This is a genomic window from Vibrio zhanjiangensis (assembly GCF_030161235.1).
Classification (GTDB): Bacteria; Pseudomonadota; Gammaproteobacteria; order Enterobacterales; family Vibrionaceae; genus Vibrio; species Vibrio zhanjiangensis.
In genome coordinates this window covers 1-57,671 of the sequence record NZ_BSPW01000018.1, presented here as the reverse complement: position 1 = coordinate 57,671, position 57,671 = coordinate 1, and the positions used below count along the sequence as shown (strand labels likewise).

The following is a 57,671-nucleotide window of genomic DNA, read 5'->3' as shown; positions in this document are numbered from 1 at the left end:
CAAACTGCTTCGCGCTTCATCGATTCGCTCAACCCAGTCAGAGTTCAGAACGACGTAGGTCACCAGTTGGCTTTCACCACTGCCACTGCCTTGGCGAACCACGCTCACCACTTGATTGACGCTCTCATGGCTTTGCGCCGCCGCATCAACGGCGCCCAGCTCTACCCTAAACCCGCGCAGCTTAACTTGATGGTCGGTCCGGCCTAAATATTCCAGCTCACCCTCTGCCAGCCTGCGCACTCGATCACCCGTTTTGTACATCCTCTCACCAAATACAAAGGGATTAGCCACAAACGCCGCATCGGTTAAATCATCACGATGCAAATAGCCTCGCGCTAACCCTTCACCCGCGATATACAGCTCTCCCGCGACACCGGTTGGCACCAGCTGATGCTGCTCATTGAGCACATACAACTGAGTATTGCCAATCGGGTGACCCAAGGTGATGGCCGACGCTTTCTCAATCCGTTTTACCGATGACCAAACGGTGGTTTCGGTTGGACCATAGACATTCCAAAGCTCAATGGCATCATGAGAGAGTAATGATGATTTCAAACTCTCTGGCATGGCTTCCCCACCGCATATGGCGCGAAGAGGCTGAGCGGGTTGCCAGTTGTCATTAACCAACATCTGCCATGTCGAAGGCGTCGCCTGCATCACACTCACTTGTTGCTCGCTCAGCAAACCCGCTAGTTGAGCAGGATTTAACGCCACCTCACTCGATGCCACCACCACATGTCCGCCCATAACCAAGGGCAAATACAGCTCTAACACATGGATATCAAACGACATCGAGGTCACCGCGAGTAACGTATCTTCTGCCCTCAAACCGGGCTTTTTCGCCATCGACCACAAGAAATTCACCACTGATTGATGCTCAACCGCAATGCCTTTAGGCTCACCAGTAGAGCCTGAAGTGTAAATAACATACGCCAAGGCACTATAGGTCGAATCGCCACGAACCATCGGCTCGCTTTCTACGTTTGCCCACTGGTGATGATCCACCACCAATACCGCCTCCGTATAGGACGTCATCACTTGCTCAGAGTCCTTATCACACAGGACCAAACTCGGTTGACTGTGCGACAGCATGCCTTGTATCCGCTCTTTTGGGTAATTCGGGTCGAGAGGTACATACGCCCCGCCCGATTTCAATACCGCAAGCAAAGACACCAGCATCGACATCGAGCGATGAAGGTGAACGCCCACCAAATCATCTCTGCCAATACCCCGAGATTGAAGCTCATGCGCTAACGCATTGGCTCGTTTATCCAACTCTCGATAGCTTAAGGTTTCTCCATCAAAGGTGGCCGCAGGCGCATCGGGTGTCAGTAAAGCTTGGGCTTCAAATAAGTCTGCAACTGACTTCTCCCTTGGATAGTCTTGCTTGGTTTGGTTGTGCACATAAAGCTCTGTCTCACGCGTCTTTGAATCAACCAAGGGTACTGAGAACGCGCAGCGCTCAGGGTTTTCAGTCATGGCTTCAAGCAAGAGCGTAAAGCTGTTTGCCAAGTTCTCAATGCTGGCACGGTGGAAGAGATCTGTGCTGTATTCCCAGTGACAATTTAAGCCTCCATCTTCATTGACGAGCACATTCAAACTGATGTCAAACTTCGCCGTACGGCTGGCCGTTTTATTTTCCGTGAGTGTCAATCCACCAAATGCCTCACCCGAACTGAGCCCCTGAGTATCAACATTGAGTAATATCTGGAATAAAGGATGGTGCCCCATATCTCGACTTGGGTTAAGCAAATCAACTATTTGCTCAAATGGTAATGATTGATGTTCATATGCCGCGAGAGCCGTTTCTCTTGAACGCTCAATGACTTCACTAAAGCTCGGATCACCAGACAAATCAGTACGTATGACTAAGCTGTTAACAAACAAGCCAACCACATTTTGTAGCTCAAGTCGTTCACGGTTCGCCACTGGCGTACCGATTATTATATCTGTTTCACCACTATAGCGGCTTAACAATAAGCTGAGTGCGGCTTGCACTCCCATAAAGATACTGGCACCGCTATTTTGACATAGTTGCTTAAACTGACGACTCACCTCAAGAGATAACTCGTGGCTGTATAGATCGCCTTGATAACTCTGCTCAATCGGTCTCTTTCTATCAAGAGGTAATGAATGAACGTCAGGCAAATCTTGCAGTTGGGTGTGCCAATAGCGGGTTTGTCTTTCCAACTCTTCACCCTGCAACTGACTGTGTTGCCAAACGGTATAGTCGACATATTGTATCGTAAGCGGTACGAGCTGCGGTGACTCATTGCGAGATAAAGCATCATAAATTGTAGTAAGTTCTCGCATGAGAAGTTCTGAAGACCAACCATCTGAGGCAATATGATGTTGGGTTATCATTAGCCTCCAGCCATCCTCAGATAGTTTCACTAATTGTCCACGCAGCATAAGATCATTTTCCAGATCAAATACTCGTTCAGACTCCGCATTCACCATGATTTCTAGATTAGCTTTCTGCTCAGTTGCAGACTGTATTGATAAGTCTGTTATAGGCAGAATGAAGTCTATCGGTAACGGTAAAATATGTTGGTAAAGCTGCTCATCATAGCTGCGAACACAGGTGCGAAGTGCTTCATGACGTTCAATTAGGATCTGGAATGACTGCCGCATGAGGTCAGGCTCAACCAAGCCCTCCAATGTATATACGCCCGCCATATTATAGGCATGTCCACTTTCTAGCTGCTGCATAAACCACATACGTTTTTGCGCAAATGAGAGCGGAATAACTTGATCTCGGTCGACTTGGCGAATCGAGCTCTTGTCAGTGAAAGACACAGATTCAATCACAGTGGCCATCTCTGCAAGTGTTGGCGCAAGAAAAACCTGTTTTACTGTCAATTCACGGCTAAATTGTGCGCTGATTTTTGCAATCAAACGTACCGCGAGAAGTGAATGCCCGCCAAGGCTGAAAAAGTTTGCCTCAACACTAATGGGTGATGAAATACCCAAGACATTTTGCCAGATTTGTACCAATTGCGTTTCTACTGATGATCTTGGCGCTATATACTCGGCTTGGGTTGTATAGCTCGGTTCTGGTAATGCCTTGCGGTCTAATTTACCGTTCGCATTGACTGGCATCGCTTCTAAAACTGACCAGGCACTTGGAATCATAAAGCCCGGTAACGTAAGCTGCAGAGCATGCTTTAATTCATCCACCAACGATGACTCATCGTCAGTATAAGCCACAAGATAAGCCACCAGCTGTTTATCGCCGTGAGTATCTTCCCTTACGATAACGGCCGCATCTGCAACTCTATTATCTCCACGCAACGCGGTTTCAATCTCCCCTAACTCAATCCTGAAACCACGCAGCTTGACTTGGGTATCAAATCGACCAAAGAACTCCAATTCTCCATTTGCAAGCCAACGAACTTTGTCCCCAGTACGATAAACACGCGCATCTTCTTTTTTGCTAAAGGGATCGGATATGAATTTTTCTGCCGTCAGTTCTTCACGATTCAAGTACCCACGCGCCACCGTCATACCACCAATCAATAGCTCGCCGGGAACCCCTTCGGGGACAAGTTGCATCTGCTCGTCGACGACATACACATCTGTGTCCATGATGGCAAAACCAATCGGTACGCTGGTACTAATATCTTCATCGCCTAACCAATGTAGGGTCGAAGAGATCGTAGTTTCTGTAGGGCCATAGTTGTTGATCAACTGACAAACTTGTTGTGCCGGACCTGTTTGCCACGCTCTGGCAAAGTCTGCATTAAGAACATCCCCACTCACAACCAATCTCGAGAGCGATGTTTGGGTCCAGAAAACCTCATCTTCTAATACAGGTTCAAGAAGCGCTTTAGCATATAGCGGAGGAAACTCAGTAATCGTGATGGGATTGTCTTTCAACCAATCGACAAACTCTGCGGATGTCCACAGCGTTTCTGGACGTATATAAAGAGTTGCACCGGTAACCAATGCTTCAAAAACCTGCTCAACAGACGCATCAAAGCCGATATTAGAAAACTGTAGGATATGATCTTGATCGGTAATTCCATATTCAAGGCAGATGCTCTTTATGTGGCTGCTGAGTGCTTGATGCTCAATCATCACACCTTTCGGCTTGCCTGTTGAACCTGATGTGTAAATCACATAAGCGAGGTGTGACGGCGTCACCTTAATTTCATGCTTCGGTAGATTTTGTTCGCTGTATGCCGATAACATACCTTGAACTTCTTGCGTATCTAGCAGCATGATGGGCACTGCTGAGCCAACCAATTTACCTTTGTGCTCAGTTTCACTGATCACAAGCTTACATTGACTGTCTTCCATCATGTAGCTGAGGCGATCAACGGGATAACTCACATCCAAAGGCACATACGCCCCGCCAGCTTTGTGAATGGCAAGGATAGTAATGATCATCTCAGCCGAACGAGACAAACACATACCAACCAATACATCAGGTCCAATCCCCTGCTTCACAAGATAATGTGCAAGCTGGTTAGCTCGTCTATTCATCTCCGCATAAGTGATAGATTGTCCACTAAATACCAAGGCTGAAGATTGAGGTGACAGTGCGACCTGACGCTCAATTTCTTGAAACAAACACTGGGTGATTGGCCAAGTTTTCTTTGCTTTGCCTTTTTCGAGCAGCCGTTGATGTTCAACTGGACTAACAAGAGACAGTTTTTCCAGCTCTTGATTTGGCTTGCAGATGATATCCCCGACCAGTTGAATGAAGTTTTCCGATAATCTCTCGATCGTTTCTGGTTCAAATAAATCGGTACTGTATTCCCAGCCCAGATCAATTTGGGCGCAACCCTTGGCATCATTACTTTCCACAACGTTTAGGGTAAGATCGAATTTCGATGTTGTCGTTTCTGCTTCTAGAGGTACAACCGCAAATCCACCCAGACGTTTCGCCTCCGCTTCCATCGTATCGACCACCAACATGATTTGGAACAATGGATGGTGGCTAAGGTCACGATTAGGCTGCAGCGCTTCGACTAATCGCTCGAATGGTAATTGCTGATGAGAGAGCGTATCAAATGTATTATCGCGACAGTTAGATAACAATGTGCTAAATGTCTGCTTGGGATCAATTTCTGTTCTCAACACTAGAGTGTTAACAAAGAAACCGATCAAAGATTCCACTTCTTTCTGGCCCCTGTTTGCGACTGGCGTACCGAGAATAATATCTGTCTCACCACCGTAGCGATTTAAAAGTAAGCTGAACGCGGCTTGCATACCCATAAACAAACTACTTTCTTGCTTGTTAAGATAGGTTTGTAAAGCAGCAGTAAGGTGGCTTGGCAATGTCTGTTGATAAAACGCTCCCCGATATGACTGAGTGTTCGGCCGAGGCTTATCAAGAGGCATACCGTGAACGTCCGGAATCCCTTCTAAACGTTGTTTCCAGTATGATAATTCATTATCTAACTGCTGACCTTGCAAGAAGTTAAGCTGCCATAATGCATAATCTGCATACTGAATTGGCAAAGCTTCAAGTTTTTCTTGGCTTTCGCCAATGTGACTGCGGTATAAGACATCCAGATCTCGTAATAGAATATCCAGTGAGACTCCGTCACCAGCAATATGATGCAAGGTAACGAGCAATACCGAACGAGTCAGCTGCTTGTGAGTCGTGAGCTTCAGCAGTCTGGCTCGTATCATCAAATCTCGGCTTAAATCAAACGGCGTTGTTGCTTCTTCTCTCCTAATAACACCCAATTCAAGTTCTTGATCTGCAATACTAAGATGCGAAAGATCCACTGAACTAAAAGGGACCACTAATAGCCCATGCGAAATACGCTGCTCAACCTCTCCTTGAAGATTGACAATACAAGTACGTAAGCTTTCATGACGAGCAACCAAATCATTAAACGCAGCTTGCAAAGCTTGAGAATCTAACTCCCCGTCTAACTCAAATGCCATCGGCATATTGTAGGTATCTTTTCGCTCTTCAAGTTGTTCTAGGAACCACAATCGTTGCTGAGAGTATGAAAGAGGGATACGCTCTGGTCGCTCCAAAGGCTTGATGCAACCATTCGCATCACCCTTTTCACTTGAATCAATCAAGTTTGCCAATTGGCACAGAACTGGGTGAGTAAAGATGCTACGAACGCTTAACGATACGTTAAAGTCTGCACGGATTTCCGCAAGCAGTTTGATCGCCAATAATGAGTGGCCTCCCGAAGTAAAGAAGTTTGCGTTCTGCCCAACCTGATGCTCACTATGAAGAACCTTTTGCCATACACCAGCAAGCTTTTTCTCAGTCGCTGTTTCTGGCGCTACATAGTCTCGTTCTATAACCATCTGAGGCTCAGGTAGAGCCTTACGATCAACCTTTCCATTCGGAGTCAGTGGCATCACATCCAGCATCATCCAAGCTGCTGGCAACATATGCTCGGGTAAATGACTTGAAACCCTCTGCTTAATATCAGCAACAACGGCATCAGAGTCTTTACCTTGGTTAGCAATAATAAGGTAAGCGGCTAGGAATTTGTCACCTAACCTATTCTCCTTGGCAACCACGACACATTGTTCAACCTCAGGTTGTTGCCCAATGGCAGTCTCAATCTCGCCAAGCTCAATTCTAAATCCACGTATCTTCACCTGATGGTCAATACGGCCAAGGTATTCTATGTCACCTTCTGGCAGCCAACGAGCAAGATCACCCGTACGATAAAGACGTGCATCATTATCAGATTCAGCATGAGGGTTAGCGATAAAACGCTCTTGGGTAAGGTCATCACGATTGTAGTATCCGCGCGCGACACCAACGCCCGCAATAAATAGCTCTCCAACAACACCGACTGGAACAGGGTTTAGCTGTTGGTCCAAGATATGGAGCTTAATATTGTCTATCGGCTTACCGATAGGCACTGAACGTCCATTAAAATCAGGTAAGCAGCGCCAAACACTAACATCAATTGCAGCCTCTGTTGGACCATATAAATTCTCAAGCTGAGCATGATGATTGGCCAAGAATCGATTTTGCACATCCACCGATAAAGCCTCACCACTACACACGACCAGACGCAGGCTTGGAGTCTGATTGGCGTAGCGACCATCGGCAATAAAGCTGGCAAGCATAGGAGGAACAAAGTGCATGACACTAATTTGCTCCTTGTCGATTATCTCAAGTAGATAGTCTACATCTTTGTGCCCTTCTGGACGCGCCATAACCACAGTCGCCCCAGTTGTCAGCGTCCAGTAGTACTCCCATACAGAGACATCAAAGCCAAACGGCGTTTTCTGTAAAACCTTGTCGTTTGATGTCAATTGATAAGTCTTCTGCATCCAGTTGAGGCGGTTCACCAAGCCAGAATGTTGATTCATCACACCCTTGGGTTTGCCTGTCGAACCTGATGTATAAATCACATAAACTAGGTTATTGGGTGATAGCTCCTCTATTTGGGGGTTTGCTTCCCAGTGGGAGTTCTGAGTCAACTCATCCCATAGAGCGGCATCATCCGCGACAATGAATCTATCAGCTTCAAGCTCTAATGAGTGTTGAAGTGAGTGCGATATAATCAGCACACTGGCTTGACTGTTTTCGAGCATGTAATTCAATCGCTCGACAGGATAGCTTGGATCTAAAGGAACATACGCACCTCCAGCCTTGCTTACCGCAAGAATAGCAATGACCATCTCAAGTGAACGATTCAAACAAATGCCGACCAAGTTTTCAGGCCCTACACCAAGGTCCATAAGGTAGTGTGCAAGTAAATTAGCACGCAGGTTAAGCTGCTTATAGGTTAGCGACTCATCTTCAAAAACCAACGCAACCTGATCGGGCGTCTTTACGACTTGCTGTTCAAATAACTGATGAATACATTCCTGCTTAGGATATTCACACTCGGTTTTATTCCACTGTGTCATCAGATCTAGGGCTGGTTGATCCACCAACGACAGTCCAAATACACTGGTATCTGGAGAGAGCAAGATGCTATCGATTAACAGTTCAAATTGCTTGCCCATCCGCTCGATGGTCTCACGCTTAAACAAATCGGTATTGTATTCCCAAGCCAGTTCCAATGCGTCCCCGCTTTCATTAACTACCAGCATAAGGTCAAATTGTGAGTGGCTTTCGACGAGTGGCAATGTCTCAGACTCTACTCCCGACAGCTCAAGCTTGGTTTGCTCGGTATTGACCGACAACATGACTTGGAACAAAGGGTGATAGCTTAAATCTCGTTGTGGCTGCAGTGCCTCGACTACCTGCTCAAACGGAGCTTCTTGGTTTGCGTATGCCTGAACATTGGTGGTTTTGCTTCGCTCAAGCAACTCGACAAAGCTTGGGTTATCATCAAGATCAAGTCTTAGCACTAGGGTATTGACCAAGAAACCTATCATAGATTCTAGGCCCGCTTGATTCCTATTGGCGACAGGTGTGCCGATAAGGATATCAGTCTCATTACTATAACGCGACAGTAAAACAGCAAATGCGCTGTGAAGGCCCATAAATAAGGTGGTATCGTTATCTCGACATAGCTTGATAAAAGCATTGCTCCGACTCTCGTCAAGATGAGTAGAGTGCCACTGCCCCTGATACTTCTGCTCAGCAGGACGAGCATAGTCAAGAGGCAAATTGTGCACGGCTGGCGCGCCGGACAAGTGTTCTTTCCAATAACTTACTTGCTTGTTAAAAGAACGGATGACCTCTGGTTGATGTTGCCAGTTGGCATAATCAAGGTACTGAATGTCCAAATCTTCGTGGTCTTGCTTTTTCCCCTGCAAAGCATCCTCATAAAACGCTTTTAGCTCGTTAAACAGAATCCCCAATGACCAACCGTCTGATGCGATATGATGCATGGTAAGCAGCAAGATGTGTTCGTCTTGTGCGGTTTTGATTAAACCAGTGCGCAGCATTAAATCTGACGATAGGTTAAATGGTTTAACCGCTTCCTCACCTTGCAGACGACTTACTTCTATCAATTGTTCTTCACCATCTAACTGGGACACATCAAACACGGGCATAACCCAGCTTTCTGGTACAGGGCGTAGCCTAGTTTCCGGTGAGTCTGACCGATTGATAAAGCACGTTCTCAAACTCTGGTGCCTAGAAATCACATCAATAAACGCCGAATATAACGAGTCAACACGAAGCTTGCCCTTTAACTTAATCGCCATCGGCATATTGTAATGACTGCTGCCTTGTTCCATTTGGTCAATAAACCACAGCCTTTGCTGGGCAAAAGATAGTTTGGGCTGATTAGAATCATGGTTATGAGTGATAGCAGGAAGCCCTGCTAGATTTGTCCCAATCATCGCCTGAAGAGCCTCGGCTTGATTGGTGAGGATTGAATTATCGAACACTAAAGTGATATTAACATCGGTAGCATAAGTTTGGTTTATCTTGGCTACCAATTGCATCGCCAGCAAAGAGTGCCCGCCTGAAGCAAAGAAGCTGGCATAACGATTACTGATCTCATGGCCTAGAACCTCACTCCAAAGTTTAGCGAGCTGCACTTCAGCATTATTGCTCAGTGGTTCAAAACGCTCATCATCTAAGTATGCTTGAGGCTCAGGAAGAGATTTAGTATCAAGCTTACCATTGGCGTTTAATGGCAAGCTATCCATAACAACGATCGCTGAAGGGAGCATGTACTGGGCAAGCTGATGTTTAAGCTGAGATTGAATATCAGCAAGGCTTTGTTCAGTGTTTTGTCGTGATTTATCATCCAGTACTAAGTAAGCAACCAGCTTTCGATCACCATGGTCATTTCTAACCATAACGTGACACCCAGTCACTCCTTGTATGTGGTTAATTGTGGACGCAATCTCTCCCAACTCAATCCTAAATCCACGTAGCTTAACTTGATTATCAGCACGACTGACGTAAACAATTTGATTTTGGCTATTGCGATAGACAAGATCGCCCGTTTTGTAGAGCTTGCGGTCGCAAGCTTCAAGATGAATGAAACTTAAATCGGTCAAATCAGGTCTGCGCCAATACCCTCGCGCGAGCCCCGGCCCCCCTAGATACAGTTCACCAATTACGCCTTGAGGAAGAGGCTGCAAACATGGGTCCATTACAAATGCATCAGCGTGTGGTAAAGGTTGGCCTATTGGGCAGACATCACTGATATCTTGCATTTCATACCAAGTGCTGAACGTTGTATTCTCTGTAGGTCCATAGACATGCCAGAAACTAATGGGTTTACCACTAGAGGCAATAACATGATTGACATGCTCAGGGGAGATAGCTTCACCGCCCATTGTAAGGTACTTCAACGAAGAGAATGCATCCGGTTTTTGCTCTGTAATTTTATTAAATAAAGCAGTGGTAACGAACATATTGTTAATCTTGGTCTGCTCGATATGTTGTTGGAATTTATCCGGTGATAAAAGCGTTTCTTTTGGCACATAAACCAAACTGGCTCCATTGAGTAACGCGCCCCAGATTTCATACGTTGCCGCATCAAATGAATGGTTAGAGGCCTGACCAAAAATCTGAGTAGAATCAATCTTTGTGTAGGGATTGTTATGTACTAAGTGAGTGATACTTCCCTGCTCTACGGCAACCCCCTTAGGCTTACCTGTCGAGCCTGACGTATAAATAATATACGCAAGCGCACTCGCATCCGAACACCAATTTTGATCACTAACGGCCAACTCAATCTCTTGCACCGTGGTTGGAGAGGACAAATCAATCAATCGCTCATGTTGAGTTTGAATCACAGTAGCAAGCTTGCCATGAGTCAATATAGCTTTAGCTTGACAGTCTTCCATAATAGCCGCTAAGCGAGCATGACCTTGTTCGGGGTCAAGAGGCACATAAGCACAACCTGCTTTAATGATGGCAAGCATAGAGACAATTAAATCAATCGAACGATTTAGGTAAAGGCCGACTCTATCACCTGTAGAGATTCCTCCATTTATCAGATACGCGGCAAGATTGTCAGAACGTTGATCAAGCTCTTGATAAGTCATCTTTTGATTGCCATAAACCACTGCAGTTTTATTAGCATAGCGCTCTACACTTTGGTTAAAGAGCTCCAGTATAGGCAGTAGTTTAGGATCAGGTTTCGTCGATAGGTCTACCTGACTCGTGAGCGCAATCCCTCTGATATCTTGCGTATCACAATCAATAAGTGACGTGAGAACATGTTCCAGTTGCTCCAACAAACCTGCTATGGTGACAGCAGTGAATATTGTTTGATCAAATAAAAGTTTCAGCTCTATAGAATCACCCGGAATAATCACAATCGACAACGGGAAATTGGTCTGCTCGTTCGCCGTTAGACCCTGTATATTGAGTTGATGATCGGTTCCAGAGGAGAGCTCTTTCGCATCAAAGGGGTAGTTTTCAAATACCATGATGGAGTCAAATAACGAGCTATCGATTTCAATATCAGAGTTCGCTTGGATATTAGTCAACGAAACATGGGCATATTGGTCATGCTCAAGCTGAGACTGATGAATACGTTGGACAAAATCAATGGATGCTTCTGCACCATCCAAAAATTGGACCCGTGTCGGTAGCGTATTAATAAATAAACCGACCATGTCCTCAACACCACTCAAGGACTCAGGACGGCCAGAGCGAGTTGTACCAAATACGATATCGTTAGATCGGCAGTATCGGCTTAATATCATGGCCCATGCAGATTGAAATAGCGTACTAGTGGTTACTTTCCTATCTCGCGCACTTTGATAAATTCGTTGTGTTAACGCCTGACCAAGGTGCGATTTCATCTCGCAAATGCCCTGCTTATCCAGTTTTTGTTCTTGAACCACTGCATCGCTGATAAGCGTCGGCGCTGTAAAACCGGATAAATAATCCTGCCAGTAACTTTCGCAAGTTTGACTATCCTGTCGAGAAAGCCAATGAATATAGTTCTTATACGCCGCTGGAGCGGGTAGTATCGCTTCCACACCACGTGATAAAGATTCGTATAGTGTGGCTAATTCTTTCAGAAGGATTGGCAAACACCAACCATCAACCAAGGCATGATGATGAGTCCATACCAACTTGTAAGACTCTTGTTCAACATGCACCAACACCAAGCGCATCAATGGGGCATTCTCAACATCAAGCGGCTGCTGTTTTTCACTGCGAAGTAAGCTTTCCCACGCTTCATTTTGGTGAGCGCCAATAGATTCTTCTCTCCATGGCACTTCTACCTGTGCAGCTACAAGTTGCAAAGGCTTGTCTAACCCTGTATGTACGAATGCTGTCCTTAGTGCATCATGACGGTTTATCAGAGCTTGCCAAGCCTGTTTGAGAGTTGTGGCACAAACAGGACCTAACTCCAATATCATTTGAGTAATATACAGGCCTGAACCCTGTGACAGTTGAGAATGGAACAGCATTCCGGCCTGCATTGACGTTGCCGAATACAAATCAGCGATATGATGGCTTTCTTCTAACTTTTCGAGTTGATTGGCCCCAATATTGGCGAGCGGAAAATCACTGGGGGTATAGTGTTTTTTAGCCGAATTACAATGACTGATAATGTCATAAAGGTGTTGATTGAAGCGGTCTAAAAGACCTTGCATCGTACTTTGATTAAATTGATTACGATTGTATTCAAAGCATACATTTAATCGCTCATTTTGTATGATGCTTTCCACGCTCAAGGTACTGAATCGACTACGATCTTGACTTATACACAAAGCATCATCTGCAAAGGTAACTTGAGAAATAAGGCCATCAGCCGTCATGTCTCTCGAGTCAAACTTACCTAAATAGTTAAACAAAACATCGACAGATCTGTGTTGATTGAGCGTTTCATCTTGGCAAAGATGTTTTAAAACACCGTAGCCTAAACCTTTGTTTGGAATAGCTCTAAGTTGCTCTTTAATCGATTTTATTTGCGAGCCAAGGTCAGTGCTATTTAAACAAAGCAAAGCAGGATAAGTAGTGGTAAACCAGCCCACGGTTTGGTTGAGATCAAATGAGTCATCCAACACTTCACGGCCATGACCTTCAAGTTCGACACAAATTCGGCTCGATTGTTGCCACTCGGTGAGAGTTCGTGTCAATGCCAGCAGTAATAGGTCATTAACTTGAGTGTTATAACTGTGATTTGCTTTACCAACTAGGTTTTGGGTGATTTCTTCACTCACCAAAAGCGATACTTTGTTGCTGTCATGCCAAGAGTTGAGATCTTGGTCAGGTAAATGATTCTCAACACTAAGCGGCGCCACATCACTATTCACCACTTGATGCCAGTATAACGCCTCTCTCGCTAGCATCTCACTGTGTGAGTAGGTTTCGAGCCATTGACCCCAAGCCTGATAGCTGTTCGATTTTATACCTAAATCAATCGGCTTTTCAGACTTAAGCTGCGTGAGTGCAAGTTCAAGATCAGAAAGCAAAATACGCCATGAAACACCATCAACGATCAAATGGTGAATGATCCACGAAACCTTAGATTCCTGCTTTTCTTGGTTCAAAACAACGCATCGCGCTAAATCGGGCTGAGATAAGTCAAATCCAGTCTGTGCTGTGTTGATTGCAGCATCAAAGGCCTCTTGCGTATCGTATACACAAAGGCTGGCCTGCAGCTTTTCTAATCGCTGATAGGCCGCACTGGAATCAGCGGTGAAAGATAACCTGAAGACATCATGGTGCTGATAGACAGAACTTAACGCCTCCGTAAGCTGTTCCATGCTCACTTGTTTTGAAAGCGAAAACTCAACCGCTTGGTTAAAGTGATGCTGTTCGACAGGATCGCCAGACAGCAACCAACGTTGAATCGGCAGCAAAATTTGCTCTCCCTCCACCGCTGCCAACTTTATCTCGGTGGAATCAACTTGGTCGACATTTGGTGCAAGTTTAGCAATGGTTTGATACTGGAATATTTGTTTAGTGGAGAGGGACAGTCCCGCTTTAAGAGCACGAGAAGCCACTTGTATTGCCAAAATGGAATCACCACCAATAGAAAAGAAGTTGTCCAGCACACCGACGGACTCTAGGCCAAGAACTTGTTGCCAGATCTCACACAGCTGCTGCTCCATTGGTGTTTCAGGCGCATGATAGTCCAACCTTGACTGATAAGTAGGTTTAGGCAGCGCGTTACGATCAATTTTGCCATTGGACGTTAAAGGCAAACTTGTCATCGCCACTAACGCACTTGGTAGCATGTAATGTGGCAGTGTAGATTGCAATGCCTCTCTTATCTGAGTTTCGTCCAATTGATGTTCAGATTGAGATGAATAATAGGCAACTAAACGTTTTTCTCCACTACTTTCTTCTGTCACGCACGCAAAGGCTTCTCGAATATTAGGAAGCTCAAGCAACGCGCTTTCTACTTCTCCCAGTTCAATCCTAAAGCCGCGCACTTTTACTTGATGGTCTATTCGAGTAATAAATTCCAAATTGCCATTCACATGCCTGCGAACCAAATCACCGCTTTTATAAAGCTTACGCTTGTTACTAAGTGGATGATCAACAAACTTTTCCCGTGTTAAATCGGGTTGATGCAAGTACCCAATCGCAAGCCCTTCGCCACCGATATAAAGCTCACCCACAACGCCAATCGGCACTGGCTGCATAAATTCATCTAGCACTAATACTTCAGCGCCAGGAATAACTTGACCAATATGTATGGTATCTTCATCTGGGCTTAGTTGACCTAAAGTCGCACAGATAGTGCTCTCGGTTGGGCCATACGCGTTAATGAACTTGCGGTTCTCTCCCCAAATAGAAACCAAATCTGGTGCGCACGAATCGCCAGCAACCACTAAGGTTTTAACATTGCGCCATTTATCGACTTCCAAAGCAGGAAGTAGTGCGGGTGGCAAAGTGGCATGGGTAATGTTTGCTTGGTCTACCGCATCGGACAAAGCATGGCCAGACTTGATACATTCCTCATCGTAAATAAAAAGTTGCGCACCAGAGCACAGCGTCATTACCCACTCCCATGTGGCCGCATCAAAACTAATAGACGCAAATTGAAGCACTCGACTATCACTACTGACATCAAGTAAAGACTGCTGAGCTTGGGCGAGATTGACCAAACCATGGTGTGATAAAAGTACACCCTTAGGCTTACCGGTCGAGCCTGAAGTGTAGATGGTATAAGCAGGAATGCTACCCGTTACATTATCTAAGAAACTTGGATTTCGAGTGGACTCCTGCAACCACGCATTTTGTATTTCAGGAGAATCCAGAACCAAAAGCTCAACTTCTGAGTTTTCAACACAACTTAAGGCACCCTGTTCAGTCACAACCATCTTTAACTGACTGTCTGAGACCATATGCTGCAAGCGCTTAACCGGATAATTCGGATCCAGTGGCAAGTACACTCCACCCGCTTTTAATACCGCAAGTAAAGAAACAAACAGAGTATCAGAGCGCTCAATACAGATACCAACGATATCTCCACACTTAACCCCCTGCTTCACGAGTAGGTGTGCTAGCTGATTCGCGCGAGTATTGAGCTGACTATAAGTCATGGTGTTAGAGCGCAAGTTCCCCAGATACGACAACGCTAAGGCCTGTGGATTATCCGCAACTTGCTGTTCAAACAAATGATGAACACAAGACGCTTTTGCATCTTGTCTCGTACCCATTGCCCAATCCTGAGTCAATAGCTGGATTTCTTTCTCGCTAAGCATAGAACAGCTTAACACTTTGGCCTCTGGGTCCACAATCACGGCATCAATCAATGCAACTAAGTGAGAAGACAGACGTTGAATGGTTTCGGCAAGGAATAGATCCGAACTGTATTCCCAATCAAGGACCAACTCGTCACCTAACTCTACCGCATTAATGGTCAAGTCAAATTTAGCTTTTACATTGCTAGGTTGCACAGGTGTAACAGTCAAGCCGTTCAAATCGTAATTCGGCTGCTCATTGTTCTGTAGCACAAGCATAATTTGGAACAGTGGATGATGGCTAAGAGAGCGATTGGGGGCCAGCTCTTCAACGAGGCGTTCAAAAGGCATATTTTGATTGCTCAGCGCCTCTAGCGATCTCGCTTTACACTGGACTATCAACTCATTAAACGATGGATTACCTGATAAGTCTGTTCGACAAATCAAGGTGTTAACGAAAAAGCCTATCATGGCAGACAATTCAGCTTGCTCACGATTGGCACTGACCGTACCCAGAACAATATCTTTTTCTTGGCTATATCGACTGATTAGGGCAGATACAAGCGCTTGCAGCCCCATAAATAGTGTGGCGCCCTGCTGCTGGCAAACTTCTTTAAACTTAGCGAGTTTCTTAGTATCAATAGTGACACCATAACGTGCGCCTACGAAAGTCGATTGCGTAGGCCTTGCAAAGTCCAACGGTAAACTATGGATTTCTGGTATACCGACAAGCCTATTTTTCCAATAAGAAAGTTGCGCATTCAAATTTCGGTGCTGTTCTGTACGTTGCCATGTTGCAAAATCGGCATATTGAATTGCCAACTCATCCAGAGGCTCAATCTTCTCCAATTGCCCTACCAAATAATAATGGCGAAGCTCTCGCTCAAAGATGCTTAGTGACCAACCATCAGCTGCAATATGATGGAATACTATGATAAGTTGATAATCACTTTCATTAAGTTCAACCACGCAAGCTCGAAGCATAACATCTTGGCTAAGGTCGAACTCACGGTCAATCAACTCATTTTGCACTTCTTCTAAGGCTGTTTGCTTGTCTATCTCGGGTAACCCTTTAAGGCAAACCGTTTCTAGCTTAAACGCCTCGATGGAATTAAGAACCATTTGCTGAGCTGAATCTGTGTCATCAAGCTGATACACAGTGCGCAGCACTTGATGTCGAGTAAGAATTTCCGTTATCGCATTGGTCAAAGCGGCTAAATTCAAGTCTCCTTTTAAACTCAGTATCAGAGGTATATTGTACTGAGCACTTCCTTGAAGTTGGTCAAGAACCCACATCTGTTGCTGAGAAAAAGATAGGGGGGCAGGCTCTTTACTACTTCGACGAGTGATAAGATCAGCTTGACCACGTTCTGCCTGTTCAACCAAGGTCGAAAATTCTTGTAGACTATTGCTAGCAAAAACGTCCGCAATACCAATATTTATCTCTTTCTCGATTTTCACTAGCGACAACATTCTCATTGCGAGCAATGAGTGACCACCTAGAGAGAAGAAGTTGGCTTTTCTACCGACGGGCTTTGGAAGTTGGAGTAAGTCCTGCCATAGTTCAGCCAGCCACCTTTCAGTCTCCGTTTCTGGAGCAACATAAGATTCTTGGACAGGCATAGCCGGTTCTGGTAATGCTTTACGATCAACCTTACCGTTTGGCGTAAGCGGCAATTCATCTAAACATACCCAGGCTGTCGGGATCATATGCGAAGGCAGTGTTTTTTCTAATTGCTCTGCAATGTCTGTAAACCAAAGATTTTGATCCTCTATTTCTGACACAGAAACAAGATAAGCAACCAGTTGTTTCTCTCCTAAACGATTGTCATGAGCAACCACGACATTCTGGCTGACCGATTCAATCGCACCAATAGAAGTTTCAATCTCACCTAACTCGATGCGAAATCCGCGGATTTTAACCTGATGATCAATACGACCTAAGTATTCGATCTCACCTTGGGGTAACCAACGAGCTAAATCTCCCGTTCGATACATGATTGCATCCGTGTCATCTTGTTGATGTGGATTGGCAAGAAAACTTTCTTTTGTGAGGTCTTCCCGGTTGTAGTAGCCTCGCGTGACCCCAACACCAGTAATGTATAATTCACCAACAACGCCGATTGGTACCGGATTAAAGTCACTATCTAATACGTACAACTTAATATTGTCGATTGGCTTACCAATAGGGACAGAGTTCCCCTCAAAGTCTGGGGTACAGAAATGATAACTGACTTCGATAGAAGCTTCTGTCGGACCATAAAGGTTGAGCAACTGAGCTCGATGTCCAGCAAGAAAGCGGTTTTGCACATCTACGGGTAACGCTTCTCCACTACACGCAACAAGGCGTAAACTAGCGGCTTGAGTTTCAAAACGCCCGTCTGCAATAAAGCTCGCCAGCATCGGAGGAACAAAATGTATTACCGTAATCTGCGCATCATTGATGACCTCAAAGAGGTAGTCCACATCTTTATGGCCGTCAGGTCTGGCCATGACCAAAGTCGCGCCTGTGGTCAAAGGCCAATAGTATTCCCACACTGAAACGTCAAAACCAAAGGGGGTTTTCTGCAACACATTATCATCAGCAGAAATTGGGTATGCCTTGCTTCCCCACAAAATCCGATTAACCAAACCGGTATGCTCATTCATGACACCTTTAGGCTTACCAGTCGAACCTGATGTATAAATGGCATAAACTAGATTGCTTGCAGATAAGCCATCAATACTTGGATTGCTTCTAAATTGTGGCGTATTTTCAAGACATTTCCAGAGTTCGATACTGTCAACCAATACATTTTGTACAGATTGAAAATGATGTGTAGCACTCAGTTCTTTGTCCGTTATCAACACTTGAGATTGACTGTTTTCAAGCATGTAGCTGAGTCTTTCGCTGGGATAGCTTGGGTCAAGAGGCACATATGCCCCCCCAGCTTTATTGACCGCTAGTATTGCAACCATCATGTCGATCGAGCGTGGTAAACAAATTCCTACTAATTGCTCCGGTCCCACCCCCAATTCAATCAGGTGATGCGCTAACAGGTTGGCGCGAACATTCAGTTGTTGATAGGTAAGAGCTTCATTGTCATAGCGAATGGCAATATAGTCTGGCGTCTTCTCTACCTGCCTTTCAAATAACGAGTGAATACAGATATCCCTTGAGAAGTCTGATTGCGTCTGATTCCACTGCGTCAAGACTTTTTGTCTATCGTTTTCATTTAATAAAGGTAGCGCTGAAATACATTGTTTAGGGTTTGCTGTAATGGCTTTTAGTAGAACGTTAAGTTGTTGGCTTAATGAAACCATCGACCTTTGACTAAAAATCGAACTGTTGTAAGACCAAATTAAATCTAGACCGTTTTCTAAACACTGAGCAGCAAGGTGTAACTCCTGTGGTTGGTGGGCCAAAAATGACCTATCGGCATCATATGAAAAACCTATCTGCAAAGAGAAGACGGCCTCCTTCTCCGACTCACCAGACGTAAGGTCTCGTTCAGTTTGCCCTAAAACTTGTTCAAAACTTGGATTGTCCGAAAAATCAATGCAAGTGGGAATAACCTGTGCTGATTCACTCCGCGCTATGCCCTCAACGCTGCCAGATGCTGCTATTCGCACTTCGGTGTCATTGCTATTTCGATGAACAAGACTTGAAAATGCAGCGAGTAATATTGTCCCTTGGTTTGTACACAAGATGGCAGATAATCTATCAAGTTCCAAAACCATCTCATCAGACAAGGCACTAGAGTATTCTTCTCTCATTTCATGGCTATAACCTTTGCGAGAAAAATCAGTGGGCAAATTATGCAATATTTCTTGTCTATTATATTTATCTGCTGATTTTCCCAAATGGCCACTATTGTCAAATTTGACGCTACAAAAATTCAAGGTCTTTTTATTCAAAATATTTCTCCTGATGCTAGGCATCGCCTCGCTATTAATAAAACGGGCATTATCAGTCTAACAATTTCGTAATTTATTTCCCTACACTTATAGAGATAATACTTTTTATAAATAAAACTTTAAACTTTATAACCTGCATGAGTTGCATATAAATATAACAAATTAGAAACACTTCTATCATCAACTGATAATAAAGCTCATATAGACATAATTAACATTAGTCATTGTGATATATTATTAATTTTGAAAGGTAAATTATTTGTTTTCAAATTAATGAATTACCTGATTCAACAAAATAAATATTGGCATTGAAATTGGATTAAGATGTTTAAATAATCATAATTCATAGAAAGTTTTATCTGAAAATAAGACGCATTAATAAAAATACTAGATAGACATCAAGTATCTAAGCACTATGCATAATAAGTGATAGACAATAATTTATTATTTAGAAAAAGAAAATATTCTTGTAATTACTAAAGATAGGAATTTAACGAAAAGTAACTTGAGCAAGCAATTTAATCTGTTGATCTGATAGCCTCTCTACCTCAAAATACCCCCCAGTATGAGATAATTGGTTCACAGCCAGCCTTTCTTTAGCAAGTTTATTAAACCAATATGGTGCTAAAGAGCATTGTGCAGAACCAGTTGCGAGGTCTTCATCAATACCAATTTTGGGAGCAAAATACCTTAGTACATAACCACTATTACCATCTTGTCCTGTTACCATCAAAGCATGGTGATGGTTCATTTTAGAGATTTCTTCATAGTTGGGTGTATAGGATATAACCGCTTCGACAGAAGGCAAAACCACCACTAGATCACGAGTAGAAAATATATCTATAAATTCGCAGGGGAGACGTAATCCGCTTTCATTCTTGGCCGGAAAGTTACCACTCCAACTAGGTAAAACGAGGCTATAAAGATTGCCTTCCTTTGAGATAGTGACGTTTCCATATTGGCTATGAAAGGTAATGTGTGTCATAAAATAACGATCGAGCATAACCGCTCCTGCCGCTAAACTGCCATGACCGCACAGATTAATTTCACCAGCTAATGCAAACCATCTAATATGAAAATCACCTGATAGACTCACCACAAAAGCCGTAACTGGTTGATTAATCCTTCGAGCTAATTGAAGCAAATCATCATCGCATAACCAATATTCAAGTTCAACAACTCCCGAAGGATTTCCTGCCGAAGAGTTACTAACAAACACATCACATATTATCAATTGAATAAAACACCACCCTGAACGATTCTTAAAATATAAATTCATTTACCAAATGGTAAAATTTAACCTAGCACAGCTATTTATGCAAGAAAAAAGCCTTATAAAAAATAAATTTAATTAAATAAATCATCTTTTTATATTTTAAAAATTTATAATATCATATGGGAATTTAAATGCTGTAAAATAGAATAAAGCCTCAGGATTTTAACGTATTCTGATATTGAAATTAAATTTTTAATCTCATAACCTCAATTACAATGCGTTTATTTTAACTTGATTTTGAAGTCAGTTTTACAAAAGTTCAAAATGCTGGTCTAATCAATTTACTCAGGAAAGATATCAGAATCATAGGCTCAAGCGTTCATTTCTTTTACGTCCCCCACCCTTCACAACAGCACCATCTTCCATTGCTTGTCCAAAGTGCATTAAAAGACCACATTGGCTCTTTTATGTCACTGCAATAGGCGCCACCAAATAATCAGCCCACATGTGTTATTAACATGCTAAACTCCTTACTTAACGTAAAGCTACCTACCTAACTAGAATGTTGAGTGTTATAGATGTCATTCGCAAACCTTGGCTTAAGCCACCCTATCACCCAAGCTATAGCAAAAATTGGCTATGATAAACCCACCCAAATTCAAACCAAGGCTATCCCTGCCATTCTGGAAGGCGAAGATCTTATCGCCGCAGCTCAAACTGGAACAGGAAAAACCGCGAGCTTTGTTCTCCCAATACTCGAAAGGCTCAGCCAAGAGAAAACACAGCGAAAAAAACGCTTTCGTGGTTTGATCATAACACCAACCCGCGAACTCGCTATTCAAATCGACAATAAAATTCGCCTATACGGACAAAACCTCAGTCTCAAATCACTCGCAATATATGGTGGAGTCGATGAGGGCAGTCAAAAGCAAGCACTCATTAGTGGCATAGACATTTTGGTTGCCACTCCCGGAAGGTTGCTTGATATGTATGGTAAACGCGCATTGCATTTTGATGAAGTTGAAGTTTTGGTTATTGATGAAGCAGATCGGATGCTGGACATGGGCTTTATCGACGACATGAATAAGATTTTAAGCCGCTTACCCAATGACATACAAAGCCTGCTATTTTCGGCAACACTTTCTCATAAAGTACGTGACCTTGCCAAAACAGCTGTCCATAGCCCAGTCGAGATTTCTATTGCCGCAAATCAAGCATCTAAGAAAAACATTGAACAATGGATCATCACGGTTGATAAAGATAAGAAATCCTCGCTACTTAGCCATCTAATTAAGGTCAATAACTGGGAACAGGCCTTGATTTTTATCGAGACCAAACACGGTGCAGCTAAACTTGCCCAACAGCTTGAAAAGCGTGAAATAGTAGCAGAAGCGTTTCACAGTGGTCGAAGTCAAGCTGTTCGCTCTCAGCTCTTGGAAGATTTCAAAGCTGGCAAAATTAAGTATATGATTGCCACTGGTGTTGGTGCTCGTGGTATTGATATTGAAGGTTTATCCCGAGTGATCAATTATGATCTACCCTTCCCAGCCGATGAGTATATTCATCGTATTGGTCGAACTGGTCGTGCCAACTTGCAAGGTGAAGCAATATCCTTCGTTTCTAAAGATAATTTTAAAAACCTATGTATGATAGAGTCTCGCCTTGGACACTTGCTTGAGCGCAGAGAAATCGAGGGCTTTGAACCTCGCAAGCCTGTTCCAATCTCTATCCTTAACTATGTCCCCAAAAATAAGCGTCAGATTAAGGATAATCAATGAAAACACCAACCCAAATCACTTTCTTTGAGTCTCTCATACCGCTTATTACTTCAGGTAAAAAGACCATCACAATTCGTGACAAGTCCGAGTCTTACTATGTACCCGATAGCCAAGTTGAAGTGTTTACTTTGGAGACAGATAAGAAAGTGTGCGACGTCAAGATTGTTTCAGTAGAACCCCTTCGATTTGACGACATCAATCAAGGTCACGCTGAGCAAGAATTCCTTCCATTGCCAAAGTTAAAGCAACTGATAGGTGATATTTACCCTAATGACGATGACTTGTATGTTATAACTTTTGAGTTAATCCATTGATTTGATAAAAACCGCTATTTTAATAGCGGTTCATTGTCCTTACTCAAAAGTAGATTCACATTTGATTCTCATACTTTCAAAATAACCATAAATTATGGTCTCATAGCGTCCATCCTGCCTCATTTGAGCCAGTACCTCATCGAATCGATTCAATAGCGCCTTGCGATCGCGTTTTTTTGAGAAGGCGATATAGCTAGGCGTAGCCTCAACCGCAGGAGTCAGTATTTCAATCGCTTTGTCTAAGCTCTCTTGCACTAGGATACTTCGCGCACCAAACTCGTTGTTGACCCATATATCTGCACGTTTAGTGCGAATTAAATGGGCACATTCTTGAGCGTTATTTCGCTGAAATACTGCTCTAAAGCCGCCTTGAGCAATCTTGGCATCCATTCTTTTGCCATAACTGACACCGTTTACCACACATAAGGCAACATCTGAAACATCACCGATCAAAATCTCTTCTGGTCGATAACCACTTCCCCTTAGCGCCATTAAACTGATGTTCTGAACAAAAAGTACGTTTTGACTGTAGTCTGCGAATGTTTCTCTTTCTGCATTCTTAAAAGCGGTAAAAATACCATCAGCTTTACCTCGTTGAACCAAAGCTAAAGCCCGTGCCCAAGGCAATACAGTAATATTCACCGGCGTCTCCAATTGGTGAAATATGTAACTTACAAGTAGAACTGCAACGCCTGAAACCTGACCATTTCTTGTTTCAATATAAGGAGGATATTCCAAAGTTACCAACTCTACTGGTTGACTCAGCACCGGCTTTATTACGAGCAATGCGCAAATGATGATAACAAGTCGTACTTTTGTCATTCAGGCTCCTCCTGAAAGTCCAAACATTGCAAATATGGGTGCATCAGCAAAGGGGAAATCATCCACAAACTGGCAATATTTCTATGCCCCCAACGTTAATAGTAATATTGATAGAGAATATCGCCCGATTTTTTTAGTCTTAACAACAAAGATAGCTTGTTATTTCTAAGTGGATTTTTTACCCATATCCTTCAGACCTTCCAATAAAAATAGAAAAAAGTGAAAAATAACCACTTAAAGTTTGGTAGCGATAGAAAGCATCTATCAACAACATAGCCATAAACTGTTTTCTATATACGCATGTGCCAACTATGCTCAATCCTAGGTACACAAAGTTAAAAGCGGCTGTTAAAGATAAAACACTGGATGTCTTAGTCATACTAAAAGGCTGATGATAAAGCATGGCAGTAAGGAGCAAGTCATGGAACATAAAAACGGTAAAACTGGTGGTCAATGTCCTATTATGCATGGAGGGGCCACTTCTTCTGACTCATCAAATGTGGCCTGGTGGCCCAAAACACTCAATCTCGATATACTTCACCAACATGACCAAAAAACCAACCCACTTGGCCAAGATTTTAATTATCGTGAGCAACTCAAGACGCTTGACGTACAAGCGCTTAAAAACGACTTAAAAGCCCTCATGACAGACAGTCAAGACTGGTGGCCAGCTGATTGGGGTCATTACGGTGGCCTTATGATTCGTATGGCTTGGCACTCAGCAGGCACATATCGTATTGGCGATGGTAGAGGTGGCGCGGACACGGGAAATCAACGCTTTGCCCCACTCAATTCTTGGCCAGACAATGCAAACTTAGATAAAGCACGCCGCCTACTTTGGCCGATCAAACAAAAGTACGGTAACAAAATAAGTTGGGCTGACTTAATGATTTTGGCCGGTAACATGGCTTATGAATCCATGGGGCTTAAAACATTTGGTTTCGCGTTTGGTCGTGAGGATATTTGGCATCCCGAAAAAGACATTTATTGGGGAGCGGAGCAAGAATGGTTGGCTCCTAGCGGCTCTGAAAACAGCCGGTACTCCGGAGAGCGAGATTTAGAAAACCCTCTTGCGGCTGTGATGATGGGGCTTATCTACGTGAACCCCGAAGGTGTGGACGGAAAACCGGATCCATTAAAAACCGCTCAAGATATGCGTACCACATTCGAGCGTATGGGAATGAATGATGAGGAAACCGTTGCGCTGACTGCTGGCGGTCATACTGTTGGTAAAGCCCATGGTAATGGCAGTGAGTCAAATATAGGCCCAGAGCCAGAAAGGGCAGAGATCCATGAGCAGGGCCTTGGATGGAACAACCATACCTCAAGAGGAATAGGCCGCAACACCATGACAAGTGGTCTTGAGGGAGCATGGACAACTAACCCAACTCAATGGGATAACGGATATTTTCGTCTTCTACTTGAATACGATTGGGATCTGAAGAAAAGCCCCGCAGGAGCATGGCAATGGGAACCTGTCGACATGGACGATGAAGATAAACCGGTCGACGTCGAAGACTCTAGCATTCGTACAAACCCTATTATGACCGATGCGGATATGGCACTGAGAATTGACCCCGACTATCATAAGATCTCAGAGCGCTTCCACAAAGATCAAGCCTACTTTTCAGAGACCTTCGCGCGAGCGTGGTTCAAACTCACTCACCGCGACATGGGGCCTAAATCTCGTTACTTTGGCCCAGACGTACCCGCTGAAGATTTGCTATGGCAAGATCCTGTACCAGCAGGAAATACGAGTTACGACATAGATGCAGCCAAAGCAAAAATTGAAAACTGCGGCTTAAGTATTGGTGATATGGTCTCGACAGCTTGGGATAGCGCACGTACTTTCCGCAATTCCGACAAACGCGGGGGTGCTAACGGCTCACGTATACGTCTTGCCCCTCAAAATCAGTGGCAAGGAAACGAACCAGAAAGACTGTCTCGAGTCTTGCCCATACTTGAAAATATCGCAGATGAATTCAATATGAGCATCGCTGATGCAATAGTATTGGCAGGAAACGTCGGAGTAGAAAGGGCTGCAAAAGCTGCAGGTGTAAACATTGTGGTTCCTTTTTCACCAGGCCGAGGAGATGCAACACAAGATCAAACGGATGTTGAATCATTTGCTGTTTTAGAACCCATAGCAGATGGATTCCGCAACTGGCAAAAACAGCACTATGCAGTAGGTCCTGAAGAGCTGATGCTCAACCATGCTCAATTGCTGGGTTTAACTGCTCCAGAAATGACAGTGCTCATCGGTGGAATGCGCGTACTCGATACTAACCATTCAAATACACAACATGGCGTTTTTACTGAAAACCCTGGTGTTTTAAGTAATGACTTTTTCATTAACTTAACCGATATGCGTTACAATTGGGTGCCCACTGGACGCAATTCATATTCGATCGTAGAGCGGAAAAGTGGCAACGAAAAATGGACTGCAACGAGAGTAGACTTAGTCTTTGGCTCAAACTCAATCTTGCGAGCCTATGCCGAAGTTTATGCACAGAATGATAGTAAAGAGAAGTTCATCAACGACTTTATCAAAGCATGGACAAAGGTCATGAATGCTGACCGTTTTGACCTCAATCAATAAGGAAAGACGCCTCTTGGGCATACCTATGACCAAGAGGCGTATACATTCGATTTTTGGCAATAATTCAATTTTCAACTAGTGTTAATAAGGCAAGACTCATTAAGAAACCACATTCATAATATAATCAATTTATCCATCAATTGTGGATTAACAAGGAGAGTTGGCTATGAAAGGGTTCGAGTTTTTTAAATTGTTCGACACACAAGAGTTTTTTATTTTTTACTAAACCACCTATGCAAGCATACGGTGAACACTCTCATCATTCAACGTATGCTTCATTTTTAAACGAATGTCTATATCTTCCCGCTCTATAACACACGCGTCGTTTTCATCGCGGTTGTTGGCTTTCAATTTACTCACATCAGGTAATATGCAAAAATAATCAACACTAAAAACATAAGTAAGCCTTTTCAATGAAATTCCAAGCCGCTATCTTTGATATGGATGGCCTATTACTCGACACTGAACGTGTTTGCATGCATGTATTTAGACAAGCATGCTCTACCGTAAACCTACCTTTTTACGAAGATGTATACCTGTCTATAATTGGTAGAAACTCTGTTGGCATTGAAAAAATTTTTCGTCAGGCCTATGGCAATAATCTGGATAAACTTCATCTTGAATGGCGCCGTAACTATGATGCAATAGTCAAACATCAACCGATTCCCGTTAAGGAAGGTGTGGTAGAGTTATTAAATTGGTTACGAACAAACAAGATTCCAACTGCTGTCGCCACCTCTACTCAACGTGATGTGGCTGAAATCAAGTTACAGCTAGCTGGAATAGACACATTTTTTGATGGACTAACCTGTGGCTGCGAAGTCTCAAACGGAAAACCCGATCCGGAAATCTACCTTTTAGCAGCCAAACGACTGGGCGTTGATGCCAAACATTGTTTAGCATTTGAAGACTCCAACAATGGCGTCCGTAGTGCTATCGCTGCCCAAATGACGACGTTTCAAATCCCTGATTTAGTTGAACCTTGTGAGGAAATTAAGGCTTTAGGACATACAATTTTGCCATCTCTAAAAGACGTACTGAATGTTCTAAATCTACACAGCTAGACACACCATCACTTGGCTATTTATAGCCTAAAATTAAAACTAATAACTCTTAAATCTAACGAAATCTACTTTAAAGGGTTCGGTTTCTCCTCACTAGCCCCAACGTCTATCACTACTGGCATATTCATATTGAATTAAGGGATAACAATGACGAACAAATATGTACCACCAACCGTATGGGCGATGAATAATGAGAATGGTGGCCAATGGTCGAATATCAATCGGCCGGATTCTGGCGCTCGTCACAACCAGTCATTACCATCAGGTAAGCACCCATTGCAGTTGTATTCCATGGGAACGCCAAATGGTCAAAAAGTGACAATTATGCTCGAGGAATTACTCGCACTTGGCGTAGAAGACGCTGAATATGATGCTCACCTTATAAAAATTGGAGAGAGCGATCAATTTGGCTCAGGTTTCGTTTCTATTAATCCCAATTCCAAAATTCCCGCACTGATTGATCGTTCAAACAAAGACGATATTAATGTTTTTGAGTCAGGCAACATCCTTCTTTACCTTGCTGAAAAATTTGGTCACTTTGTGCCGAAAGAGATCAAGGCTAGAACCCAAGTATTGAACTGGCTATTTTGGCTACAAGGCTCAGCGCCTTATCTCGGAGGGGGCTTCGGCCATTTCTATTCTTATGCTCCGGAAAAATATGAGTATCCGATCAATCGCTTTACCATGGAAGCGAAACGACAACTTGACGTATTAGATAAACAACTAGAACAGCACGAGTTTATCGCAGGTGATAGCTATAGTATTGCAGATATTGCGGTCTGGCCTTGGTACGGCAGTCTTGTGCTGGGTAAATTGTATGATGCCGGAGAGTTTTTGGATGTTAACAGCTATAAGAACCTTAAACGATGGGCACAAAAAGTAGCAAGCCGTCCAGCGGTAGAACGAGGGCGTATTGTTAACCGAACCTGGGGGGAAGCTTGGGAACAAGTTGCAGAAAGGCATAGCAGCGAGGACATAGACAAGGTACTAACCCTCAAACCATAGTCATTACACATCTGCCATATGATAAATATGGCAGCTCTCCTCGGTACTCGCCTTCTTTTACCCTTATTAATTGTCTGTATTTGTTGACTAGACACTCCGATATACTGCGCTTGATTTAAATCACAGCTCTGGATTTACGATCCAGCTCGCTAAATAGGAAAAGTCATGACAAATTACGTTGTATGCGCCTTGTATAAATTTGTGCGTTTGGAAGATTACAAAGATCTTAGAGAACCCCTTCGCTTACTGATGGAAAACCATCAGATCAGAGGCACTCTGCTGCTTGCCGGCGAGGGGATTAATGGCACTGTGGCATCGGACCGTGAAGGTATCGATGCACTTTTAGCATGGTTTAGACAAGATTCACGACTCGCAGACATAGTCTATAAAGAATCTTACGATCATCATCAGCCTTTTCATCGTTCAAAAGTCAAACTGAAGAAAGAGATTGTTACCCTGGGAGTTGAAGGCATTGACCCTCGGCATGTGGTTGGTACTTACGTCAAGCCCAGTGAGTGGAATAATTTAATCTCTGACCCTGATGTCTATGTTGTCGATACTCGTAATAACTACGAGGTAGAGATAGGAACCTTTAAGAACGCGATTAATCCTAATACAGATACGTTTCGTGATTTCCCTGACTATGTTGCCGAAAACATGGATCCAACGAAACACAAGAAAGTCGCCATGTTCTGTACCGGAGGTATTCGCTGCGAAAAATCAACAGCCTATATGAAAGAACAAGGTTTCGAAGAAGTGTACCACCTCGAGGGAGGCATTCTAAAATATCTTGAAGAAGTACCAGAAGAGGAAAGTCTATGGCAAGGTGACTGCTACGTGTTTGACGGTCGCGTCGCCGTGAATCACCAGCTAGAAAAAAGCCACTATGAAATGTGTAATGCGTGCCGACTGCCAATCACTTCGCAAGAAATGCAATCTCCCCTATTTGAAAAAGGAGTGAGTTGCCCTAAATGTGTCGATAAGCATACCGAAGAACAAAAAGCTCGATTCCGGGAACGGGAAAAGCAAGTCCAGTTAGCTAAGGCTCGTGGCGAGTCACACGTCGGTGGCAACGCTGAACAAATTATTGTGCAACGCCGACAAGAAAAAATAACTCGAAAAAATTTGCAAAGAAAATCAAAGTAATTAGTGACGGTACCTAATATTGAGTAGCCTTCTATACATAGAGACATAGAGGGCTACTCACTCTATCTTCAAAGTGGCTGCTCAAAGTCTATTGAGCAGCTCACCACAACACTCTATTTTGGGGCTATTAGGTCGCTTAAAAACAGTACTATATATGTCGGTAGCCGATTTATAAGAGATTTTTTAACGGCTACAGTCATCTATCGATGACTGAATAACCTAAAGCTATACTGACTAAAGCTTTGGTCAGCAAAAAGAAGTGCTTTTTCATTCAAAGTTACAGTGAGAAACAGGCTACTTTGTATGTAGTGAATCAATATCACTTAGGCAGCAGCCACGATCCAATAGAAACCGCTTGGACAACAGATACCCTACCTCGCAAAAGACATCCCTCTGCGGGCATTGAGCGTCCATGAGAATCAATATAAACTGCATTCTTCAAATGAAAATATTGGCTATCTCCAGAATTATCCCTTGTCAGTGCGAGCTGACAATCAAACGCAAGGTTTTCTGTACTGTCTTGAAGGTATTCATTGACAAGCTCAAAGTATCGGCGTTCAGATATAAGTTCTCCTGTCAGAATTTTCTCTCCCATGAATATTGTCACACCGACTGTAGAATCATCTTTGTCTGTGTGACTCACCATGTTCTGAAACAAGGACTCATTACGCTCTATTGTTATCATAGTTATTTTTCCTAGCTGAATTAGACGTCGTTAATATAAACGCTTGATACAATATTGTGGCGTGAATACATGTGAAGTTTTGTTTTTCATCCATTTCCATATCCATCATGTATTTTGATGGACTAGTCCAAATTCTATAGTTATAAATCACATAAATTCAACAAATTTCAGGTTTTTAATCAAGCATTTCAATAATTTAATGAACTAATCACCAACTAGGATTCTACACATTCAGAATATTTACTCTAGAGAAGTGTCTCCTCCTTCTACTCAAATTGAATTTAGAAAGCTAAAAGTGCAAAAAGTAGTGAACCGTCAATTACACAAACTATTTGAGCGCTTTGGTCGCATTTGCAAACACTGGAGCTTCCGTAATAGTCAATGCGTCTAGCTCATTAAGTTTAAATAAGTGGCCATTAAACATAACTCCTGTCTCACGGAATTCATTTAGTGTTGCTTTATCACAACAACACAACAGGTGTTCATTGGTCATAGCCAAAAGACCTGAATAGCCATTTAAGCCATTAATCAACTGATGGAATGGAACAGACTCTTTCTTTAAGATTCGAGTCGTTAGGATGCACTGTTTGAATTGATTCGTTAATGAAGTGGGTAATGTAAGCATAGTCAGGTTCCCCTAAAGCTAATGCAATGCAGCCCACAGCAAAAGCTGTGCTGTCACTTTGCGTCCCCGCCTCGCGACAGGTTTGCCCAGTTTGTCCTGTATTAAGTATAGGCAACATCAGACATGAACGAAAAAACTCCGATTTTTATTCGCTTTTAGGCAGTTTCTTGCATTCTAAGTTCTGTGTTACTTTTGCCAGAATGAAACCCTTAATAGCCTTTGTGTTTCACTCTTTAGTCTAAGGAAGCCAATTACTTGGCCCCTATTTTAATGATGTTAAACCCGCTGAACAGAGTTACTGCCTAGGATTTCTTGACGAACAAATTTCGCTTTCAAAATCGCTACGGTATGGATTGATATCAAGACCTCCTCTCCTTGTATATCTCGCAAAAACGGTGAGTTTTTCTGGCTTGCAACAACGTTTAATATCAGAGTAAATACGCTCGACGCATTGCTCATGAAATTCATTGTGTTGACGAAATGAAATCAAATAGCGTAGTAGTGCTTCATGATCAATTTTTGCTCCTGAATAACGAATATATACACTTCCCCAATCAGGTTGATTAGTCACCAAACAGTTGGATTTAAGAAGGTGGGAGCACAAAGATTCTGTAACGTATTGATCTTCAGTTGCCCCCAGCAGAGCATCTTCGTCGTAGTCAAATGAATCCACCGTAATATCCAGATCATCAATACAATTCACTGCATTGTCGACTGACGTTTCCTGTGGTTTGTCAACCGCTATAAACGAAACCAATACTTCAGCTCCAGCTGCCTGACTAAGATCTTTTCGCATTTGCTGCATCACTCGCTCTTGAGAATCAAATCGAGTCTGGTTATAGCTATTGAGGTACAGCTTAAAAGATTTGGATTCAATCAAGTTCTCCGAGGTATGGGGAACCACAAACTCTCCAATGGCAACCATGGGTTTTCCTTTGCTGTTTAGCCAAGAAAGCTCAAATGCTGTCCACAAATCGAAACCAGCGTGTGTCGCCTGAATGCACTCTTTGATCTCGGCGCGCCCTCTCGCACGAGGAATTGGATCAAGTAACTCGGGCTTGTACTGAGAGACATACTCTGTCTTTTTTCCTAGATTCTTGTTATAGATTGCCATTGATTACAACTCCTTGACATTAATTAACCGAGAAAACAGTTTTCTAGCGTAATAGATAGGTCCAACACTTAGTAACGCATAAAGAACCTTGATAGACACTTGGCTCAAGAACATAACGACGAGCACGTCGTTAGGTATCACATTATAGAAGGCAATACCAATAAACAAAGCACTATCTACTATAGAAGCAATACTGGTGCTTGTAATAATTCGAACCGCTAACCATCGAGAATTTGTTATGTGCTTAATCTTGTTCAAAATATAAGCATTAATATTCTCTGAAACAAAATATGAACTAAGAGAAGCAACAAAAACAGACATCATACTAGCAACAAGCGTTAAATATTGCTCATCCATTACTCGCCATGCTTCTATACTTGGAACAAGTGTAGACAAGTAAATAAAGGCCAAAATTACAGCATTGACTGAAGTTGATTTTATAATCGCTCTTCTCGCTAACCGCAACCCATAAAATTCGTTCAAAATATCAACAAAAATAAATGAAATAGGATAGAGAAAAATAGCGATTGGAACCACTAGACCAGTATCAAAAATTTCTATGGGTTTGATACCCGTAAGGTTAGAAAGAGTAAAGAGTGAGCATAAACATAAAACTAAAAATGAATAACTCATCCAGTAATTTTCGTGCCTGTCTTCTAATTCATATGCACCTTCAAAGCTCGATTTTGAATATGCCTTCTTACACACTTCAACTAATTCATTACGATTAAGATCATCGGCAACATCACTTTTTAGTAGCTCAGCTGGTGGAATATCAACCACTTTCCCCGTACCCTTTATCATAATACTTGCGGTCATAGTGGGATTTTCACTAAAACCAATCAGTTTGTATTTATTATTAAACACAATAGCGCTCCTCAAGAATGCTTCCGAAAAAGTAATCTTTAAGTTCTAGTGGTTCCTCAGAGGAAATTGAGCACAAATGGCTATCTCGAACAATCAGTTTACTAGAATGCTCCACATGGCGGTTTGAGCGGTCTACGATCAGTAGATTACCTCTTGTATAATAACGTGAAAGTGAACTTCCAATTTGAATAGCGACAACGTTTTTGCTTTGGGAAAAGTGGTACGTTAAAGGATAGTCCGTCACCATTTCGCTGATGAAGTGATCTCCCTTCAACACAAACTCATGTTCCGTCAAAATCGGAACTGCAATTGGGTTTTTATTACCATCTATTGATGACAACGGTGACCCAATATATTGTGATTCCATATAGTGTGATTCAAGGGATTCATTTTGGATTATGTAACAAGTGGTCCCAAAAAAATCCGCAATCTTTTCGACTGTTGCTGCTTGAACACGTTCAACTTTACCATCCAATATTTTGTATATCGTAGATCGGGTAATACCCGTTTTTCTACTCAATGAAGCCTTAGTCTCTTTTCCTTGATACAGACCAAACTGGATATTATCCCTTAATATAGCCAGTTGCTCACTGTTGCTTTTCATATGACACCCTAATTGAAATCAGTACAGATATAACAATACCAGATTTCATTATGATATCAGGAACATATACTAAGTCATATTACTACGTAAACATAAATGCATTACACATGTCAAAATATGGAGTTTTGATCATTAATTTTAGGTCAAAAAATGTCCTTTGTTTCAACATAGAGACGTATTTTCAGGAAAAGGCATAAATAATGATGAAGAGCCCTAGCTATTCACAAAAATGATAAGAATATGAATATCAACAAATTATTCTGGATAGCAAGATTTTTTATAAAATCAAACCTGATGTTAAAAGATAAAAAATAGAAATTTTATTCTTTGATTAGCGTAAATTTCATTGATACTTCATGAGTTTTCATTTACATCATTAATGTTAGATATGCTCTACTTTTATCTTCTGCATACCGAAATTACGAAAAAATGAAGATCATCTCGATTAGTCCAATATTTGTTTCTCTGGGAGATTCCTCTCGTTTCTCACCATCACTGGAACAATCAATAAAAGTCATATTGAACATTCATAAATCTCAACAAAGCCCTCGGCAGTGGTTATCAAAATCAGGCTACAATGTCACTAGCATCAGTCAATATGATATTGAAAATCTTAGCGATAAAATCTGGAAAACCAAATCGGCGACGCGTGTTATTAGGGCTCACGTATGGCGTTTTTTTCGCCAGTTAAATCCGGAAGAATGCGAAGTATTGATCAAGCAGTATATGTTTCATCAGGTATTAAGTGCTTGCCGTCACCAACTTGAAAAAAGTTCAAACCACACAACAGAGAAAGTTGCCGCTAAGCTTTGGCTGACTCGCTTATTTGACGTACCTATTTCAAGCTATGAACAAAAATCTGATACCCAAATTCAAAACCAGCTTTTAAGTCGCAACAAGCTATATCACAAATTGATTTACTGCTTACGAGACTTTGACATCACACCTGCGCTTATTGATACGTTATACTACCGAACCACTCAACACCTCCCTGTGGAAATCAAGCTAATTGCTGAGCAAATATTGCAACGGAAGTCCTACTATCTTTCCGACAACACCAAACTATCTCAAAAACGGTGTGAAGAGGTCATTAATTGCTTAAGAGGAGTAAATATAACTAGACATGATAATTAATCTTTAAGTCATATAAACTACCCACCTCATAATAAACTAAACCAATCTTCAACCTTGTGTCACAAACAACATGTGATAAAAACTGGGATAAGGAAAATCAGACACTTATCTCAGTTTTTATTTTCTTGTTTTCCTATCTTATTCAGCCAAAAAACAGCTAATCATCTGAAATTATTGACAAAACTAACCTCTAGTATAAAAAGCCAGTTAAGTTGCTTGAAATTATCGAGCGTATCAGGAACCTTTCCATCCACCCGAGTCAACGGATAGCGCAGGCAATATTGATAGATAGGAGAATATGTGATGACAGTAAAGTACCGCTGGCACCAAGGAGATCAAATATATCAATTCCGTTCTCTAGCGGACTTAATGGCTAAGGCAACACCAGAAAGGTCTGGCGACTTACTGGCTGGAGTGTGTGCGGGTTCAGAAACAGAACGTGTCGCTGCTCAGATGACGCTCGCAGAGCTTCCGCTCAAAGCCTTTTTGCAAGAGTCGGTGATTCCTTACGAAGACGATGAGATCACTCGCCTTATTGTCGATAGCCACGACTCACAAGCTTTTCGCCCAATATCTCATTTGACCGTCGGTGATTTTCGCAACTGGTTACTCAGTGAAAATGCAGATACAGAAACTCTCAACCAGATTCGCCTTGGCCTGACACCGGAAATGGTTGCTGCAGTTAGTAAAATAATGCGTAATCAAGATCTTATATCGGTCGCAAAAAAATGCCATGTTCATACTGCATTTCGCAATACCATTGGGTTACCTGGTAGGCTGTCCACTAGGCTACAGCCCAATCATCCAACAGATTCTCTTGATGGAATTGCAGCCACTATTTTTGATGGTTTGATGTATGGGAATGGTGATGCTGTGATTGGCATAAATCCAGCTACCGATAACGTCCCACAAACAATCAAGCTGCTTGGTATGTTAGATGACGTCATTCAGCATTATCAAATACCTACTCAATCTTGCGTACTGACTCATGTCACCAACACTATTGAGGCAATTGAGAAGGGAGCTCCAGTTGATCTGGTATTTCAGTCAATAGGAGGAACGGAAGGCACAAACCAAGCATTTGGAGTCAATCTCAATATCTTAAAAGAAGCTCATGAAGCAGCACTTTCTCTCAATCGTGGCAATGTTGGCAACAACTGCATGTATTTTGAAACAGGTCAGGGGACCGCACTTTCAGCAAACGCCTATTTCGGTGTAGACCAGCAAACATGTGAAGCGCGAGCATACGCTGTTGCAAGACATTTTGAACCACTTCTCATCAATACGGTGGTGGGCTTTATAGGGCCGGAATACTTGTTTGATCGGAAGCAAATTATTCGCGCAGGATTAGAAGACCATTTTTGTGCAAAGATGCTTGGTTTACCGATGGGGTGTGACGTCTGCTATACCAATCATGCATACGCAGATCAGAACGATATGGACAACCTTCTCACTTTGCTTGGTGTTGCTGGTTGCTCTTTCATCATGGGTATACCCGGTTCGGACGACATTATGCTCAATTACCAAACCACATCTTTTCATGATGCTTTATATGCCCGGAAAGTGCTCGGCCTCAAGCCAGCGCCAGAATTTGAGCGTTGGCTCATGGAGATGAATATTTTTGAAGACGTCGACAAAGTTCTTCTCGCTCAAGGGATAGCGAAATCCTTTTCCTCCTCACTACCTACTTTTCGTCGGGATAAAGCCAATGGATAACCGCCCAGAAAAAAGCAGCGACATTTCGCAAGTTACCGATAATCCATGGCAGTCACTACGCCAGTTTACTTCAGCAAGAATAGCATTAGGTCGAGCAGGAAACAGCATACCAACGGATGAAATGCTTGCATTTCAGCTTGACCACGCCAAAGCGCGAGATGCTGTGCATAGGCCACTCAATATCGAACAATTGGTAGCGCAGCTTTGTGCTAAAGGTACTATAACAAATCACACCCCTTGTTTACCTCTAGTCGTAAATAGCAAGGTTTCCGATAGGTTAATCTACCTGCAACGTCCCGATCTTGGCCGCCAACTTGATGATGTTTCTATGCAAAAGCTCATCAATCATCGAGACTCTTCCAAAAATAGCTATGACTTATCCATTGTCATCGCGGATGGGTTGTCTTCAGTTGCGATACAAAACCACGCTGCTGCTGTGATTGAACGATTGATCTCCCTACTGGCAAATGACCCTAAATACAGTTGGACTTTAGCGCCAATCACCATTGTCAAGCAAGGACGCGTAGCTTGTGGTGACGATGTTGGAGAATGCTACAAGGCTAAAATAAGCTTGATTCTTATCGGAGAACGTCCCGGACTGACTTCTCCCGACAGTATGGGACTATATATCACTTGGTATCCTGCTCGGGGGACACAAGACTCCAGAAGAAATTGCATTTCAAATATCCGTCCTGAGGGGCTTAGCTATAACAAAGCGTGTGAAAAAGCACATTACCTTCTAACCGAATCACTTCAACAGCAGGTATCGGGTGTTTATCTAAAAGATCGTAGCGACCACAGCGATGAGTATAACCTTGAAAACAATGCTCCTACCCATTTTTTAACGTCAAAAAAATAAAATGATAGAGGGAATTATCATGTCTGATAAACATCAGAATTATTTTGCCAAGAGGCAGCTTAAGCGGGGATCAGCTGGTTGGATACTCCTTGCTGGTTTAGGTGTCTCATATGTCATATCTGGCGATTTTGCTGGCTGGAACTTTGGCATTGCCCAAGCTGGTTGGGCCGGCTTTCTCATTGCAGCACTCGCCATGGCTCTTATGTATTTCACACTCGTCCTATCATTAGCTGAAATGTCTGCCGCAATACCGACGGCTGGTGGTGGATATAGTTTTGCTCGTCAAGCTATGGGACCGCTCGGTGGATATATAACCGGCCTTTCGGTATTAATTGAATATACCTTAGCACCCGCAGCAATAGTGATTTTTATTGGCTCTGCAATGAACGAGCTCATTGGGATAGATGGTCCAATTGTCTATGCTTGCTTCTACTTCGTCTTTATTGCGATTCACCTGTCGGGTATCGGACAAGCATTAAAAGTCATGATGATCATCAGCGCTCTTGCTGTTATCGCCATTATCATGACCGCCGTGGCACTAATAGGCAAGTTTGATGTCAACAACCTATTTGACCTCCCTCCGGTTACTTATGAAGCAAATGAAATTTTACCTATGGGTTGGTATGGTGTGTGGGCGGCCCTTCCATTTGCGATGTGGTTGTATCTGGCAGTAGAAGGTGTACCACTCGCAGCCGAAGAAGCGAAGAATCCGGCCAAAGATGTTCCTAAAGGCATCATTGGTGCCATGGTTTTTTTATTATTCACAGCAGCACTAGTCGTATTTCTACTGGCAGGTGCTGTTGGTGCTAAAGTGATAGGTGAAAGTTCAGTCCCCTTAGTTGACGCCCTAAATATAAGTGGTTATGCATCTACTGCCACTATGGTCAATATTCTCGGTCTCGCCGGACTTATCGCCTCCTTTTTCTCAATAATGTATGGCTATAGCCGGCTAGTGTTTGCCCTATCCCGAGCGGGCTATTTGCCCAAAAACCTATCACTAACCAATCAACACAAGGTACCCACTCAAGCGCTAGTACTGCCCGGTGTTTTGGGGCTTGTTGTATCGCTTTCGGGCGAAGGTGATTTTATATTAGCGATGGCGGTCGTCGGTGCGACCATATCATATGCGTTAATGTCATTAAGTCACATTTTGTTGCGCATTAAGATGCCGGATCTAGTACGCCCATATAAAACTCCGGGAGGTTTATTTACACCCACTCTCTCTTTCATTCTATCTTTAGTGGCCATGACAGGTGTTTACGCATTTTCTCCCACCGCTTTTTACATGACAATGGTCTTATACATTCTTGGCGTCACTTACTATTTCGTTTACAGCCGACACAACCTAGTTGCATCAAGCGCCCAAGAAGAATTTGAAATGCTCGCATTGGCAGAACAGGAACTGGAGACAGAATTTTCCAGTTAAGATGTGAAATAGGCAAAGAATTTGGTGTTTTTGCCTATTTCAACCTATGTAAAATCAAAGAACGAACTGAGCAGTGACAGCAACAAAAGCATGGTCACTTGCTTGGCTATCGTGTTCAAAGCTAGGGTTAATCAAATGAGAATCTAGGGTCCGATAGTGAATAATATCCGCCATAGAAAAGTGCGAATCGGGCTGAAACTCCTGAGAAAGCAAAATGTAGTCTAATACTTTACCCGTAGAAAAGTGATAATGTGTGGCTGGACGAAACCTATTAGGCAATCCTTGGTTAATAATATCCCAACTGTCGCGCAGTACCAATTGACCATTTCCCTGCTCAAGTGATTTGATCAATAGCCCTGCACTATCACTATTAAGAGGTTGGTTTAAATCCCCCATAAGGACTGTGGGCATAGGATGTTCACTGTAATTCTTCTCCATCGCTATTTTTATCATCAAGGCTTCCCAACCTCGTTGTTGACTCGATAGCCATTGTCCCAATAGAGCATGCCTCTGCGCGCCATTTTTTTCCGGTGTCTCTCGCTGAGACTTCAAATGACACGTATAGACTGCCACCTGCCCAACATCAGGTACATTAATTACCGCATGAATAGGTAAGCGGCTAAATTCCATATCTTGAATGCCATACCCCGCGAACAAATGATGAGGCGTCGTAACGGCACTTGAATGCAAAATGGGGTATTTGGATGCTAGAGCTACAACGGGGTGGCTGTAGATGTAGTCGCTTTCAACATGAGCATGGTCTACGCAGACAAAATGATCGAAGCCAAGTTGGCGAAGCATTTTTTGCACACTCTCTATACTAAACACCTCCTGAAGAGCAATAATATCAGCGTCTAAAGTTCTAATAGCGTCCATTGTCCAACGGCATTTTTTTTCCCATTCTTGCTTCGAATAGATATTTTCAAAATCATAAAACGCATCTGGAGGTTGAATAAAATTAAATAGATTAGCCGTAGCAAATGTCAGTTTTCTTTCCGTAAGCAAAACCTTTCCCCGCTTATTCACAACCAACTGTACACACCAGTGCCAGAGATACAAACCACAGGTGAGCTACCTATCTTCAGTTTAACCTAATTTATAGGCGGCTTGGCTGATTCTGATTAAAGAGGCTTACCAAAGTATGCTGAGTAAGCTTCCCTCCTAGACAGTGAAATAAAAATTCGACTTTTCTAACCGCAATAATATATCAGACTGTCTGTCGGAGCATACACCAGAGTAGCAGCCAAAATTGCATGGTAAGTCCAGAATTATTAACAAGTTATGACAAGATCAAATGTGTACCCCTACACTCTATGATATAGATATTACAAACAAGGTTGATTACAATCTGAAAAACGATAATAATTATCATTAACAATGATAGAGGTCAGTATGGATTCCCAAAGCCCGCTTTACAATGCGTTCTTCAAAGCGCAAGACAAGTTTATTGATCATTATATTCCCCACGGCTTCGAACCGGATATCGTTCACGAATATATCCACTCAGCGATGACCTTGTCTTCCTTCTACGCGCAAGGAACTGAACACGAAAATGCCTTGCTATGCGAGCTTTACTTGCGTCAAGTGTATTTTCACTTAATTGAAGCAGTGCAAGATCCATGTCGGAGCAAAGCATTTCGTAGAGTATGCTTAGATTCAATCCATACCCCCCTTTTATGTCTAAAACGCTACTACCACCAATGGGAAGACGGCGAAATCCGGTTTTTGCAACTCCAGCAAAGGTTGCAGCGCATTCGTATGCCACTCGACTAAATTTTAAGGACATTCTATGACTCACATTTCCTCTAAATCAAAATTTCGTGTTGAAAAAGACAGTATGGGAGAAGTCAAAGTACCTGCTCACGCTCTATATCAAGCACAAACACAACGTGCAGTTGACAATTTCCATTTCAGTAAACACACCATGCCTAGTGCTTTTGTCCAGTCATTGGCCTACATAAAACAAGCCGCTGCCATAACTAATGCGCAACTTGGCCTGATGGAAGGAGATATTGCCAATGCGATTGTCGATGCAGCACAAACTATTATTGATGGTGAGCATCAAGAACAGTTTCCTATCGATGTTTTTCAAACAGGTTCGGGAACCAGTTCTAACATGAACGCTAATGAGGTCATCGCCACGTTAGCAAGCGACCTTCTTGGTGCTGATGTCAATCCTAACGATCATGTAAACATGGGGCAAAGCAGCAATGATGTGATCCCAACAGCAATCCAATTGAGCTGTGCCTTGACGGTTGAAAACCAGCTTATCCCTGCATTGGGACATCTCATTACGACATTACAAAGTAAACGTAATGAAATCGGCCATTTAACAAAGACGGGCCGCACACACCTAATGGACGCAATGCCTGTCACCTTTGATCAAGAGCTAGGTGGTTGGCAATTTCAGATTGAGCAGGCAAAGCACGGAATTGAGCAAAGTATTATCAAGGTGGAAGCACTCGCCCAAGGGGGGACAGCTGTAGGAACTGGCATTAACGCTGACTCAAGGTTTGCCGCTACATTCGCAGACAACTTATCCCAAGCAACTCGGTTACATTTTACATCAAGTAAAAACTTCTTTTATAACCTCAGCAGTCAAGACGCCATTGTCTCGCTTTCAGGACAAATAAAAACTGCAGCCGTCGCCATCATGAAAATAGCCAATGATCTTCGTTGGATGAATTCAGGTCCGTTAGCCGGCTTAGGTGAAATAGAACTTCAAGGCTTACAACCCGGTTCTTCGATAATGCCAGGCAAAGTAAACCCCGTGATTCCTGAAGCTGCGGCAATGGCTGCCGCCCAAATAATTGGCAATGACACAACCATTACCATTGCTGGTCAGTCTGGTAATTTTCAACTCAACGTAATGCTGCCTGTTATTGCACACAATATATTAGAAAGTATAGAACTGCTTGCCAACAGCTCTTTAGCGATAGCAGACAAAGCTATTTCATCATTTACAGTACGTGAAGATAACCTAGAGGTGGCATTGGCAAAAAACCCCATTCTTGTCACCGCATTAAACCCTGTTATTGGCTACTTAAAAGCAGCAGAAATAGCAAAAAAGGCGTATCAAAGTGGGCAAGCAATTATCGATGTTGCCGAACAAGAAACCAAGCTCGACCGTACAACGCTAGAGCGTTTGCTTAACCCTGCCAAGCTGACCCAAGGCGGTGTAGCAGAATAGACATTTTGAGTATACCTACTTTAAGAACTGTTAACCTTTAGGGTTAAGTTTATCTGAAAGGTTAACAGATACTTGAAGCCATCAATCAATTCAAAGGATTATCAATAACCAATCTCTGTCTTAACCAACAAATGATCTGAACCCGTTGGTACCGATAAACTGTGGCGCTGACATATCTTTCTACCCGCATTAGCAGACTGTAACCAAAGGTGATCAATGGCAATCATTGACGCTGTAGGTGCGCGAAATGATGCTATCCAATTTGGCCAACTCGCAACAGGTGCTTTCTGAAAAGTAGGAAACATCTTTGCGAAACGTAGACTTGTCGCTGACAAATTGAAATCCCCAACAACAAGGACTTCATCACTCGGATACACAGCCAATAAAGACTCCACTGTTTTGATGAGAGCATTTCTCCTATACCACAACTCTTTGGTCCTAGGCGACGGTGGATGTGCAACGATAAAAGAAATAGGCGCTTGTCGATTTGGATGCCAAGTCCCACGAATAATACTTTGTGCGTCTGGAGTTTTAAATACCGACATGTTTTTTAGTGGTGAGACACTTAGAACCATTTGACTAGAGGGGTAGCCGACCCCTTCCTGACCTCCATAAAAATAGGGATAAATATCGTCCAACAGCTTTAATTTTTCACCCACTTCCGGTGCGACTTCTTGCATCACTATCAAATCAGCGGGCTTAGTCAATAAATAGTTGATGAAGGCGTTAATGCTTGGGTTTTCATAATAAAGGTTGTACTGAAGGATAGAAACAGAATTTGCACATTGCGCAACTAAGTGTGTATGAGGTTTTGGTGACATTAAACCAAACGCACCAGCTATAACAATACATATTGCACTTTGAACCCACCTATGGCCTGCTATCATTAGAAGCGCCAACAAGGAGTAAATCACCAAAAACAAGCCAGGATAAGAGACGATATTCTCCACCCACCAAGTCGACTCAAGAAGCGATAACGCAGCCCACGCTAGTGCCGGTGTATAAACGACCAACCAGATTCTCCAACTTCTCACTGTCAATCCTATTTGATTGAAAGACAATGTAATTATGAACCAAGGATTTGTAATTGGCCCAGATTTGTGATTCAGAAATTGCAACAGAATAATAAAAGAGCATTCTCTCAGCAATGAGAGGGAACAAGCGTATCCAATAATATGACATCAAAATAAATATTAAGCACTTGTTTTAAATGAAATTTAAACCGTGAAAACAATCAGGCTTACACAGTCACCATTTATCAACTAACTTTTAAGTTAGGGCCATCAAGAAATGTAAATATGCTCAAGTCATTTATTTTGATACTGCTTTTCCTATCGTCAAATACAGCATTGGCCAGCGAGAATACTAAAACTGTCCGGCTTGTTGTCGGTGAATGGGAGCCCTACACGAGCAGCTTCAGTAACCCTCACTACAAAATATCAGAAGAATTAGTCAGGGCCGCTTATCAGACACAAGGGTATAAGGTCATCATAGATCACCACCCATGGGCAAGAGCCTATCGCTATGTCCAGACTGGCAAGTATGACGGAACATTTCCTTGGTTTAAAACAACAGAGCGTGAATCTCTCTTTATTTTCTCTACACCTCTGTTTGTGGAGGAGGTCGTCTTTATATACCACCAAGACAGTCAGTTCCACTGGGAAAATATCGACGACTTAAACAAATATCGCGTTGGAGCAACGCAAGCATTTACTGCCACAGACTATCTAATATCCCAAAACGTAAACGTAACGATTGAAAACTCGGATGAGACCAATTATATCAAATTGGCAAAACACAGGATTGACGTATACCCTGCAGCACTCAAAAGAGGTGATTATATGTTGACGACTCTGCTGACTAAAGAGCAGTCTGAAAAGCTGCATATTCATCCTAAACCTATTATGGAAACCGAGATGTTCATCATGTTTTCATTACAAGACATCGAACGACGTAAATTACTAAGCGAAGCCTTTACTAGAGGACTGAATATGTTGATTGACTCTGGCCAGTATAAGGAGATTATGGAGGGGCTACCGTCAGTATCTAGACAACGTGAGTCACGTTAGTTTTCTACAATGCACGTCATCATGCATATATGAAATCACAGAAATATGATCAAACTAACCATTAAAGTTACCTCAGATATTTAATGCGTCACTTGCTTTTATAAAAAGCAACTATACTGCATTGTGTACTAACCATTAAATGAGGTTCAACCATGAGATTTTTGCTGCTTATCAGTGTGTTCTTTTCTGCATCGATTTTTGCAAATAACCTAAATGATTTAAACTATATTACCGAGTCGTATCCTCCTTTTAACTATCATGAAAACAAAGAGTTGAAAGGGCTTTCTGTCGATGTATTGGAAGCAGCGACCAAAGCCGTGGGAGAGCCAGTATCTCGCAGTGATATCAAACTGCAACCTTGGGCTCGCGGCTATGATGCGGCCCTTAAAGGTCCTAAAGTTGCGCTTTTTGCGACCACCCGAACTGAAGAAAGAGAACCTAAGTTTAAGTGGGTTGGTCCTATTATAGCGACCAAAGTTGTGGTTTTTTCCAATAAAAATGTCACCATTAGTGATCCTTCTGAGTTCAGTAACTATAAAATCGGTGTTGTTAGGGACGATGTGGGAGAAGCGCTTTTGAAAAAAGCAGGCGTACCCGAATCTGCAATGAAAGTCTCTCCCGGTGCTGACTTACTGATAAAGCAGCTAGCCGCGGGTCGAATTGATATGTTGGCCTACGAACAGAGCGTAGCAACTTACCTAATGAAGTCTGCCAATGTAGACCCAAGTAAGTTTAATGTCGCATACACATTGAGTGAAGGACAACTTTATTACAGCCTCAGCCCTGATACACCAGACGAGTACGTCACTAAGCTGCAAAAAGGTCTTGACCAAATCGCACAATCTGGTGAGTTGGATAAGATAAAAAGTCAGTATCAATAGACAAAAGACTCTCTAAGCGTCATTTTTTGCACTAAAAATAAAACCTTCAATAGCTGCTACGCCTCTGCAAAGCAGCTATTCTTTTTATTAACGTCATTTTCCAACCGGATCTATATGCATATAAATGAAGCATTGTTGACATATAAGTTACAATTCCGCTTCTCTATTCGATAGAATCACTATGACTTTTCCTAAATTGAGTAGAAAAATGCGTGCTTACCATTTGGCGATTTTTTCGTGCTCTGCTATTTTTTCCAGCTTTGTATTGGCCGCTAATATACAAGAACAATGGCAGTCTCTTTATCAGCACGCTTGGCAAGCTGCACCACTGGTTGTTACGTCTCAGCAACTCAGTCGTTTTCCCCAACCATTGCTCAGGGAAAATGCTCGTTATCCTGACTTTGAGCACTACACTTGGCAAGACATCCAAGTGTTGTATGAGGTTAAGCAAACTTGTCAAGCCGATAAGCCTATCCGATCACATCTAAAATTGGCCACCGAGTTTGAGCTAGCACTTTGTCGTAACCAAGCGTTTGACGACTCTTGGTTTTCCAAACACCCTCACCTACATCCTGCTGGAGGCAGTTATCTCGAGCGGTATCTGTCAATGAACTCAAGGCAAGAAATCGATGATGATCTGCGCCGCTATTTAACAATTTACGATCCCAGACATCCATTGTATAAGCCTCTTTCAGCCCTTTCAATTGAGGGAAGAGAAGCATTATTTAATGGCTATAGAGCATGGATGGAAGACAACACGCTATGGCTAAGTGCAGAGCAGGGTTGGAAAGCCATACCCAGTGTGGCTTGGGGCCCTATTGCCCATAAATTGAATATCCGTTTATCAGGCCCTAGCTGTGAGCTCAGATACAGCAACCTGTGCATTAGCAAACAAGCGAGTAACCTATTACTACAACGTTTTCTGATGGTCAGTATTTCACTCATGTTACTATTTTTACTGGCTAAAGGTGTGTACTCAAAGCGGCAACAAAATCGAGAGAAACGTTTTATTTTGCAGCTACTCACTCATGAACTGCGTACACCAATAACCAGCTTAGGGCTGACGGTTGAAATGTTGCGCAATCAATTCGACCAGTTAACAGAAGAAACTCAACAAGCCGTATGGAGGCTGGTGTCAGACCATCAACGGTTGGCTCAACTAACCGAAAACAGCAAAGTCTACCTAAGCACACAAAACTCCGCACAATTAATGAAACAAACTGCTCTTATTAGTGACTGGCTGGATCATATATGCGAGAAACATAGCCTGACTTATCAGCTCAATCAAAATAGGGAGCTTACCCTTCCTTTTTACTGGCTATCGATTTGTTTGGATAACTTGATTCGAAATGCAAAACAGCATGGAGATGGCGATATTGCTATTGACGTAACCTTGACTAACAAGCTTGAAGTTCAAGTTTCGAACCGAGGCAACTTTCCTAATGCCATTTCACGATTTATAACCAGCTTTTTTGTGCCACAAAAATCTGAAAATATGGGTATGGGCTTGAGTATTGTAAGACATTTAATGACTCTAATGGGGGGTAAACTCAAGATCTATCGTCACCCAACTCGCTGTATTTTGGAACTACCACTATGAAAACTCTGCTATTAATTGAAGATGATAAGCTACTCGGTCAAGGACTTATTTCATCATTTGAATCGAATGGTTACCAGTGCCTGTGGGTACAAGAAGCTCATAACGTACCCAAACACTGGTTTAAAGCGGATCTAGTTATCCTAGACCGGCAACTTAGTGATGGTGATAGCTTAAAACATCTGCCCAACTGGTTATTACTCAAAGCCTTACCGGTTATAATACTCACAGCGAAAGTCGAAACACAGCAAAAAATAGAAGGCCTAATGAGTGGAGCAAAAGACTATGTCACTAAGCCCTTCTCAAATCAGGAACTTTTAGCTAGAGTCGCGAGCCAACTAAGGCCCCTTGGAGACAGTGCCCTTCGTTATGCCAACATTGAAATACAGTTAGCCAAAAGGCTCGCTATGCTTGATAAACAGGCGATCACTCTAAAGCCGAAAGAGTTTCAACTGTTGGTATTACTCATACAGAATCAAGGACGTGTCTTCCACCGAGATGAACTACTCAATAAAGTGTGGGGCTATCAAGCATTTCCTAGCACTCGAACGGTTGATAACCATATTCTACGCCTAAGACAAAAACTGCCTGTACTCAACATCGAAACCCATCGAGGAGTCGGTTATCGGCTTAATGAAGCACTATGACAAAGAAAAACATATTACTGGCATTCACTATGTTCAGCCAAATCCATAGTGCACAAGCCAGCTGGTTTGCACAAACACCTCTTCAACCTGTATATCAAACGCTTGTCAACCACCAGCCTCAACTCGCATGGCAAGAACTTGTCTTAGCCATAAGCAATAACACTATTGATAGTCAATATTGGCTCCCAGCAAAGCAAGAAATTCTCAAACAAACGTCATGTGGCCAAGCGCTTTTTAACCATGACGAGCCTATTGTTGCGGATATCAGCATCACCTTTATTCGACGCTCAGGCCTATCATCACAGGGGTTTCAGATAAAGTTATCTGCCGAAAATACTAAAGCTGACAGTATAGTCGAGCTTATCTCTCCATCTTCTAAAGTACTCCTACATGCCAACTTATATCAACCATTGGCATATCAAGAATATGAAACAGAAGAAATGCTCAGTAAGCCAATGACTGGTATTTATACGCTGCGAATTAATAAGATACCTTACCCTCTTCTGATCACCATGCCGAACAATAAGCGCTGGATTACTTATGACAGCACTGAACACAAAGTTCATACGGCTCCTCCAGAGGTAATCAATCGATGTAGTCAGGCATCAGCAGTCTGGCAATGGTTTGATAGTACTTACACCATGTTGGGTAGCAAAATACCCATTCAAAGAGGTAAAGCATCCATACCGAGGCCATTGCCCCCCTACCAGAAAGCAAAATATCTCAGCGCTTCCGTATCTGTATTCGAATATCAGCAAGGAATTAAGGTTGGGTACATACAAAGAGTCTCGATACCCTTTTCTCTAGGAGAGAGCCAAGAGAAATGAGCTCAGTTGTAAATGTTATTTTTGTGCTTATTCGGTAGAACAATAGTGACAAATAGGAGACAAAACCCAAATTCAAACCCTTATTATTTGTCTACCAATACAACTCTCTATGGTTCACATATGTTCAAATACTTAATAAAATCGACAACACTACTAATAAGCTGCCTTATCGTTCAATCAACGACAGCCGCCGATTTAATAAACTTTTGGAACACCCCACAACATGGTGCCAATGTATTTAACCGCATGCCTACAACCGCGACAGTCTATCCAGATCTTAAAGCTTATAAGGCAACTTGGGTTCGTCTTGCTTATGACAAATGGGAATCAGACCATCGTGATTTCCTAATCGGCAATGCTGACGACTATCAGGGCTTGATCGCACAAGATCTCAATAAATTGATAGGTGAGGTAAACAAAGCGGGTAAAGCTGGACTCAAAGTCGTCATTTCTCCTTTGTCATTGCCTTTCATGCGTTGGTCACAAAATAATGGACAAAGGTACGATGGACGCTTGTTCGAAGACCAAAAAAATTGGGATAAAGCAATTGAATTTTGGGTGGATCTTGCCAAAGAACTAAAAGGCAACCCCCATATCGCCGCTTACAACATCGTTAACGAGCCTACCCCAGAAAAGCAAGGCGGATTAAAAGAACACGCTTCTACTCAAGAAATGCAAACTTGGTACAAACTCCATCAAGGAGGTAGCCGTGATTTGCCTCTTTTTTATGAGAAAGTCATCGAGTCAATACGAAAAGTCGATCCTGTCACTCCCATCATGGTTGATGCTGGCTGGTACGCCGCCGCAGATAGTTTTACCTACTGGAATACGGCACTTAGTGACGACAAAATTCTATACAGTTTCCACATGTACGAGCCATACCAAGCCACCAGCTCCGAGAATCTTAGGAGAAACAAACCATATCGATACCCTGGCCTCGTTCCCTTCGCAAGCCAGTCTGAGGTAATGTGGAACGCCGATATGGTCGACCAATATTTGGATAGTCCCGTCAATTGGGCAAATCGTCATGGTATCCCTACAAACAGGCTCGTGGCTGGTGAGTTTGGTTGCGTTAGAAAACTCAACAACTGCGCAGCATACTTAGATGATGTCATAACCGCTTTAGACAAAAACAATCTGCACTGGGCCTTTTACGCTTTTCGTGAAGATGGCTGGGATGGAATGAACTATGAGCTAGGCGCAAAAAAGGCTGTCGGTTGGGATTATTGGACAGCACAAGAAAAAGGTGAACCCGATCCAACCCAATACCAATCATCACCATTATTTTCTGTGATTCAGAAAAAGCTATAACTCTGTTTTCTGTGCCAATACAGTGAAAAGGGTATACGCCGATACGTTGGAGAAAGCCTGTCTAGAAAATATTGCTTTCACAAATGAAATTTATATTTTCATATTTATCATTTAACCAAAAGTAACATAAGTGTTACTTTATTTAACGTTGGTTACGCTGATACAAAGTCATTCTAAAGCGTCACGGATACTTTATAACAGTTTGGATATGGACATTAGCCAACAACCTCCAAACGAATAAAACATAATGAAATATAAATTGTTGCCCTTATTTGCCCGTACAGTCTGCCCACTGTGCGGGTTTTCTTTTCTGCAGATGACATCAGTAAGTGCCCATAATTCTTTTTATCAAGCAGAGATGTTCTGGATGCTGCCTAACTAAATCTTCTGTGTCGGCCAATTCCCAGTCAGAAAAATCAAAGCCGGGGGCTGTTGTGCACCCCACTAAAGAAAAATGCGTTTTATCTTTTACTTCTGCTGCGAACCACACATTTTGTGGAACCAATATTTGATACTCAGCCAACTCATCTTCAAAACTACAGCCAAGTGTCTGTTGTTGATAACCACCTTCTGGATGAAAAATATGTATAGTTACACTACTTCCCGTATAGTGATGCCATAGCTCATCTTGTTTAAGTCTATGAAACATAGACACATTGTCTTGCTGCAATAGATAATATATCGAGGTGGCATAAACATGTTCACCCGTAAACCTCTCAGGTTGGCATTTTATAATTTCATCAGAGCGATAATATTCACTGAAATAGCCCCCTTCTGGATGAGGTTTTAGATCTAACTTATTAACCAAATATTCGACTTTTTCCAAAAGCATACTCGTTAACCCAATCAACCAAAGGAATAATAGTATGTATGTCAAAATTAATTAGCAAATTATTTTAATTGGCGACTACTAGGTATTTACTTAACTAGATTCAATTAAGTAAATACCTAGTAGAGATCAAAGTAGAAGTTTGAGAAGATCTGGCATATGTGAAATTGAGATAACATTATTATCAGTATAAACTTGACCATCAATATTGTAATAACAAGCCCTCATTCTCGCTGCTAATGCTGCTCTAATACCAATTTCGGCATCATCAATCACAATACAATTTTGAGGATCAAAGCCCATTGACTGAGCTGCATGAGAAAAAATTTTTGGCTCTGGCTTCCAACTATTGATTTCATATGAGCTAAATATCGTCTGTTCATTGAAATAACTCGATAACCCAGAGACTTCAAGGCCGTGCAAGATTTTCTCCTTCGGGGCGCTGGAAGCAATGCATGTTGGCAAATTATTCGTTTCAAGAAAACACTTTACATCAGGCATAGGCTCTAAACGTTCGTTATAATATGTTTTCACCAATGCTCGATAGTGATCAACAAAATCGGCGTTAACAGTTACACCACTACTTTCTTCAACATCAGCAATAATTTTTGCTAACTTATAACCCTTATAGCGTTGAGCTGAGATCGACACATCGTATGCAATATTATAATCTTGAAACATTTTCATTAGTGCGTAGTTATTTATATATTCACTATCAACCAAGGTGCCATCAAAATCAAAAATAACGCAATTAATCATGTTTAATTACCATATCAATTATTATGCAATGGCTAACACTATATAGATAAAACCGCTTTAGGGCATCCTATTTAACATGTACTCGTTATATTTTATTAAGCTTAAATCTCGTATCATAAATAAAATATCAGCAAAGAGAGGCAGCACGAATTGCCTCTCTTTGTATTCATCATCAAGATGATATATCAATACGCTTGGTGCGTTTTGTTGCTTGGCTACGTCTCGGAACCTGAATACGCAGTAACCCATTTTTCATACTTGCTGAGATGGCTTCCTTATCCACATCATCAGGCAAAGATAAAGCACGTGAGAAAGAACTTATGCTGCGCTCTATTTGATATGAGTGGTGACCGCTTATCTGTTTTTCTTCTTTGCTATGTCCTTCGACAACAAGTACATCAGCATGACGTTCGATCTGAATATTATCTTCTGACATACCCGGTAACTCTAAAGAAATTTCGTATTCATTCTCAGAGCCTGAAACGTTCATCTTTGCTGCAAAAGAACCAACCCCAGTCGTTGAAGATAACGAAGGACGTTCAAACAAGGAAAATGGCCTGATAGGATGCAGCATACTCGGCATTGCGCATGATTGCCACGCCTCACCAAGCAACCTCTCTAGCAGCGAATCAAACCGTGACAGAGCATTTGACCTATAGCCTTGAGATGAATGGAGATCATCACCATCATGGTTCACAGGGATCTGTACCGTATTGTCTTGTTGCTTGAACCAGTTCCACGGTTTCAACTTTTCGATATTCATACAATACCCTCCTTAATAAGGTTGATATTTGATGTTTGATAGAGGGATGCGTCCAAGCACCCCTCTATAAGTTAGGCTGCTTCACTAGTTTGAGATTCTATTCCCTCCGCCTTATGCCCCAAAACTTGGCTATTTTCATTGATAGCGATAGTTTTGGGCTTCATCGCTTCAGGGATCTCTTTCACTAAAGTAATAGTCAGTAAGCCATCAGAAAGATTGGCATCCGTCACTTCAACATAATCGGCTAAGTTAAACTTACGTTCGAACGTACGGTTGGCAATGCCCTGATGAAGGTACTTACGCTCCTCGGCAGCTTCTTTGTGACCACGCACTGTCAGCACACCATTCTCAACCTGAATATCAAGCTCTTTGTGAACAAAACCAGCGACTGCCAGAGTAATGGCATAGCGATTTTCACTCAGAGCTTCAATGTTGTAAGGGGGGTAACCACTTAGCGTCGTTTCACCAGATAATGCGCTATTAAGCAGTGATGCTAAGCGATCATATCCAACACTATTTCTATAAAGTGGGGACAAATCAATTGAGTTCATAATATATCCTCCATAAGAAGCAACATACAATAAAAACAATATGCTTGAAAGACCTCTTTCAGACCGCCTTTCAACTATTTTTATAGTCAAAGTGCAAATTTGGATCAACCAAATTTTTATAAAATATCTTCATTTAAAAATGTGGTGACATGAATTTTTATTATAAACATTGTTTTCATTTTAACCACTCAGATATGGCTCTGATTGCAGCCAAAAATGGTATCGGTATTGCGATGAGGAGAACTTCTTTGATACAGCCAAGTCTAGATAAAGGAGAGTTAGTGGCTCCTTTCACTAAAGTGAGCGCAGGATTGAGTTACGACTTGATCTGTTTGAATGGTCAACAGAATCGACCCAAAAATGCTGCCTTTATTCAATGGCTAGAAACGCAGTTGTAAATGGGCTGGCGGATATCCACCAGCTTGGTAACGAACACGGCTAGCTTAACGCGAACTGGGTTAAACGCTCACCACTGAGTCGATACTTTATCCATTCATCTTGCGCTACAGCGCCAACAGAGTGATAAAATTCAATTGCAGATTGGTTCCAATCAAGTACTGACCATTCAAATCTCTCGCACTTTTTTTCCAAAGCCAAATTTGCCAGATGTTTTAGAATTACCTTCCCAACACCCAAATTACGATGATCTGGCGAGACATATAAGTCCTCTAAATACAGACCATTTTTTCCTAACCATGTCGAGAAGTTATAGAAATAAACCGCAAAACCTATTGGTTTTTCATCGACCAAGCATATGATTGCATGAGCTGTGGAATGCTTTGAAAATAAGCTCTCTTCCAATTCTACAAGCGACGTTTTTACCTCATTCTGAGCTTTTTCATAAATGGCTAAATCTATAATGAACTGTAAGATCGATGGGGCGTCTTCGATGCATGCTTCTCGAATTGTGATAGTTTTCATTTGCGTCCTTTTTACGTATAACAAGATAACACCCGCTTTTCGATAGTGATGATATTGACAGGCATTAGAGCTAGTGTAACCTCACTTTAAATATGAAAGAAATGCACTTTTTGCAGCAGGCTGATGTATATTACACATGACTACTCTATCCACTATCGATTTAAATCTTATCCATCTTTTTTCTGTGTTGTACAAAACACAGTCAGTAAGAGAAACCGCTGACACCTTAAATTTGAGTCAGTCTGCATGTAGCCATGCACTACAAAGGTTACGCGAGCGATTGAACGATGATTTATTCGTCCGTGTTGGCAACACAATGCAACCAACAGAATACGCCAAAGCAATCGCAGATAAACTCATACTAGGAATGAATCTAATTGAAGAAGGCATCACCTCTTATTCCGCTTTTAATCCAAACGACGATCACACGTTTAAGATAGCGGTCACAGATTATACCAGCTGGTGTATGCGCGCTTTTGTCTCAACACTCAGTCAGGATTACCCCAATATCAAGATTGAGTTTCTGAATTTGGAAGAAAGGTTGCCAGAGATTACTTTACGAGAAGGTAAGTTCGACTTAGTGTGTGGATTTGCTCATGACATCGAAAGTTTTGAGAGTATCAGTAATCAAGTATGGTTCGAAGATCACTATATATGTTTACATCACCGAGAACATCCATTTCAACATGAACTGAGCTTGGAAAAGTATCTCAACTATCGTCACGTTGTTGTAACGCCTTGGAATGAAGCTAAAGGAATTCTGGATATCACGTTATCAAAGATGAGAAAGAAGAGAAAAGTAGCCATTAAAACACCCAACGTATTATCCGCTCCAGTGTTTATCATTGATAGTCAATATTTGCTAGCGATACCCAAGAGATATGCAGATCATGTTGCTCAGCAATTGCCTGTAACAATATCCCCTCTGCCATTTGAAGTTCCCACCTATAAAGTGAAACTGTATTGGCATAAAACGCGGAATAATGATCCAAAAATTCAATGGTTATCGAATAGGATTATAAAATCATAATCAAGGCCAATTCTCTGTACTCTGATTACGCCATCAATCTTCAGCAAATTCAATATATTCTAATAGCTTTAGACTATTAGTGATATAGATATCAACTTCTTCGTAAAATCATATCAAACTCATATACTTAGCTTAAATAAAGGCTCGCAAATCAATTAATTGCAACAAACATGAAACTTAACATAGTGTTAATTCATTATTTATCTAAATAATTTCTTATAAGCTGAGACCCATATCTTCGGGAATTGGTTAATACAAACATATCATGCTCTTCCTTCTCTTTCATATGGGTTGAAGAGCGGCAATGAGAGGGCTACAGATTATGATAACTCGCATTGAAGAAGTAATTCGCTGCGCGAAGTTACTCGAGTTTAATGTAACCGACGACAACGTAATCGCCTGTATGGTAGCCGCCATAATGTGTCCAGGCCATGAGAATAACCTAGGAACAATGTTAGCTGCGATCTATACCAATCAGTCATGGGGACTGATTCAAGCGTTAAAAACGACGAAAGAATACCAATTATTGCATATTGAAGTGTCTAACATGTTACTAGAAAACCTCGCTTAGCACTCACTCTCTGGGCAATAACAGTTGCGCTTAATGCCGACCTACTTATACGCAAATTTGGAGATTAGAGTCCATTAACCCGTACAATCTTAGTTTGATTTCAATGAATATTTAGGTAACGTTATGTATAGAGAATTAACTGAAAAGCTTGACCAAATCGGGCTTAGCTATGACAAAGATGAGCTAAAGCTCAAAGTAAAACAAGCAGAAAAGCACTCCGTTGCTCAGGCATTAATAAAAAAGGCTAAGGAAATTTCGTTTGCCTTGGAATCCAATCAAGCAAAATCCGTTATCGCTGCGCTTAGCGAAACATTCGCACCTGATTGCCAAGCTGCAGAGAGTGCCCTTTTACACTACAGCCAGCTCATGGAAAAAGAACAGCTTGAATACAGGGAACAGCTTTACATGCAATTTATCCGTCATACATCTGTGTTTGATACAGTTATGCAGCTCAATGGTGAATTTGCCAGACGCTGGATCTGAAGTCGACATGCGGCAATAGGTCCGTATTCTTAACTATTGCCGTCTTGTAGCAAGGTTATACACAAGTCAGCCCCATCGCTCTAGTCAGCGCTTTTACTGCGGTTTCTCGATATTGCTCAATTAATTTTGAAATAAGATCAAAACGGTCTTCACCAAGTTGTTCAAGCATAGTCTGGTAAAGTGCATCATCAACCGATGTTTGTATCCTAAATCTACTTGTCTGGCCACGGCCCACGGCTGGCTGCCACTCAACCCAACCCAAAGCTTCTAAACGCTTGATGATCAGCGCCACATTGCGTCGAGAAGATGCCAAAGCTAGCGCTAAATCTTCAACAAGTACGTTGTAACTTTGATGACATTCATAAGCTCTTTGGAGTTGGTTTAGACGGCGAATACTACTCTCTGCCATAGTTCTTCTCTTTAAGTTAAGGTTACAGTTTCAATGAGGAGCGTCATATTTGCGAGCGCCCACCTTCCTTTGAGTTTTAAGGTATATCTTCAGTACACAGAGAAAAAGAGGCCTCTTCAACACAAAACTTTTGTGTAAATATCTGAAGAAACGTCGTTCACTTATCGCTATTGACACGACAAAACGCGCAAGTTGTAAAAAAAACTCTACCTATTTAGACCATTTCAAATTGTATACAATGGCGTTGCTGATTCAGTTTGATGGCCCCGCGCCAAGATGCTTGAATCCTCACCAATAGCTAAGCTATCTGCGGGCGATACCTGTCTGCGCCTGCGTACTTTTCCTCAGATATGCATTCATATCTGAGGCTTTTTTGCACCCAGCCGAGATGTATAGCTACACACATGGGTCTTTGTGAGGATAATATTGAAAATGCAGATATTGTTGAGCCAGTTTGCACAAAAAGCCACTTCTCCCAATATGGTTAACTTGGCGCTAGATTTGTTTGTCAGGCTAATTGAGTCATATAACCCAGTCGATTGTTACACTACCTCAAACCGGCATGAGCCAACATAGAGGTAGTCATCACCCAGCAAAGTTAGAATGTGTACTGCAATGACGCACCCTTTACCGCAGCAATAACCTGCTGATAGTTTGGTTCATCTGCTATTTCATTCACAAGTTGAGAGTGGAGAACTGTACGGTCTTCATCCAAAACAATCACGGCACGCGAAGCTAAACCTTTGAGAACTCCGCCGGAAATGGCAACACCGTGGTCTAATGCAAATGTTGGAGAACGGAAAAATGATGCAACAGAAACATGGCGAAGCTCATGATTTTCAACAAAACGGGAAAGCGCAAAAGGCAAATCGGCTGAAACACACAATACAACCGTATTATTTAGGCCTTCAGCCAATTCGTTGAATGTACGTACACTGTTGGCACAAGTTGGTGTATCGACACTTGGAAAAATATTAAGTACAAGCTTTTTACCTGCAAAATGTTCAGGACCGATGTCAGATAGAGACTGATCACATAATGTAAAACTTGGACCTATTTCGCCTTGCTTTGGCAGAGCACCAGATAGTTCAATTGGAGTTCCTAAAAATGTGACTGACATAAGTGACCTCATTTTATTTTAAGTAAGTTCGTTGTTTATCGACAGAAAGAGAAGCTTTTATACAGAGAAAAATGAATACTTTCGGCTATCTCTTTCAGTGACCTAGATATAATGCCAACAGACTCATGAGAGCACGAGTGAAGTTATAAAAACCTTTATGAATCACACCCATAAATCTCAAGATATTGTTTTATAATGGAAAATAAAAATATAAAAACATCAATCGTTAGATTATTTGCTCTAAAAAAGGCCAAAATAAATACAAAAACGAAACAATAGTGACTGTAAACTGGCGCTATTATGAATATGGGAATCTTAAGAAAATAAGCAACTGATATATCAGTGCCTGTAATAATTTGACTATAAGGCTATTGACGCCGAACAAGGCAGGTTACACCACCATCCAACAATTTTGTAAAACACACAACCTTACCTTGCTTATATATTAACTGCAGTTTTTCTTCGTTAATACGCCGCAGATTATGAGCTTCAATCTCAGTTATATATTTTGTGTCAGGCTCCCCATCGGGGAACGAAAAATCAGTAAACTGAATTAATTTATTGTCGTAAAATTGTGTGTAGTAGCTGAAGTAGCCCCCTTTAGGCTCACCGTAGATTTTTCTACTTGTATGAGATTTTTTATTGAAAAACAACCTGTAATTGACGGTATGATAATCCTCACTAAAAACCACATCTCCATCGAGGCTAAAACTGAGGTTATTTCCGTAATAAAGCAGGCTATCTTTACCATCCATCACTTCAGGTACATCACGCAGTTTCAAACCAACATTTGCTATTGTTGCAATCAAAACCAGACAAAAGAGCACTTTAATAATTTTATCTACAGACATCGCGCACCGTTTCTCCGATAAAATAGAAATTTTCACGTAGCGAAAAGTTCAAATTTTTAACCTGTTGATCCCCGCTGGCTTCAGAGCGATAAATACAGGAGAGGTAATAGTGGCTAACACCTGAAGAAATCAATAGCGCTGTTATAGGAGAATCATGTAAGTGGTTGCTATTCTCACTAAGATATCGATAAATAGCGTCACTGGCTTGGTTGTCAAAATAGAGATAGTCTCGGCCATCTCCCTTCACCTCAAGCCATGTATCCAAAGGTACATTCCACGCAAATGTCCAACGATGCATTGCCGCTGATCCCTGAAATAATAATGCAACCGCCAGAAAAAACGCGAGCAATAATTTAAACGGCTTGCGATAGCTAGTCTGTCTGATATCCTCAGGTTGCGCCTCAATTTGTCATTACTGAGGGATCTTGACGGGATAAATACCATTCGACTCTGTCGTATCCTTACATTC

41 protein-coding genes and 1 riboswitch (1 of these 42 running past the window's edge) are annotated in these 57,671 nt (G+C 42.1%); of the genes, 22 read left to right on the top strand and 19 right to left on the bottom strand.

Annotated elements, in window-relative coordinates; genetic code table 11:
• On the bottom strand, window positions 1-19,419 hold the 5' portion of the coding sequence (locus QQK21_RS04015; RefSeq protein WP_284190915.1) for a non-ribosomal peptide synthase/polyketide synthase. The gene continues 8,274 nt to the left of window position 1, outside the view; only the first 19,419 of its 27,693 coding nucleotides appear in the window; it begins with the start codon at window positions 19,417-19,419; its stop codon lies off the left edge, out of view.
• A 490-nt stretch (window positions 19,420-19,909) separates the two neighbouring features.
• Entirely contained in the window at window positions 19,910-20,638 is a 729-nt protein-coding gene (locus tag QQK21_RS04010) for a PhzF family phenazine biosynthesis protein (RefSeq protein ID WP_348541462.1), read from the bottom strand.
• Window positions 20,639-21,213: 575 nt separating this feature from the next.
• On the opposite strand from QQK21_RS04010, the gene QQK21_RS04005 reads away from it, so the two are divergent.
• Window positions 21,214-22,413 (top strand): DEAD/DEAH box helicase, encoded by a 1,200-nt coding sequence (locus tag QQK21_RS04005; protein WP_284190913.1) that lies wholly within the window; start codon window positions 21,214-21,216, stop codon window positions 22,411-22,413.
• Entirely contained in the window at window positions 22,410-22,727 is a 318-nt protein-coding gene (gene yqfB, locus QQK21_RS04000; RefSeq protein ID WP_284190912.1) for a N(4)-acetylcytidine aminohydrolase, read from the top strand. Before QQK21_RS04005 ends, yqfB begins: the two co-directional genes overlap by 4 nt.
• Before the next feature lie 39 nt (window positions 22,728-22,766).
• Here yqfB and QQK21_RS03995 read toward each other — a convergent pair whose 3' ends face one another.
• Window positions 22,767-23,549, bottom strand: coding sequence for a substrate-binding periplasmic protein (locus tag QQK21_RS03995; protein WP_284190911.1), 783 nt, complete (start codon window positions 23,547-23,549; stop codon window positions 22,767-22,769).
• Window positions 23,550-23,970: 421 nt separating this feature from the next.
• Here QQK21_RS03995 and katG point away from each other — a divergent pair, with 421 nt between their 5' ends.
• From katG to trhO, 4 genes are all read left to right on the top strand, one after another.
• On the top strand, window positions 23,971-26,148 hold the full coding sequence (gene katG / locus QQK21_RS03990) for a catalase/peroxidase HPI (RefSeq protein WP_284190910.1): 2,178 nt from the start codon (window positions 23,971-23,973) through the stop codon (window positions 26,146-26,148).
• 413 nt (window positions 26,149-26,561) lie between these two features.
• A complete protein-coding gene (locus QQK21_RS03985; RefSeq protein WP_284190909.1) occupies window positions 26,562-27,212 on the top strand; it encodes an HAD family hydrolase in 651 nt (216 codons plus the stop codon).
• A gap of 147 nt (window positions 27,213-27,359) precedes the next feature.
• A complete protein-coding gene (yghU, locus tag QQK21_RS03980) occupies window positions 27,360-28,217 on the top strand; it encodes a glutathione-dependent disulfide-bond oxidoreductase (RefSeq protein ID WP_284190908.1) in 858 nt (285 codons plus the stop codon).
• A 165-nt stretch (window positions 28,218-28,382) separates the two neighbouring features.
• Window positions 28,383-29,363, top strand: coding sequence for an oxygen-dependent tRNA uridine(34) hydroxylase TrhO (trhO, locus tag QQK21_RS03975; protein WP_284190907.1), 981 nt, complete (start codon window positions 28,383-28,385; stop codon window positions 29,361-29,363).
• Between the two features lie 319 nt (window positions 29,364-29,682).
• Here the strand turns inward: trhO and QQK21_RS03970 are convergent, their stop codons facing one another.
• The 5 genes from QQK21_RS03970 to QQK21_RS03950 form a co-directional block, all read right to left on the bottom strand.
• Complete coding sequence (locus tag QQK21_RS03970; RefSeq protein WP_284190906.1) at window positions 29,683-30,048, bottom strand: hypothetical protein; 366 nt, start codon at window positions 30,046-30,048, stop codon at window positions 29,683-29,685.
• Between the two features lie 328 nt (window positions 30,049-30,376).
• Window positions 30,377-30,673: a hypothetical protein gene (locus QQK21_RS03965; protein ID WP_284190905.1), complete on the bottom strand. Its 297-nt coding sequence runs from the start codon at window positions 30,671-30,673 to the stop codon at window positions 30,377-30,379.
• A gap of 19 nt (window positions 30,674-30,692) precedes the next feature.
• Window positions 30,693-30,770: riboswitch (cyclic di-GMP riboswitch) on the bottom strand.
• Window positions 30,771-30,968: 198 nt separating this feature from the next.
• Window positions 30,969-31,787: an NADPH-dependent 7-cyano-7-deazaguanine reductase QueF gene (queF, locus tag QQK21_RS03960; protein WP_284190904.1), complete on the bottom strand. Its 819-nt coding sequence runs from the start codon at window positions 31,785-31,787 to the stop codon at window positions 30,969-30,971.
• Window positions 31,788-31,790: 3 nt separating this feature from the next.
• Window positions 31,791-32,654, bottom strand: coding sequence for a queuosine precursor transporter (locus tag QQK21_RS03955; RefSeq protein ID WP_284190903.1), 864 nt, complete (start codon window positions 32,652-32,654; stop codon window positions 31,791-31,793).
• The gene (locus QQK21_RS03950; RefSeq protein ID WP_284190902.1) at window positions 32,647-33,258 is read right to left on the bottom strand and encodes a helix-turn-helix domain-containing protein; all 612 of its coding nucleotides are present in this window, start codon (window positions 33,256-33,258) and stop codon (window positions 32,647-32,649) included. Before QQK21_RS03950 ends, QQK21_RS03955 begins: the two co-directional genes overlap by 8 nt.
• Window positions 33,259-33,687: 429 nt before the next feature.
• On the opposite strand from QQK21_RS03950, the gene QQK21_RS03945 reads away from it, so the two are divergent.
• From QQK21_RS03945 to eat, 4 genes are all read left to right on the top strand, one after another.
• Window positions 33,688-34,392 carry a hypothetical protein gene (locus QQK21_RS03945; RefSeq protein ID WP_284190901.1) on the top strand — a complete coding sequence of 235 codons (705 nt, stop codon included), beginning with the start codon at window positions 33,688-33,690 and terminating at the stop codon, window positions 34,390-34,392.
• 303 nt (window positions 34,393-34,695) lie between these two features.
• Window positions 34,696-36,108 (top strand): ethanolamine ammonia-lyase subunit EutB, encoded by a 1,413-nt coding sequence (locus tag QQK21_RS03940; RefSeq protein WP_284190900.1) that lies wholly within the window; start codon window positions 34,696-34,698, stop codon window positions 36,106-36,108.
• Window positions 36,101-36,967, top strand: coding sequence for an ethanolamine ammonia-lyase subunit EutC (gene eutC / locus QQK21_RS03935; RefSeq protein WP_284190899.1), 867 nt, complete (start codon window positions 36,101-36,103; stop codon window positions 36,965-36,967). The genes QQK21_RS03940 and eutC overlap by 8 nt, the downstream gene beginning before the upstream one ends.
• A 19-nt stretch (window positions 36,968-36,986) precedes the next feature.
• Window positions 36,987-38,393, top strand: a complete 1,407-nt coding sequence (gene eat, locus QQK21_RS03930; protein WP_284190898.1) for an ethanolamine permease — start codon at window positions 36,987-36,989, stop codon at window positions 38,391-38,393.
• A 54-nt stretch (window positions 38,394-38,447) separates the two neighbouring features.
• On the opposite strand, the gene QQK21_RS03925 is transcribed toward eat, so the two are convergent.
• On the bottom strand, window positions 38,448-39,398 hold the full coding sequence (locus QQK21_RS03925; RefSeq protein ID WP_284190897.1) for an endonuclease/exonuclease/phosphatase family protein: 951 nt from the start codon (window positions 39,396-39,398) through the stop codon (window positions 38,448-38,450).
• Window positions 39,399-39,785: 387 nt separating this feature from the next.
• On the opposite strand from QQK21_RS03925, the gene QQK21_RS03920 reads away from it, so the two are divergent.
• Together QQK21_RS03920 and QQK21_RS03915 are read left to right on the top strand one after the other, a co-directional pair.
• Window positions 39,786-40,166 (top strand): hypothetical protein, encoded by a 381-nt coding sequence (locus tag QQK21_RS03920; protein WP_284190896.1) that lies wholly within the window; start codon window positions 39,786-39,788, stop codon window positions 40,164-40,166.
• 16 nt (window positions 40,167-40,182) lie between these two features.
• Window positions 40,183-41,583 carry a class II fumarate hydratase gene (locus tag QQK21_RS03915; RefSeq protein WP_284190895.1) on the top strand — a complete coding sequence of 467 codons (1,401 nt, stop codon included), beginning with the start codon at window positions 40,183-40,185 and terminating at the stop codon, window positions 41,581-41,583.
• 101 nt (window positions 41,584-41,684) lie between these two features.
• On the opposite strand, the gene QQK21_RS03910 is transcribed toward QQK21_RS03915, so the two are convergent.
• Window positions 41,685-42,617, bottom strand: coding sequence for an endonuclease/exonuclease/phosphatase family protein (locus tag QQK21_RS03910; RefSeq protein WP_284190894.1), 933 nt, complete (start codon window positions 42,615-42,617; stop codon window positions 41,685-41,687).
• Between the two features lie 264 nt (window positions 42,618-42,881).
• Between QQK21_RS03910 and QQK21_RS03905 the strand changes: the two genes are divergently transcribed.
• From QQK21_RS03905 to QQK21_RS03880, 6 genes are all read left to right on the top strand, one after another.
• On the top strand, window positions 42,882-43,652 hold the full coding sequence (locus QQK21_RS03905; RefSeq protein ID WP_284190893.1) for a substrate-binding periplasmic protein: 771 nt from the start codon (window positions 42,882-42,884) through the stop codon (window positions 43,650-43,652).
• Window positions 43,653-43,804: 152 nt separating this feature from the next.
• Window positions 43,805-44,533, top strand: coding sequence for a substrate-binding periplasmic protein (locus tag QQK21_RS03900; RefSeq protein ID WP_284190892.1), 729 nt, complete (start codon window positions 43,805-43,807; stop codon window positions 44,531-44,533).
• A gap of 208 nt (window positions 44,534-44,741) precedes the next feature.
• On the top strand, window positions 44,742-46,133 hold the full coding sequence (locus QQK21_RS03895) for an ATP-binding protein (protein ID WP_284190971.1): 1,392 nt from the start codon (window positions 44,742-44,744) through the stop codon (window positions 46,131-46,133).
• The gene (locus QQK21_RS03890) at window positions 46,130-46,777 is read left to right on the top strand and encodes a response regulator transcription factor (RefSeq protein WP_284190891.1); all 648 of its coding nucleotides are present in this window, start codon (window positions 46,130-46,132) and stop codon (window positions 46,775-46,777) included. Before QQK21_RS03895 ends, QQK21_RS03890 begins: the two co-directional genes overlap by 4 nt.
• A complete protein-coding gene (locus tag QQK21_RS03885) occupies window positions 46,774-47,604 on the top strand; it encodes a DUF2861 family protein (RefSeq protein ID WP_284190890.1) in 831 nt (276 codons plus the stop codon). The genes QQK21_RS03890 and QQK21_RS03885 overlap by 4 nt, the downstream gene beginning before the upstream one ends.
• A 120-nt stretch (window positions 47,605-47,724) precedes the next feature.
• A complete protein-coding gene (locus tag QQK21_RS03880; protein ID WP_284190889.1) occupies window positions 47,725-48,915 on the top strand; it encodes a glycoside hydrolase family 5 protein in 1,191 nt (396 codons plus the stop codon).
• Window positions 48,916-49,237: 322 nt separating this feature from the next.
• Here the strand turns inward: QQK21_RS03880 and QQK21_RS03875 are convergent, their stop codons facing one another.
• The 4 genes from QQK21_RS03875 to QQK21_RS03860 form a co-directional block, all read right to left on the bottom strand.
• Window positions 49,238-49,747 carry a cupin domain-containing protein gene (locus QQK21_RS03875; RefSeq protein ID WP_284190888.1) on the bottom strand — a complete coding sequence of 170 codons (510 nt, stop codon included), beginning with the start codon at window positions 49,745-49,747 and terminating at the stop codon, window positions 49,238-49,240.
• A gap of 126 nt (window positions 49,748-49,873) precedes the next feature.
• A complete protein-coding gene (locus tag QQK21_RS03870) occupies window positions 49,874-50,503 on the bottom strand; it encodes an HAD-IA family hydrolase (RefSeq protein WP_284190887.1) in 630 nt (209 codons plus the stop codon).
• A gap of 172 nt (window positions 50,504-50,675) precedes the next feature.
• Window positions 50,676-51,266, bottom strand: coding sequence for an Hsp20/alpha crystallin family protein (locus QQK21_RS03865; protein ID WP_284190886.1), 591 nt, complete (start codon window positions 51,264-51,266; stop codon window positions 50,676-50,678).
• Between the two features lie 71 nt (window positions 51,267-51,337).
• A complete protein-coding gene (locus QQK21_RS03860; protein WP_284190885.1) occupies window positions 51,338-51,817 on the bottom strand; it encodes an Hsp20 family protein in 480 nt (159 codons plus the stop codon).
• A gap of 149 nt (window positions 51,818-51,966) precedes the next feature.
• On the opposite strand from QQK21_RS03860, the gene QQK21_RS03855 reads away from it, so the two are divergent.
• On the top strand, window positions 51,967-52,215 hold the full coding sequence (locus QQK21_RS03855) for a LysR substrate-binding domain-containing protein (RefSeq protein WP_284190884.1): 249 nt from the start codon (window positions 51,967-51,969) through the stop codon (window positions 52,213-52,215).
• Window positions 52,216-52,255: 40 nt separating this feature from the next.
• Here QQK21_RS03855 and QQK21_RS03850 read toward each other — a convergent pair whose 3' ends face one another.
• Entirely contained in the window at window positions 52,256-52,738 is a 483-nt protein-coding gene (locus QQK21_RS03850; RefSeq protein ID WP_284190883.1) for a GNAT family N-acetyltransferase, read from the bottom strand.
• 136 nt (window positions 52,739-52,874) lie between these two features.
• On the opposite strand from QQK21_RS03850, the gene QQK21_RS03845 reads away from it, so the two are divergent.
• The 3 genes from QQK21_RS03845 (at window position 52,875) to QQK21_RS03835 (ending at window position 54,822) form a co-directional block, all read left to right on the top strand.
• Window positions 52,875-53,768 carry a LysR family transcriptional regulator gene (locus QQK21_RS03845; protein ID WP_284190882.1) on the top strand — a complete coding sequence of 298 codons (894 nt, stop codon included), beginning with the start codon at window positions 52,875-52,877 and terminating at the stop codon, window positions 53,766-53,768.
• Window positions 53,769-54,090: 322 nt separating this feature from the next.
• The gene (locus tag QQK21_RS03840) at window positions 54,091-54,339 is read left to right on the top strand and encodes a hypothetical protein (RefSeq protein ID WP_284190881.1); all 249 of its coding nucleotides are present in this window, start codon (window positions 54,091-54,093) and stop codon (window positions 54,337-54,339) included.
• Window positions 54,340-54,462: 123 nt separating this feature from the next.
• Complete coding sequence (locus QQK21_RS03835; RefSeq protein ID WP_284190880.1) at window positions 54,463-54,822, top strand: hypothetical protein; 360 nt, start codon at window positions 54,463-54,465, stop codon at window positions 54,820-54,822.
• A 55-nt stretch (window positions 54,823-54,877) separates the two neighbouring features.
• On the opposite strand, the gene QQK21_RS03830 is transcribed toward QQK21_RS03835, so the two are convergent.
• The 4 genes from QQK21_RS03830 to QQK21_RS03815 form a co-directional block, all read right to left on the bottom strand.
• Window positions 54,878-55,231, bottom strand: coding sequence for an SgrR family transcriptional regulator (locus QQK21_RS03830; protein ID WP_284190879.1), 354 nt, complete (start codon window positions 55,229-55,231; stop codon window positions 54,878-54,880).
• A gap of 598 nt (window positions 55,232-55,829) precedes the next feature.
• A complete protein-coding gene (tpx, locus tag QQK21_RS03825; protein WP_284190878.1) occupies window positions 55,830-56,351 on the bottom strand; it encodes a thiol peroxidase in 522 nt (173 codons plus the stop codon).
• Between the two features lie 368 nt (window positions 56,352-56,719).
• Entirely contained in the window at window positions 56,720-57,202 is a 483-nt protein-coding gene (locus QQK21_RS03820) for a hypothetical protein (protein WP_284190877.1), read from the bottom strand.
• Entirely contained in the window at window positions 57,189-57,500 is a 312-nt protein-coding gene (locus tag QQK21_RS03815) for a hypothetical protein (RefSeq protein ID WP_284190876.1), read from the bottom strand. Before QQK21_RS03815 ends, QQK21_RS03820 begins: the two co-directional genes overlap by 14 nt.
• Window positions 57,501-57,671: the final 171 nt, after the last annotated feature.

Coding starts and splice junctions, on each gene's coding strand:
- QQK21_RS03920 (WP_284190896.1), top strand. CDS start 39,786: ATGGATTCCCAAAGCCCGCTTTACAATGCGTTCTTCAAAGCGCAAGAC.
- QQK21_RS03895 (WP_284190971.1), top strand. CDS start 44,742: ATGCGTGCTTACCATTTGGCGATTTTTTCGTGCTCTGCTATTTTTTCC.
- QQK21_RS03900 (WP_284190892.1), top strand. CDS start 43,805: ATGAGATTTTTGCTGCTTATCAGTGTGTTCTTTTCTGCATCGATTTTT.
- QQK21_RS03830 (WP_284190879.1), bottom strand. CDS start 55,231: ATGGCAGAGAGTAGTATTCGCCGTCTAAACCAACTCCAAAGAGCTTAT.
- QQK21_RS03840 (WP_284190881.1), top strand. CDS start 54,091: ATGATAACTCGCATTGAAGAAGTAATTCGCTGCGCGAAGTTACTCGAG.
- QQK21_RS03950 (WP_284190902.1), bottom strand. CDS start 33,258: ATGAAAAGCAACAGTGAGCAACTGGCTATATTAAGGGATAATATCCAG.
- QQK21_RS03815 (WP_284190876.1), bottom strand. CDS start 57,500: ATGCATCGTTGGACATTTGCGTGGAATGTACCTTTGGATACATGGCTT.
- QQK21_RS03845 (WP_284190882.1), top strand. CDS start 52,875: ATGACTACTCTATCCACTATCGATTTAAATCTTATCCATCTTTTTTCT.
- eat (WP_284190898.1), top strand. CDS start 36,987: ATGTCTGATAAACATCAGAATTATTTTGCCAAGAGGCAGCTTAAGCGG.
- QQK21_RS03835 (WP_284190880.1), top strand. CDS start 54,463: ATGTATAGAGAATTAACTGAAAAGCTTGACCAAATCGGGCTTAGCTAT.
- QQK21_RS03850 (WP_284190883.1), bottom strand. CDS start 52,738: ATGAAAACTATCACAATTCGAGAAGCATGCATCGAAGACGCCCCATCG.
- QQK21_RS03870 (WP_284190887.1), bottom strand. CDS start 50,503: ATGATTAATTGCGTTATTTTTGATTTTGATGGCACCTTGGTTGATAGT.
- tpx (WP_284190878.1), bottom strand. CDS start 56,351: ATGTCAGTCACATTTTTAGGAACTCCAATTGAACTATCTGGTGCTCTG.
- katG (WP_284190910.1), top strand. CDS start 23,971: ATGGAACATAAAAACGGTAAAACTGGTGGTCAATGTCCTATTATGCAT.
- QQK21_RS03970 (WP_284190906.1), bottom strand. CDS start 30,048: ATGATAACAATAGAGCGTAATGAGTCCTTGTTTCAGAACATGGTGAGT.
- QQK21_RS03865 (WP_284190886.1), bottom strand. CDS start 51,266: ATGAATATCGAAAAGTTGAAACCGTGGAACTGGTTCAAGCAACAAGAC.
- yqfB (WP_284190912.1), top strand. CDS start 22,410: ATGAAAACACCAACCCAAATCACTTTCTTTGAGTCTCTCATACCGCTT.
- QQK21_RS03940 (WP_284190900.1), top strand. CDS start 34,696: ATGACAGTAAAGTACCGCTGGCACCAAGGAGATCAAATATATCAATTC.
- QQK21_RS03885 (WP_284190890.1), top strand. CDS start 46,774: ATGACAAAGAAAAACATATTACTGGCATTCACTATGTTCAGCCAAATC.
- QQK21_RS03995 (WP_284190911.1), bottom strand. CDS start 23,549: ATGACAAAAGTACGACTTGTTATCATCATTTGCGCATTGCTCGTAATA.
- QQK21_RS03915 (WP_284190895.1), top strand. CDS start 40,183: ATGACTCACATTTCCTCTAAATCAAAATTTCGTGTTGAAAAAGACAGT.
- QQK21_RS03820 (WP_284190877.1), bottom strand. CDS start 57,202: ATGTCTGTAGATAAAATTATTAAAGTGCTCTTTTGTCTGGTTTTGATT.
- QQK21_RS03890 (WP_284190891.1), top strand. CDS start 46,130: ATGAAAACTCTGCTATTAATTGAAGATGATAAGCTACTCGGTCAAGGA.
- QQK21_RS03965 (WP_284190905.1), bottom strand. CDS start 30,673: ATGCTTACATTACCCACTTCATTAACGAATCAATTCAAACAGTGCATC.
- QQK21_RS03945 (WP_284190901.1), top strand. CDS start 33,688: ATGAAGATCATCTCGATTAGTCCAATATTTGTTTCTCTGGGAGATTCC.
- QQK21_RS03905 (WP_284190893.1), top strand. CDS start 42,882: ATGCTCAAGTCATTTATTTTGATACTGCTTTTCCTATCGTCAAATACA.
- yghU (WP_284190908.1), top strand. CDS start 27,360: ATGACGAACAAATATGTACCACCAACCGTATGGGCGATGAATAATGAG.
- QQK21_RS03855 (WP_284190884.1), top strand. CDS start 51,967: ATGAATTTTTATTATAAACATTGTTTTCATTTTAACCACTCAGATATG.
- QQK21_RS04005 (WP_284190913.1), top strand. CDS start 21,214: ATGTCATTCGCAAACCTTGGCTTAAGCCACCCTATCACCCAAGCTATA.
- QQK21_RS03875 (WP_284190888.1), bottom strand. CDS start 49,747: ATGCTTTTGGAAAAAGTCGAATATTTGGTTAATAAGTTAGATCTAAAA.
- eutC (WP_284190899.1), top strand. CDS start 36,101: ATGGATAACCGCCCAGAAAAAAGCAGCGACATTTCGCAAGTTACCGAT.
- QQK21_RS03985 (WP_284190909.1), top strand. CDS start 26,562: ATGAAATTCCAAGCCGCTATCTTTGATATGGATGGCCTATTACTCGAC.
- QQK21_RS03880 (WP_284190889.1), top strand. CDS start 47,725: ATGTTCAAATACTTAATAAAATCGACAACACTACTAATAAGCTGCCTT.
- trhO (WP_284190907.1), top strand. CDS start 28,383: ATGACAAATTACGTTGTATGCGCCTTGTATAAATTTGTGCGTTTGGAA.
- QQK21_RS03860 (WP_284190885.1), bottom strand. CDS start 51,817: ATGAACTCAATTGATTTGTCCCCACTTTATAGAAATAGTGTTGGATAT.
- queF (WP_284190904.1), bottom strand. CDS start 31,787: ATGGCAATCTATAACAAGAATCTAGGAAAAAAGACAGAGTATGTCTCT.